This window comes from Oryzomonas japonica (genome assembly GCF_008802365.1).
Classification (GTDB): Bacteria; Desulfobacterota; Desulfuromonadia; order Geobacterales; family Pseudopelobacteraceae; genus Oryzomonas; species Oryzomonas japonica.
Genome location: NZ_VZQZ01000006.1, coordinates 112,208 through 168,978 on the forward strand (window position 1 = coordinate 112,208; position 56,771 = coordinate 168,978).

Here is a 56,771-nt window from a genome sequence, read left to right on the forward strand (position 1 = left end):
AAAATTCGCCCCACTCCAGGTAGCTGCGGGGGGCTTCGATAAACTCGTAGATGTTCTCCATCCTGCACAGATGCTGCTTCTCCTCCTCAGCCAGCAACACCAGCAACTCCCGCGTGTTTCCCTCCGCTTCGGCCTTGGCCATCCCGTCCAAGAGGCCGATGATCTCTTCCTCGGCCTTCACAATATGATCAAAGGCGTCGGCATCCTGTTTGAATTCCTTGAGAAGGTCGTGGTGGTTGAGTGTCCGCCGGAAGCCGTTGATTACCTGCTCGGCCCGGTTAACCAGGGTGGTATCGGTTTCGATGCCGTGCACGTTCACCTTCAGACTCTCAAGGGTGCCCAGGTGGCGCTTCTGATTGTCGGCCAGGAGGTCGAACAACTCTTTTCGTTCGGCATCGGCGCTTTCGGCGCCGAGGGCTTCAAAAAAACGAAGGCCGTCTTCTTCAAAACGGGCCATGAATTCGATTGCGTCCATATCATTCACCTCCTCTGCATGCCGTTATTATAGCACAAGAGCAGATGGACGGTGTGCCGGTTAACGATGTTTCGGCCCGGTTGTTCTGCCGCAAATTCGTGCACCCTGTCGGTTCGTTAAGCACCGGACCGGGTTTTTAGGGGGGCACTGAGGGGATAGCCCCGGGGAGTTCGAGCGTGGAAGGGCAATAAAACCCGGCCGGATGCCCGGTTTGTCAGGCCGGGTTTTATTCAAATGCACATCGGTAAGCAAATTGCATTCTTCATTTTAAAAAGCAACGAAGCGAGGCAGCCAATGACGACGAGCAGCTTTACGACCGACAGCTCCCGGCACCATGTATCTCCCGGAAAGAATCTCGAGTACGCCATCAGGCCCCAGGGGGGAACGGCGCTCCTGGAACTCAACGGGGTCCTCTCGTCGGGCTGGGCCGGTTCCCTGGCGTCAGCCCTCACGCTGCAGGATATCAGCATCATCCGGGGGAGCGCCGTCAAGACCAGCGCCCTCAAGTGGTCGGCTCAGTTCGAGATCAAGCCGTGCACGGCTCGCCCGGAAAGCCTGGCCTCCCTGGATGTCCCGTCCATATTCAATACATCGGCGAATTACAAATCCGCACCCGCCATCAGCTTGAAGGATTATCATCTGGAAGTCTCGTCGCGCCACGGCGGCTCGCTCTACGCCAGGATCGTGGGGGCCGACAAGATCGGTTTTCTGGTGGGGATACTGCGGCAGCTCAGCTATTTTTCCCTGTTCCCGGTGGAGATGAAGCTCGAGACCGAGGGGCTGACCGCATCGGACCATTTTTGGCTCAAACGGATCGGCAACGTGCAGCCGACGTCGGAGGATATCGCAAATATCCAGGAGAGCCTGTTCGGGTTGCTGGCCGCCTAGTGCGCCCCACACCCAGCAAAGCATAAGAAAAGCCCCGTTCCTTTCGAAACGGGGCTTTTCTTATGGTACGTATAACAAGTGGGTTCCTACTTACTGCAGTCTGTTTTTTGTTTGCCTTATGCCTTTTGGATAGGCGGTTCCAAGCCCTTGCGGGGTTGCAACCTGACCGCCTTGGGGGTCACCGGACAGACATATTCGCAGGTGCCGCAGCCGGTGCATCTGGTCTCGTCGATCCTGATCCCTTCACCCATTACCACGGTGATGGCCTGGAGTTCGCACCGTTCGAAACAGGCGAAGCAGCCGCAGTTCTTGGCCAGGCACCGCTCGTTACTGGCCACCGCCCGCATATTTTCCTCCCCGCCCGGGACGAAATCGGCGGTGTCGCGGATGGTGGGCCGTTCAGGTTCCGACTCCTTCAGGGCGCCGCTGACCGTGGTGATCGCCTCGCCCAGGGAGTACAGGCTCTTTTTGAAAAATTCCTTGCGGCTGATGTCCATTGCTGTGTCTCTGTTTTCCTTTTATGTCACGCCAGGAATCTCTCCGCTGGCGTTGTCTGCCATCGCACAGGGGCAGACGATCATACTGTGAATATAATGGCACGAGTGAGGGTTCCAATGGTAGAAGTTTTTAAGGCCTGGACAGCCAAAAACGAAAGCCCCGCGGCTGTTGACCGCGGGGCTTTCGTCTCACACATGGTACGGAAGCCTAGAAACGATTCTGGACACCGCTTGGATCGGGCAGTTCCAGTTCCTTGCGGAACTTCAGCTTACCTGCCCCCCGGTCGTTGAGGTATTTGGCAAGCTCGAGATCAACCTTGGCCGGGACGCTTACTCCCGCCTGCGCCAGTGCCTGACGGAGCAGCCCTTCCGCCTTGGTGGCAAAGGCAACCGAGTCTCCCAGCACCCGCATGGACTCGCTGGGGTTGTGGAAGCCCACCGAGTTCTCCGCGCCGATAAAGGTGCAGCGGTAGAAAGCCTCTTCGTAGTATTCCTTCGCCTTGTCGTAGAGCCCCTTATCGATGGTCTTGCCGGCCGCCTGGGCCTTGTGGGTCATCTCAAAGAGTTTGGCCACGGTGGCCGTTGCATAACCGGCACGTATCTGCAGGGAAACGGTCCGGTCCTGGATGGCGATGACCTGGCCCTTGAGCCATTCCGGGCTCTCCGCATGGCACTGTAGGCAACCCTTCAGGCCGTTTTTCAGCGGGCTCGTGATGCGATGGTCGGATGCCTTGTGGGAACCGACCTTGGTGTACGGCATATGGCAATCGGCACAGGACGCCCCCGCTTTCCAGTGCACGCTGTTGTTGGAGAAAAGTTCATATTCGGGATGGCGGATGAATCCCAGCTTGAAACCGGTAACGGTTTGTTTCCACTCGCCGTAGGAAGGGTCGCTCTGAATCTTCTTGATGATATTTTCGATGGTGATATTGCCGAGCTTGCTTCCCTGCCAGGGGAAGAACACCCCGGTTGAATGCATCTCCTTGTCCTTGGGGATGACATAGGTAACATGACACTGGGCACAGACAAGGGTCCGTTTCGTCTGATGATCGAGCTTGGTGGTATCCACACCTATGTCGCGAAGTGCAGCGCCGAGGGTGAAATCCCGGGAGAGCATCAGGGACATGTCCTTGTTGTTGTGGCAATCGCTGCAGGCCACGCTGAGGGTGGCGTTCTTCTGATCGGGGATCTTGGCCAGGACCTCCTTGTAGGGCGTCTTGTAGTAGTCGGCGCCCATGGTTTTCACGAGATGATTGACGTAAGGGGTCTTGCAGGTGAGACAGACGCCGCCGGCCTTGACACGCGATGCATCGATATCGAGCTGGTCCTGCACCATGTGTGAATGGCCGCGGGGTTCGTTATACCCGATGCCGAAACCCCAGCCGTTAAAGAGCAGGGCAAGGTACGGATATTCGGAGAGCTTGTCGACCATGGATTTAGGGTTGTCGTTCCCTCTTTTGTATTTGCTCAGGCCGGGCGTCTCCGGCGCATCGGCGGTTTTTTTCCACATTTCGTATTCGACCGGGTACGCTTTTCCCCACTCTGCCGGATCGATCGTGCCGTCCGCGATCTGTACCGTTTTCACCTGCTCGGCCTTTTGCGGAGAACAGCCGCCGGCGAACAACCCCATACCTGCCGCAGCAACCACAAAAACCACAGTTCTCATCTTCATTGGTGTACCCCCTTTTGTTTTATATTAGAGTGTCTCTATTGCGCCGCTGCGTAAATGGGTAATGCTGCGATGGCAACTCCAGCATTTTTGTTCCGTATTGATCATGGAAACCAATTCTTCGTGGCATCTGATACAGTTTGCCTGGAGTACCTTTGCCCCATGTTCGGAAAGTGTGATCCGTTCCGGGGTGTGGCCGGAATAGAAGAAGATCGCGTCCTTCATGCCGTCGATGGACTTCCAGACGTAATGAATCGCCAGGTTCTCATTCGGCAGATGACAATCGACACAGCGGTTTCTGCGGTGCGCTCCGGCATGCAGGAAGGCGGTATGCTCGCTCTCCATGACATGGCATCCCGCGCAAAAACCGGGAGAGTCGGATTTTGCCAGTAGCTGGGGTGGTCCCACCAACAGGAACGCAACCACCAACAGTGCGGCAACACCGGCAAGGCTCAGGACTACCCACTGTTTCCCGCTCAAAATACTCGACATGCTCCCACCCCCTCCCATCGCTCTTTTTTCATTTTATCCCTCTGTTGCGCACGTCCGTTCGTTTCGGGGAGTCCCCTACGGTTGATGTTCATTGCCGTGTCTTTGCCTTTGTTTCGGGTGTTTTCGCGTTCATCTCGCTCCTGACATGGCACTGAGTGCAATTGAGGCGGGTGGGGTGGGGCGTCACGGGCGCCCCCTTCAGGCCGGTTTCGTGGCAGGCCAGGCACGCCGTGCCGTTGGCGTTGTCCGCCACAAAATGGGGGATCATCGGCGGCGCGTCTTCGGCGCTACGGGCATCGGCCTCGTAATTTTCCTGCTCCTGGGCCAATGCCGGGAGCGCCAGGGCGACAACGCAGGCGACCAGGGCCGGAATCCTGAGCAAAGCTTTCATGGGTAACCTCCTACTGGGATTAAGAATCAATATCTGCCACAGAGACACGGAGACACAGAGATTCACAGAGAAAGGCACAACATTTTTGGGGTAAGCCAAGAATCGCTGCTCATTTGTGTGCCTTACGCATGGTTTTCTCTGTGTCTCCGTGGCAGATTGTCTTTGTTCTTTTCGGCCTCACGCCTTTTCGATCTTGACCGCGCACTTCTTGAAGTCCGGCTCACCGGAGATGGGGCAGTAGGCGTCGATGCACAACTCGTTGATCAGCTTGCCCTCGTCGAAGAAGGCTACGAAGATGTTGCCTTCTTCGGCCTTGCTGCGGCCGTTCAACTCCACCGGCAGTACGATGGAGCCGCGCCGGGAGGAAATTTTCACCTTTTGGAGGTTTTGGACGCCGAGCCGTTTGGCGTCGTCGGGGTGCATCTCGCACACCGCGGCGGGGTAGGCGCGCTTGAGTTCCGGCACGCGGCCGGTCATGGTGCCGGTGTGCCAGTGTTCCAGCACGCGGCCGGTGCAGAGCCAGAACGGGTAGTGCTTGTCGGGCACCTCGGGCGCCGGTTCATAGGGGCGGGCCCAGATGACCGCTTTGTAGTGGTCGGGCTTGTTCTTATAAAACTTGATCCCCTCCCCCTGCTTCACATAGGGGTCGTGGCCTTCGGCGTAGCGCCAGAGGGTCTCCTTGCCGTTCACCACCGGCCAGCGCAGGCCGCGGGTCGTGGCATAGGTCGCGTAGGGCGCCAGATCCTTGCCCTGCCCCTCGTTGAATTTGCGGTACTCCTCCCACATCTCCCGTTCCACCTCCTTGTAGGGAAAGAGGTTGCCGTGGCCGAGGCGCCGGGCCAGTTCCATGGTCTGCCACAGGTCGCTTCGGGCCTCGCCCGGGGCGTCCACCAGCTTGAACCACTGCTGGGTGCGGCGCTCGGCATTGCCGAAGACCCCCTCCTTCTCGACCCACGAGGCCGAGGGGAGGATCACGTCGGCCAGTTCCGTGGAGCGGGTCGGGTAGATGTCCGAGACGATCACGAAACGGCCATCCCCCTTCCGGGCACCCGTGCGGTAGCGGCTCAGGTTGGGGAGGGATTGGAACGGGTTGGTGACCTGGACCCAGACCACCTTGATGTCCCCCCGGTCCAGGGCGCGGAACATCTCCGTGGCGTTGTAGGTCGGTTTGGCGGGGATCTTCTTGGGATCGACGCCCCATATTTTTGCGGTTTTCTCCCGGTGCTCGGGATTCGTGACCACCATGTCGGCAGGAAGGCGGTGGGTAAAGGTGCCGACCTCGCGCGTCGTGCCGCAGGCCGAGGGCTGGCCGGTCAGGGACATGGGGTTTTCTCCCGGCTTGCAGATCTTGCCGGTCAGCAGGTGGACGTTGTAGACCAGGTTGTTGACCCAGGTGCCGCGGGTATGCTGGTTGAAGCCCATGGTCCAGAGGGAAGTGACCTTGCGCTTCCTGTCGGCGTACAGGTGGGCCAACTCCACGATGGTTGTGGCCGGTACTCCCGAGATAGCGGCGACGTATTCCGGGGTATAGGGTTTGAGAAACGCCGCGTACTCGTCAAAGCCGATCAGTTTCGGCTCGTCGGCGAACTTGAATTTGTCCTCCAGGCCGTAGCCGATATTTTCCTTGCCCCTTTTGAAGACGACATGTTCCTTGATGAATTGCTCGTCGTAGAGCTTGTCGCGGATGATGACGTGGGCGATGGCGTTCAGGAGCGCCAGGTCGGTCTGGGGGGTGAACCGGACGTACTGGTCGGCCATCTGGGAGGTGCGGGTGTGGCGGGTGCCGAAATCGATGATCTTGACCTTGGGGTTTTTTAGGCGGTTGTCGATCATGCGGGAGAAGAGGATCGGGTGACACTCGGCCATGTTGGCGCCCCACAGGAAGTAGGTGTCACCCAGGTCCAGGTCGTCGTAGCACCCCATGGGTTCGTCGCTGGCAAAGGTGGTCATGAGCCCGGTCACGGCCGAGGCCATACAGAGCCGGGCGTTGGGTTCGATGTTGTTGGTGCCGATGCCCCCCTTGAAGAGTTTGCTGGCGGCGTATCCCTCGAAGACGGTCCATTGGCCGGAGCCGTACATGGCCACCGAATCGGGGCCGTGCTTCGCGATGGCCTCCTTGAACTTCGAGGCGATGAGAGTCATGGCCTCGTCCCAGGAGGCCTCAACCATGGTGTCACCCTTGCGGATGAGCGGCTTGGTCAGGCGGTCCGTGCCATAGAGGACCTTGGAGAGGAAATAGCCCTTGATACAGTTGAGCCCACGGTTGACCGGGGCCTGGGGGTCCCCTTTCGTGGCGACGATCCTGCCGTTTTTAACGCCGACCAGTACGCCGCAGCCGGTTCCGCAGAAGCGGCAGGGGGCCTTGCCCCAGGTGATGCCGCTCTCCGCCGCTGCCGCATCCTTGGGGCGCAGGGGGCTCAGCGCCGCTGCGCCGGCCGCGGCAAATGCGGCCGCGGCCGCGCTGCTTTTGAGAAAATCACGTCTGGAAAGTTCCATATATTCCTCCTGTGCTGCGAAAATGCGACTTCAGGACGGAACCTGTTCCGTATCCTCGAAATTATGGTAGGCAAGCCTGACCGCCAGCACGCCCTCAACCTCGTGAAAGCCGGCAAACAGCCGTACCTCCCCATCAACCGTATCCGCCTCCAGGACGGCCACGATCTGCCCGTCCGGCAGCACGCCATGTACCTCGACGCCGTCAAGGGCGGCGAGTCGCTGGGCCACATCCTGGGCACACCCGTCAACACAGGTGACGACGACTCCTGAAACCGGCATAAATGCTCCTTGATAATATTGTTACCTAGCGTGTGGGGGTACGAACCCAAGTGTATCACCGGAATAATTCCTGGCAATGCGGGGGGAACCCCATCCGGAGAACAGACTTACATGGAGCGTGCCAGGGAGAGGGGTAATAAATAACTATCCGTAAACACACACTTATTTTTGAGAGAGGGGGGGAAGTTGAGGAGGTGTGGCGGGAGAATGTTACTTTAGGGTAACATTCGTGTAACGTTTGTTACCCGTTTTCCATCTGTTTCAGTTTTTGCCACAAGGTTTTGCGGGATATGTTGAGAAGGCGGGCGGCTTCCTGTTTGCGGCCGCCGGTCTTGGCAAGGGCATCACGGATGACCTGGTGCTCGAAATCGTCGAGCGAGCGGGACAGGGGGCGGGTGTCGTTGTCGCGCCGGACCGGCGTGGTCCGGCCGCCGGCCGCGAGGAAACCGGCGGGGAGGTCCTGGGGCATGAGGTTCTCGCCGCCGCAGAGGGCGACGCCCCGTTCGATGGCGTGCTCCAGTTCCCGCACATTGCCGGGATAGTCGTAGGCTGCCAGGATATGGGCCGCCGCCTGGCTGATCCCCGTGACGTGGCGCCCCATCTTTTCCGCAAAGCGCCGCAGGAAATATTCGGCCAGCGAAATGATATCCTCGCGCCGCTCCCGAAGGGGGGGCACATGGATGGTGATGACGTTGAGCCGGTAGTACAGGTCCTCCCGGAAACGCCCCAAGGCCACGAGGGATTGCAGGTCCTGGTTGGTGGCGGCGATGATGCGCACGTCCACGGCGATCTCCTTCTCGCCCCCCACTCGGGTGATGGTTCGGTCCTGGAGCACCCGCAACAGTTTGGCCTGGGCGATGGGGGGGAGGTCGCCGATCTCGTCCAGGAAGATGGTTCCGCCGTGGGCCAGCTCGAACTTGCCGCGATGGCTGGAAAAAGCCCCGCTGAAGGCCCCCCGCTCATGGCCGAACAGTTCCGATTCCACCAGGTTCTCCGGCAGGGCGGCGCAGTTGACCTTGACCACCGGCTTGTTGAGCCGTTTGCTGTGCTGGCGAACGGCCGCGGCCACCAATTCCTTGCCGGTGCCGCTTTCCCCGGTGATCAGGATGGTGGAGTCCAGGGTGGCGATGGCGGCAATGGTCTGGAAGAGTTGCAGGATGGGCTGGCTCGTTCCCACAAAATCGTTGAAAGCGTCGCCCAACCCCATCTGGTCGCGCAGCAGGCGGTTCTCTTCCTTGAGGAGTTGTTTCTCGGTGATGTCGCGGCTGACCAGGACCGCTCCCAGGTAGGAGCCCTCCGTTGCCCGTATGGGGTAGTAACTGTTCTCGAAATATTTGCCCTTGACCTCGATCACCCTTCGCGTCTGCTGGATCGACCCGTCCTTGAGGCCGCTGAGAAGTTGTTTGACCCGTTCCGCGGTGGTGGGGGAATGGATGGTGAGGATGTGGCGGCCGATGAAGTTCTCGGCCTTGATCCCCCGGATCTGCTCGGCGGTATGGTTGATAAAGGTCAGCCGGTCCTCGGCGTTGATGAAGATGACCCCCTCTCCCATACTCTCCAGGATCGCCCGGTGGATGGTCGAGATATCCGGTGCTGCGCCCATGATGCCTCCGTTCGAAATCGCGTTACGAAATGGTAACATAGTTCGCGCTGTGGTGCAGCAAAAATGATCCGGCTGCCGGTGTTGACCTTTCTGAAAATAATGGTATGGTGGGTTAAAGATAAAAATTATCCTGTTTGCATCGAGGAGGGAAACCATGTCGCTGGAAGGGAAGAAGGCCCCCGATTTCAACCTGGAGGGGAGCGACGGCGCGTGCCACAGCCTGAAGGAGTATGCCGGAAAGACGGTGGTCCTGTATTTCTATCCCAAGGACAGCACCCCCGGCTGCACCAAGGAGGCGTGCGGTTTCAGGGATGACTATACGAAGCTCGCCAACCGGGGGATCGTGCTTCTGGGGGTCAGCAAGGACAGCATCGCCTCCCACGGGAAATTCATCGCTGCCCAGGGGTTGCCGTTCGTCCTTTTGTCCGACCCGGACACCACCATGATGCAGGCCTACGAAGCGTTCGGGGAGAAGGTCATGTACGGTAAAAAGAGTACCGGCACCATCCGCTCCACCGTGGTCATCGGTCCGGACGGCGTGGTGCGGAAGCACTGGGCCAAGGTGGCCAAGGCGGAACAGCACCCGGCCGAGGTGCTTGCGTTTATCGAACAGGACAGGACGCTTTCTTTATCCTGAATCCGTGGTACCTGAACGGCGGGGCGAGCGACTGGCCTGCGTCCAACGTCACCCGTCCAGCACCAAGCCGATTGTGCCGTGTGCCCTCCGCCACGGTGGAGACACGACCCTTATTGTTCCTTCTTGTGCCCTTGGCGCCGGAGTACAACATGGGTGGCTTTCTCCGACGCAACGAACTGAACACATTCGTATCCCAGAGCGCGCGCGTCAACACCCTCGAACAGTCGCTCTCCGCCGCCCAGCAGGACCGGCGAGATAGCGACGTGCAGTTCATCGATGAGGCCCGTACGAAGATATTGCTGGATGGTGCTAGGTCCGCCGCCAATGCGCACATCCATTCCGTTGGCTGCGTCGCGCGCTCGGTCAAGCGCCTCGTGAATGCCGCCCGTGACGAAGTGGAATGTCGTTCCGCCTTCCATCTGGATGGGCGCTCGCGCGTGATGAGTCAGGATGAAGGTTGGAACGTGATAGGGTGGGTTGTCCCCCCACCAGCCTTTCCAGTTCATGTCCGGCCAGGAACCGCGAATCGGTCCGAACATGTTTCTTCCGAGAATCCAGGCGCCAACATTCTTGAAGCCCCGCGCAGCGAAGTCGTCATCGATCCCCGTTGTGCCACCGTCGGCGCCAAATAGGGTTCGTTGGAAAGTGCGTGTCGGGACTAACCACTGGTGCAAGTCTGTCCCGCCCACGCCGAGCGGATTCCTGATGTCCTGATTCGGACCAGCTCCGTATCCGTCAAGCGAGATGGTGAAGCCGTCAACTCGGACGCGTGTCATTTTCATGCCTTCCTTTCGATTGACGCCTAATTAGGGGATATACAACAACTGCATAATTCCGGAAATTTTTATGTTGGGCCATCTGCCGCCCCCGTTTCAGTAACACGGTGGATCATGAGAAATATATCCCCTTCCATACGACCTGCAATTTAATTTTAACGTCAAAGTGTTAAAATTAACACACGCATTCCAAACATTTATATTTACCCCCCATTCAAACGACAATCACTAGAGAGTTCTAAAAAAGACAAGCCACGGGCAAACAAAGGGGGCGCTCTTATATACCTTGAATGGGGTCGAGATTTAGGGAAAAAACAGGGACATGCTCACCCCGCCGTTCAGGCGTCACAAATTCAGGATAAAGAAAGGGAGGTGGAGCGCAACGGCTTCCACCTCCCTTTCGTTATATCGGACGCCCTGCCGGGGCAAGTTACATCTTGGGCAGGAAGAAGAACAGGGACAGCGACAGAAGCGCCAGCACCCACATGCCGGCCTTGACCTCGGCCGCCCGGCCGGTGAACAGTTTGAGCAGGACGTAGGTGATCATTCCTGAAGTCATGCCCACCCCGATGTTGTAGGTGAAGATCATCAGCACCACGGTCAGAAAGGCCGGGATCAGCTCGGTAAAATCGTCGAAGTTGAGCTGGGTGATGGGGCGGATCATGAAGGAGCCGATCACGATCAGGGCGATGCCGTAGGCGTGGGGCGGCACGATGGTGAAGAGCGGGGCGAAGAACAGGGAGAGGGCGAACAGCGCCGCCACCACCAGGGCCGAGAAGCCGGTGCGCCCCCCCTCTTCGATGCCGGCGGCCGATTCGATGTAGGCGCCGGTGGTGCTGGTGCCCAGGAGCGGTGCCGCCATGGTGGCCAGGGCATCGGCCAGCATCGGTCTCTCGATCTCCGGCAGGTTGCCGTTCTCGTCCAGCAGGTCGGCCCGCATGGAAAGGCCGATCAGCGTACCCACCGTATCCAGGAAGGCCATGATGAAGATGACCATCACCACCGGGAAGAAGTGCGGTTGCAAGGCGCCGACAATATCCAGCTTGAACAGGATCGGGGAGAGGGAAGGGGGAAGGCTGACGAACTGGGTCGGCAGGGGGGTGATGTGCAGGGCGATGGAGCCGATGGTGGTGGCGATGATGCCGATCACCAGGGCGCCGCGGACGCGGCGGGCCATGAGCACCACCACCAGCAGGAAACCGGCCATGGCCAACAGCACCGACGGCTGGGAGATGTTGCCCAGTTTGACCGGCGCGCCCGGAACCCCGAGCACCACCAGCCCGGTTTCGGTGAGGCCGATAAAGGTCAGAAACAGGCCGATGCCCACGGCAAAGCTGGCCTTGAGCGACAGGGGGATCGATTCCGCCAGCCAACTGCGTATCTTGAAGACCGTCAGTAGCGTGAAGAGTACACCGGCGATGAAGACGGCCCCCAGGGCCACCTGCCAGGGATAGCCCATCACCTTGACCACCACAAAGGCGATAAAGGCGTTCTCGCTCATGTAGGGTGCGATGGCAAAGGGACGCCGCGCCCAGAGGGCCATGATCACGGTGCCGATAACCGCCGCCAGGATCGTGGCCGTAACCGACGGCCCCTTGGGGATGCCGGCGTTTTCCAGGATGGCCGGGTTGACGATGATGATGTAGGCCATGGTCAGGAAGGTGGTGACCCCGGCCAGGGTCTCCTGGCGATAGCTCGTCTTGTGCTGCTCGAACTGGAAAAAGTTTTTCATCTACAAGCCTTTCACCGCATAGATTCCCGGCGCATTGCGCCAATACCCCTTATAGTCCAGGCCGTAGCCGAACAGGAAGCGGTCTTCGGTTTCCATGCCGGTGAAGTCGGCCCGGAAACCGGGGGAAACCTTGCGGTCGTGACGTTTGTCCACCAGGACCGCCATCAGCACCCGGGCTGCCCCCTGCTCGCGGCAGTAGTCGGCAATGGCGGCCAGGGTAATGCCTTCGTCCAGGATATCGTCCACGAGCAGCACCGTTCTGCCCCGCAACTCCTGGCGCGGCCGCACGATCCAGTTCAGGCCCGCTCCCGCTGTCTCATGGCCGTAGCGGGTGGCGTGGCAATACTCGATCTCCAGGGGAAACACCAGCTTGGTCACCAGTTGTCCGGCAAAGATCAAGCCGCCGTTCATGACGCAGAGCACCACCGGGTTTGCTTCCCTGAGCTGGTCCGTAATCTCGCCCGCCAGCCGCCCGATGGCCGCTGCCACGCCCGCCTCGCCAACCAGCAGGTCGGCCTCCGTCAACACTTGGTTCGCTTCATCTACCGTCATGACACATCCTTTCGTTGTGCCCCCACCACGCGCTCGATACCGCCGGGGTCGCACGCCGTTATGGGGTGATCGTACTCTTGTGTTTTTTTGAATAATTCAGCAACCGCCGGGGCCTGGCCGATCCCCACCTCCACCAGCAGCCAGCCGGACGGGTTCAGATGCGCCGGGGCCCCGGGGATCAGAATTCGGTAGAGGTCCAGCCCGTCCGCGCCGCCGTCCAGGGCGCCACGGGGATCGAAGTCCCGCACCTCGGGTTCGAGTCGGTCGATATCGGTGCTGGGGATGTAGGGGGGGTTGGATACTATCAGGTCGAAGCTGCGTCCGGCTACCGGCTCCAGGAGCGAACCGGCCAGGAATTCCACCGTTGCCCCGTTGCGCTCGGCGTTGCGCCGCGCCATCTCCAGGGCTGCGGGGGAGATGTCGATGGCGGTTACGGCCGCATTTGGCAGGCTATGGGCCAGGGCGACGGCGATACAACCGCTGCCGGTGCCGATGTCCAGCACGCTCCGCGCCTCGGGACTGCGGGCCAGGGCTTCCGTTACCAGGGTTTCCGTGTCGTGGCGGGGGATGAGCACGTCCGGGGAGACCTGAAACTCCAGGCCGCAGAACTCCTGGGTGCCGAGGATGTGCTGGAGCGGTTCGCGCCGGGCCCGGCGGGCCACCATGGCGCGGAATGCAGCCAACTCGTCATCGTTGAGCGGTTTGTCGAAATGGAGATAGAGCCCGACCCGGTCCAGGCCGGTGGCGGCACACAGCAGCCATTCCGCTTCGAGACGGGCGTTTTCGATGCCTTTTGTGCCCAGATAGTCTTTGGTCCAGGCAAGGACCTTGATGGTTGTCCACTGTTCCTGAGGTGCCATGTCGCCATTCCGAAAAGAATGGGCGGATACTAACCTATTATGCGGCTATGCTCCACAAAAAAAGAGGCGCGGGCGGCGTGAATGATCGCGGCCGTCTTTCATGCCGCCGTAGGCTCCAGTGGTGGGACCCTACACCATGAGCACGCCGGCCGGCAGGAAACGTGGCTGAACATCCGCCGGGCAATCGGAGAGGCGAAACGAGTAGCGGCACTTGGGGCATACCGCCCGTTCGGGCTCATGGAGCGCCACCTTGCGCGGTACGGTGCTGACAAAGCCGCAGGAGATACAGGAAATCGTTGCCAGGTTCTCTTCCACCAGCCATCCTCCTTAAAAAACTTTCCGGGATGATCCCCTTTTGCGTCCCTTGGAACGCCTGGGCTCTTCCTGTTGCCAGGGGTGCCCGATGTGGTCCTCTCAATATGCATGCCATGCCTATAAAGCATAATGTTATTGAATGGTTGTTTGGGATGATGCGGCCTCATGCCGCACGGGGTGTGGTTTGGGGAGCGTGAAAGTGGTAATTTTTTTAACATTTTTTAAGTAACACAACGATATCAGTGCGTTGCCAGCGTGACAAAAGTGTTATTTTTTTTAACATGCCTTGAAATATCTTGTGATATCAGTGATATATGTATGCAAGAAAAGTGTATTGCCGTTGATCTGTTTCTGCCGGGCCGACATTGCTGGTTCTGGGCATGTATTTGACACCACTGAAAAAAGAATGTTTAATTTTACGCCACAGTGTGTTAAACAGCCAATTTACAGGACAAGATTCGAATTTCACGCATCAAGGAGGTTGCAGATGTCCGAGCAGAACCCGCATGTCATGCTGGAAACGTCCAAAGGCTCTATCAAGATCGAGCTGTTCAGTGATAAGGCGCCAATCACCGCAAAGAATTTTCTTTCCTACGTTCGTGAAGGCTATTACGACGGGCTGATCTTCCACCGGGTCATCAAGGATTTCATGGTCCAAGGCGGTGGTATGAATGAAAACCTGGAACAGAAAAAGCCCAAGTTCGCCATCAAGAACGAGGCCGACAACGGCCTTTCCAACGAGCGCGGCACCCTGGCCATGGCCCGTACTTCCGTAGTCGATTCCGCTACCTCCCAGTTTTTCATCAATGTGGTGGACAACTCCTTTCTCGACCACCGGGGCAAGCAGCCGGACCTCTACGGTTACTGCGTCTTTGGCAAGGTACTGGAGGGCATGGAGGTGGTCGACGAGATCCGCACCGTCAAGACCGGCAGCAGCAGGGGGCATTCCGACGTCCCCGTGGAGCCGGTTTTCATCGTGTCGGCCAAGGTCATCGAATAGCGCCGGTTTTCGAGTACGCCCGTTGGCACTGTCGCCCCGTTTCCCTATCGGAATCGGGGCGTTGTTTTTTTGCCACGAGTTGCTGAGTGAAATTGCATTCTTGAAACTGTATACAATATGAGCTACAGTATGGCTCCCGCTAACGCAGACGCAGGTAACGCCTACATCAGATAGAGGAGGGGAGTACAACATGAGCGACGATCAGGTCTGCTATACCTTTGATGCTGCCGTGGAGATGGCCATTGAAATGGAGAACGAGGGCTTTCGCAACTATCTTGCCGCCATCCGCAGGTTGACGAATAAGGGCGCGCGGGAACTCTTGCGCGATAATGCGCTGGACGAACTCGACCATAAGCATCAGTTGGAAAAGGCGTTGCTGGAAGGGCGCATGGAGGGTGGCGAGGCCTTTGATCAGCCGATCCCCACCATGCACCTGGACTATGTCTTCAAAAAACAGGAACTGGGCCCCGAGTCGGGTGTGCGGGAGGCGTTGGTCTACGCCATTCACCTGGAAAAGGGCGCCGTCGATTTTTACGGCAAGGTCGCGTCGGGGTGCAGCGGCGCCCCCATGGGGCAGCTCTTTCAACAGCTTTTCAAGGAAGAAAGCCGCCATTTGCAGTCATTGGAAGATCTCTACGAACAGCACTTCATGACGGAAAACTGATGACAGGCAGGGCATGGTGATGCCCACACTCATACCATCCTTGCCAAGGGACGCCGGGCGGCAGCCAATTTCCGCCAGGTGTCCCTTTTTCTTTGCTTTCGGTGCTGGAATCTATATAATAACTCATTTAAATGTAGTCACGTGGGCATGTCTCACTTGAAAGGAATATACGCAATGAGCGAGACCGTAAGCAAAAAAATGCTGATCAATGTCATGCATCCCGAAGAGACGCGGGTGGCTATCGTGCACGATGGCCGCCTGATGGAACTCAACATCGAGATCAGCGGCAAGGAACAGACCAAGGGCAATATCTACAAAGGGGTCGTGCTGAGGGTTGAGCCCGGCCTCCAGGCCGCCTTCGTCGACATCGGGCGGGCCAAGCCGGGTTTTCTCCAGATGGGGGAATTGCATCCCGACTTCTGGCAGTGGCGCGACGATGTCCCGGAGGATCAGCGCAAGCGCCGTCCCCGCATCCAGGAAGTACTCCGCCGCGGCCAGGAACTGGTGGTGCAGGTGGAAAAGGACGAGCGGGACAACAAGGGGTCGGCCCTGACCAGCTACATCTCCCTTCCGGGTCGCTACATGGTGATCATGCCGGGTAGCGATTCCACCGGCATCTCCCGCAAGGTCGAGCAGGAGGGCGAACGTAAAAAACTGAAGGAGATCGTGGCCGGCCTGAACGTCCCCGAAGGGATCGGCTACATCATCCGCACCGAGGCGGTCGGGCGCGCGCCGGAGGAGTTGCACAAGGACCTGGAAAACCTGCTGGAGCTGTACGCAGATATTAAAGCGCGGGCAGCAGAGATCAGCGGGGCGGGCGAAGTCTACCGCGACAGCGGGCTGATCATCCGTTCCATCCGCGATTACTTTTCCGACGACATCGATGAGGTGCTCGTCGACAGCAAGGACGCCTACCGGGAGGCCAAGGAGTTCTTCCGCGAAACCATGCCCAAGTGCGAAAAGAGGGTCAAGCTGCACAAGGAGAAGCGCCCCATATTCTCCCGCTTTCAACTGGAAGAGCAGATCGACCAGATCTACGAGAAGCGGGTTGCGCTTCCCTCCGGCGGCTCGTTGATCATCGAGCCGACCGAGGCGCTGGTCAGCATCGACGTCAACTCGGGCAAGTCCAGCGGCGAGCGGGGGATTGAGGATACCGCCTACAAAACCAACATGGAGGCCGCCGAAGAGGTGGCGCGCCAACTCCGGCTGCGCGACCTGGGCGGCCTGATCGTGATCGACTTCATCGACATGCGGGAACGGAAGCATAATGCCGATGTTGAGAAGGTCCTCAAACATGCCCTCAAGATGGACAAGGCCAGGGTCAACCTGGGGCGGATCTCCGAATTCGGCATGCTGGAGATGTCGCGTCAGCGCATCGCCAAGACGCTCAACGACGCCATTCACCTGGCGTGTCCCCACTGCGAGGGGCGCGGCAAGGTCAAGTCGGTGGAGGCCATGGCCGTCTCGTTCCTGCGCAAGGTGCATGCCGCCGCGGCCAAAGGGACCGTGGCCGAGGTGCGCGGTTCCCTGCCGCTGGAGGTCGCCTATTACCTGCTGAATCGCAAGAAGCGGGATCTGACCCAGATCGAAAACGATTACGAGATCGAGGTGACGGTGAAGGGGAAACCATCCTTTACCATGAACCAGCTCGAACTGGAGACCCTCAAACGGGAAAAACCGCGCATGGAGGATGTCCGTGCATCCGAGGCCGAAGCTGCCGAGGCGCCGAAACAGCCGGAACCGTCGGAACGGAAGGTTGACCGGCCCGAACCCGCACGGGCGGAAGAACAGGCGGTCGAGGGCGTCGTTGCCGAAGGTGGCAAGAAACGCAAACGTCGCCGCAAGAAGAAGAAACCAGCCGGAGACGGGGCAGTCGAGGCGGTAGCCGTTGCCGCCGAATCCCCGGCAGCGGAAGGGCGCCCGGAGGAATCGCGGCAGGAAACCGCACCAACGGCGGAAGCCGTTCGCGATCAGGAAGAAGACGCCACGCCGGAAACCCCGGCCAAGAAAAAGCGCAAGCGCCGCCGCCGTAAAGGGGGCAAGGCGCAGGATGGGGGAACAGTAGAAACAACGGCGCCGACGGCTGAGGCTGGGGAAATCGCCCCGGTGGCGACCGCTGAACCGGCTACCCCGGTTGAGCCCGAAGCGGCGGCTGCTCCTGCTCCCAAAAGGTCCCGGCGGGGCAAAACGGCCCGGGCGGTCGCGGAGGCCGCCGTCGCACCGGTTGCCGTGGCAGCGGATGTCGCCGTCCCGACTCCTGATGCCCCGGCAGGGGAGCCGGCGCCCGAAAAGCGCGCCAAGCCGCGCCGCACTACTCGTAAAGTCAAAAAGGAGGACGAGGCGGCCATCGTCCAGCCCGTGGCCGTTGCCTCCGAGCCGCCCGCTGCGGATACGACCGAGGCGGCTCCGGAGACGGAAAAACCCAAGCGGGCCAAAGCCCCCCGCACCCGGAAGAAGATCGAGCCGACGCCGGCAGCGGCAGACGCCCCCCCTGTCGAAGCGGAGCTTGGGGCGACGAAACCGGCGAAACCGCGCCGGGCTCCGGCTAAAAAGGCCGTCAAAGCCCCGGTGCCATCCGAGCCGGGGGTTGAGGAAGCCGTTGCGCCGAAAAAACGCGCGAGCCGTTCCCGGAGCGTCAAAAAGGACGAAGGAGACCAGTAGTGTCCCTGTGCGGTTCGTCCCCGCACAGGGGAGTAACCGCCTGTGACGGGGCTTGACGGCCGCTTCCTTTTTTTCTTGACCTGACAGGATGTTGGCGATATTTTTACCAGTCTTGCCCCACCGAATCCCGGATATGTTGTTCACGAAAGGCTGAAAAAACACCATGGAAGAACTCAGCGAACTCCTGCTTCAGAGACGGCGCAAGGTTGATGCCCTCTGGGAGGCCGGAGTCAATCCCTACCCCAATGATTTTAAACCGCTGCATACCTCGGCCGATGTGGTTGCCGCCTACGGCGACACGGAACAATTCGATGCCAGTGGTGAACAGTACATCGTGGCCGGGCGCATGCTTGCCCGGCGTTCCTTCGGCAAGGCCGCCTTCATCCAGCTCCAGGACCGCAAGGGGCGCATCCAGGTCTATGTCAAAAAGGACGAGGTCGGCGCAGAGGCCTTTGAAACCTTCGAATCCTTTGATATCGGCGATATCATCGGTATCGAGGGGTTTCCCTTTCGCACCAAGACCGGCGAATTGTCGCTCCATGCAAAGCAGATTCGTCTCCTGGTCAAATCGCTGCACCCGTTGCCGGAAAAGTTTCACGGGCTCACCGACCTGGAAACGCGCTATCGCCAACGGTACGTGGATCTCATCGTCAATCCCGAAGCGCGCGATGTCTTTATCAAGCGCTCCCGGATCGTCAACCTGATCCGGGGTTTCATGGCTGGTCGCGACTTCCTGGAGGTCGAGACCCCCATGATGCATCCGATCCCCGGCGGCGCCACGGCCCGGCCATTCGTTACCCATCATAACGCTCTGGACATGCAGCTTTTTCTGCGCATTGCCCCCGAACTCTACCTGAAACGCCTGGTGGTGGGTGGTCTGGAGAGGGTCTTCGAGATCAACCGCAACTTCAGGAACGAGGGTATCTCGGTGCGTCATAATCCCGAGTTCACCATGATGGAGTTCTATCAGGCCTACGCCACCTATGAAGAACTGATGGACTTCACCGAAGAGCTCTTCTGCCATGTGGCCCAGGAGATTCTCGGCACGCTGGATTTCACCTGCCAGGGGAACGAGATCAGCTTCAAGCGCCCCTGGAAACGCCTGACCGTTCGGGAGGCGATCCTGGAGCATGGCGATATCGATGCCAAGCAGTTGGACGACCGCGATCTGGCGTTGGCCTATGCCCGCGGCCTCGGCCTCGATCTTCCCCAGGACATTGGCTACGGCAAACTGGTCATGGAGATCTTCGATGAGGTGGTCGAGCACAAGCTGATCCAACCGACCTTCATCACCGCCTATCCGACCGAGGTGTCGCCGCTGTCGCGCAAGAATGATCACAACCCCGATATCGTCGACCGTTTCGAGTTGATCATCGGCGGTCGCGAGATCGCCAATGCCTTCTCGGAGCTGAACGATCCGGTTGACCAGAAGGAGCGTTTCCTCTCCCAAGTGGCCGAGAAGAACAAAGGGGACGAAGAGGCCCATTACATGGATGAGGACTATGTCCGCGCCCTGGAGTACGGCATGCCCCCCACGGCCGGCGAAGGTATCGGCATCGATCGTTTGGTGATGCTCTTGACGGATTCCGCTTCGATCCGCGACGTGATCCTGTTTCCCCAGTTGCGGAAGGAAATGAAATAGGCGATGCCCTTCGAGCTTTTTATCGGGTTGCGCTATCTGAAAGCCAAGCGCAAATCAACATTCATTTCTATCATTACCTTTATTTCCACCGCAGGGGTCGCCCTTGGCGTCATGGCGCTGATTGTGGTGCTGGCGGTCATGACCGGCTTTGAAGAAGACTTGAAGGAAAAAATCCTCGGGACCAATGCCCATGTGGTGGTCATCCGCAGCGGCGCCCCCATGGATGATTACCAACAGGTCATGGCGAAGCTCAAGCGCTTCAAAGGGGTGCAGGCGGCCACGCCGTTCATCTACAATCAGGTCATGCTGTCGTCGGGCAAGAATGTCTCCGGAGTGGTCCTGCGGGGGATCGATGTCCAGTCGGACCGCTCTGTGACCAAACTGAGCAAGTCGATCGTCGAAGGTTCCATCGACAAGCTCGACCCGGTCATGGGGGCGGGCTCCGACGGCAAGCCGGGGCTGGTGGTGGGCAAAGAGTTGGCCAAGCACCTGAACCTGTTCGTGGGCGACACGATCAACGTCGTCTCCCCCATGGGAAACATCACGCCCTTGGGCATGATGCCCAAGATGAAGCCGTTTCGCGTGGTGGGGATTTTCAATACCGGCATGTTCGAGTACGACTCGACCCTGGCATACGTCAGCCTTGCCCAGGCCCAGGCCTTCTTCGACCTGGGGGATACGGTCACCGGCATCCAACTCAAGGTGGATGACGTCTATCATACCGGAGAACTGGCGCGCGCCATCAACCTGACCATGGGGGGCGACTACTACGCCCGGGACTGGATGCAGATGAACCGCAACATCCTCTTTGCCCTGAAGACGGAGAAGATGGTCATGTTCATCATCCTGACCCTCATCGTCCTCGTGGCGGCCTTCGGCATCGCCTCGACCCTGTTCATGGTGGTTATGGAGAAGACCAGGGATATCGCCATCCTTAAATCCATGGGGGCCACCGGTCTCAGCATCATGAAAATATTCGTCCTGGAGGGGCTGATCATAGGCATCATCGGCACCATCCTGGGCGTTGCCTCGGGGCTCCTCATCGCCCTCAATCTTGAGCCGATTATCACCGTCATCGAGAAGGTCACCGGCCTGAATTTTTTCAGCAAGGACGTGTACTATCTGGACCATTTTCCGTCGATGGTGGTGCCGTCGGATGTGGTCCTGATATCGGTGACGGCGGTGCTGATTTCGTTCATCGCCACCCTGTACCCATCGTGGCAGGCGTCCAGGATGCTGCCCGCCGAGGCGTTGCGCTATGAGTAGGAAATGTGAATTTTTTTCAACCCGCTGCGTTTTTCGTCAAGAGGTGCTATTGTGAGCAACCTTCTTGAGGTCCGCGCTCTATGCAAAACCTATGCAACCGGGCCGAACAGAGTAGAGGTGCTGGCCGGCATCGATCTTGAATTGGAACCCGCGACCACCACCGCCCTGGTGGGGGCTTCGGGGGCCGGCAAGAGTACGCTGTTGCACCTGCTGGGGGCGTTGGACCGGCCGTCATCGGGGACCGTCAGCTTCCGCGGCGAGGATATTTTCCGGAAAAGCGACCGTGAACTGGCGTTTTTCCGCAACAAAAGCATCGGGTTTGTCTTCCAGTTTCACCATCTGCTGTCAGAATTCACCGCTCTGGAAAACGTCATGATGCCGGCCCTGATCGCCCGCACCGCTCGTGACAAGGCCAGGGCAACGGCGGAGGAGTTGCTGGATGATGTGGGCCTGAGCCACCGTTTGGGGCATCGCCCTGGTGAATTGTCCGGCGGAGAGCAGCAGCGGGTGGCCATTGCGCGTGCCCTGGCGCTGTCCCCCGAGTTGCTGCTGGCCGATGAGCCGACCGGTAACCTGGACATGAAGACCAGCGAGGGGGTGCATGCTCTGTTGGCCGAATTGCAGCAGAAAAAGGGGCTGACCCTGGTTGTCGTCACCCATAATGAACGGTTGGCTGCCGCCATGGGAAGAACCGTGCGGCTGGTTGATGGACGGCTTGAATAATTCGTGTGAGTCTCGGGGGAAGAGTGCCCATATTTCGTATGGCAGTGATGGTTGTATGTGCGTTTCAGTTTATCGTCGCCGGCACGGCGCGGGCTGAAGGCGAAAAGATTTTCGAGGTGCGGACCAAGGGCAATCAGCGCATTGAATCGGCCGCCATCCTCAATGTCGTCTCGAGCAAGGCCGGCGATGCCTTGTCCGATGACAAGACCGACGCAGACATCCGTGCCATATACAAACTGGGGCACTTCCAGGATATTCAAGCCGCGACGGAAGAAACCGACAAGGGCGTGATTCTGGTCTATACGGTGCAGGAAAAGCCGGTTGTCCGCGACATAAAATTCGAGGGGAACAAGGAAATCAGCACCGACAAGCTCAAGGAAGCCCTTGAGTTCCGTCAGAATGCCATAGTATCCACCAAGGATCTTGCCAAGAGCGTTGCCAAGATGAAAAAACTCTACGGCGACGAAGGATACTATCTGGCCGAGATCGAGCCGAAGACGGAAAAACGTACGCCCACGGAGCTTGCGATTACCTTCAAGGTCACCGAAGGGAAGAAGATCCTTATCCGCACCATCCGCTTCGACGGGAACAGGACCTTCACCGACAAACAATTGCGCAAGGTCATGGAAACCAAGGAAAAGTGGTTTCTGTCGTGGCTGACCGGGGCGGGCACATACAAGGAAGAGGTGTTGAAAAACGACGCCTTGCTGATCGCCGACCACTACATGAACAACGGCTACATCAATGTCAAGGTGGGTGAACCGGTTGTCAAGCTGACCGATGCCAAGGACGCACTGGAGGTGTTCATCGGCATTACGGAGGGGCAACAGTTCCGCATCGGTGACCTCGACTTCAAGGGCGACCTGCTTGAGCCGGTCAGTGAACTGCGCAAGAAGGTCAAGGTCGAGCCGGGGCAGATCTTCAGTCGGAGCACTCTGCGCACCGATATCGCCACCCTGACAGATGTCTATGCCGATAAGGGGTATGCCTTCGCCAACGTCAACCCATTGACAAAGGCCGACAGCACAAAGCAGATCATAGATTTGAGCTTCGATATGGAAAAGGGTGAGTTGGTTTCCATCGAACGGATCAATATCGCTGGCAACCCCAAGACCCGCGACAAGGTGGTCCGCCGTGAACTGCGCATCACAGAAGGGGAACTCTACAGCGCCACCGGCATCAAGCGCAGCAAACAAAACCTGATGAACACAGGTTTTTTTGAGGAAGCCAACCTTGCGACGGCCAAGGGGAGTGCCGGCAACAAACTCAACCTCAACGTGGACGTCAAGGAAAAGCCGACCGGATCGTTCAGTATCGGTGGCGGGTACAGCTCCCTGGACGGCATCATCGGTCAGGGGTCCGTGCAGCAATCGAACTTCCTCGGCCTGGGGCTCAAGGCGAACGTTTCCGGTTCCATCGGCGGAAAGTCCCAGACCTACTCCCTCGGCCTGACCGATCCCTACTTCCTCGACACCAAGTGGACCCTGGGGGCCGACGTCTACCGGACGCAGCGCGATTATAACGACTACACCCGGCGCCTGACCGGCGGAGATATCAAGGGTGGGTACCCGATCAACGACTTTATCGGCACCTTCTTCATGTACAAGTATGAGATCAAGGACATCTACAACCCCCAGCAGGCCTATCAGGACCTCCATTCCACCGATCCGGACAACTATCCGCTGGGAATGACGACGACCAGTTCGGTCATGGCGAGTATCACCCACAATAACACCGACTACCACCTCGACCCCACAACCGGTTTTATCAATTCGCTTACTGCCGAATTCGCCGGTCTGGGGGGGAATAACAAGTTTGCCCGCTACACCCTGGAGAACACTTGGTTTCACCCGATTTACAAGAAACTGATCTTCTCCACCAAGCTGGCCGTGGGATATGTCGAGGAGGTGGGAGGGAAGCTGGTGCCAATCGACGAGAAGTTCTACCTGGGCGGCATCTACTCGCTTCGCGGTTACAAGGCCCGCACGGTTTCCCCGACCAAACACCTCGGGACGGCAAACCCGACGAACGGCGTTAAATCTGACGAAGTGGTCTACCTTGGGGGCAACAAAGAAGCCTACGGCAACATGGAGTTTTCCTTCCCCATTCTGGCTGAGGCGGGGGTCAAGGGGGTCGTGTTCTTCGACTATGGCAATAGCACCAACGATTCATACAGTAAAATGTTCGATTCGCTGCTGCTGAGCTACGGCGCGGGGATCAGATGGGCTTCGCCGCTTGGGCCGCTCCGCCTCGAGTATGGCATCCCCGTGAACCCGCGCGCCGAACTGGACAGCCGTAGCGGCAGGTTCGAGTTTTCGATCGGCAGCCTCTTTTAGGCTGCATCATAGAGAAAAAGGAGAACGTCAATCATGAGAAGGTTTATACTGGCGGCAGTCATGGTTCTTGGCTTTGCAGCTGCATCGGCTTCCGCTGCCGATGTGAAGATCGGCTACGTCGATATGCAACGGGCGCTCAACAACTCCGAGTCGGGCAAGGAGGCCAAGGAACAGTTGGCGGCGCGGCTCAAGAAGTATCAGGACGAAATTAACGGCAAGCAGGAAGAGCTCAAGAAGTTGAAGGATGAACTTGAAAAACAGGGGATGCTCCTGTCCGAAACGGCCAGGGCCTCCAAGGAAAAGGACTACCAGCAGCGGCTGAAAGAGTTTCAGCGTTTCACCAAGGACGCCCAGGATGAGCTTCAGGCCAAGGATGAAGAATTTACTCGCAAGATCCTTGAGGAGATGGAAAAGGTTATCAAGGAGTACGGCCGTACCAACGGTTATGCCTTTATCTTTGCTAAAAACGACAGCATGATGCTGTATGTCGATGAAAAGTCCGATGTGACCGAAGAAGTGCTGAAACGCTTCAACACCGCCAAAAAGAAATAGCGGTCGCCGCATCAAATTGTGCGGTCGGAATATTTTGACTATAGCTACGGGGCTGTGACATGCAACAAAGCAAAACATTGAAAGAAATCGCCGAATACTTGGGCGGTACGGTGCGGGGGGATGGTGCGGTGCGCGTTGGCGGACTTGCCCCCCTGGAAACAGCCGGACCCGACACCATCACGTTCCTGGCAAACCACAAATACGCCACCAAGGTCGCGGAAACAAAGGCCGGAGCGGTGCTGATGGCCCCAGGAAACGAGGCTTACGGCCGCAACGTGGTCGAAGTGGCCAATCCGTACCTGGGGTTTGCCAAGCTGCTGACACTCTTCTACACATCCCCCCACCCTGGGCTGGGAATACTGCCCGAGTCGAACGTGGGGACCGGCGTGACGCTGGGGGAGGGGATCAGCATCTATCCCGGCGCCTGCGTCGGGAACAACGTCACCATAGGCGCGCGGACCGTCATCCACAGCGGCGCTGTCATCTACGAGGGGGCCGTGATCGGCGATGACTGCGTGGTGCATGCCAACGCCGTTATCCGCGAGCGCTGCCGTCTCGGAAACCGGGTGATCATCCAGCCGGGCGCGGTCATCGGGAGCGATGGGTTCGGTTATGCCCCGGACGGTCGCGGCTATTACCGGATTCCCCAGATCGGCATCGTGGTGTTGGAAGATGATGTGGAGGTGGGCGCCAATACGACCGTTGACCGGGCCGCGCTGGAGGTCACCCTGGTAAAACAGGGGACCAAGCTCGACAATCTGGTGCAGGTCGCCCACAACTGCCAGATAGGGCGCGATTGTATGATCGTCTCCCAGGTGGGGATATCGGGCAGCACCAAGGTCGGCGACCACGTGACCCTGGCCGGCCAGGTCGGGGTTGCCGGCCACCTGACCATCGGTGACAACGTGATGGTGGGGGCCAAGTCGGGGGTACCCAACTCCCTGGCCGCCAATGCCGGCTACAGCGGCTATCCGGCGCAGCCCCACAAGGAGTGGCTCAAATCCATGGCGGTGGTCGCCAACCTGCCGGCCCTGAAGAAAACGGTCAGCAGCCTGGAAAAACGCATCGCCGAACTGGAAGAACAGCTGAAAAAATGAACAGGATAAAGTCTCAAAATCTGCCACTGAGACACTGAGGAAAATCAGAAGCAGCGGCATAAGCCGTTTTGTGTTCATAAATAGATTCAGTTGTTGACGTTCTCCGTTTCTCTGAGTCTCTGTGGCTGGTTTTGTTTTGAAGTTCTCCAGTTTTTTTGCGGTTCTGTGGCAGATTTATTGTTACTCCGCGCTTCTGCGGCAACTATTTTATTTCAACGAGGTTTCCCATGCTAATGGACGTCAATGAAATCATGAAGATTCTTCCCCACCGCTACCCCTTCCTCATGGTCGATCGGATCATTGAGCTGGAGCACGGCAAACGCTGCGTCGGAATCAAGAATGTCACCATCAACGAGCCTTTTTTCCAGGGGCACTTTCCCGGCCATCCGGTTATGCCGGGGGTGCTGATCGTCGAGGCCATGGCCCAGGTTGCCGGTATCATGGCCTACCTGGCATCGGACGATGAAACGAAGAAAAAGGTCAGCTACTTCATGTCCATCGACAATGCGAAGTTCAGAAAGCCGGTGTTTCCTGGCGATCAACTACGCATCCAGATCGAAACGACCTTCAACCGCCGCGGCATCTGGGGGGTCGACGGTAAGGCCTACGTGGGCGAAACACTGGTAACCGAGGCATCCCTCAAGGCGACCTTTGCCGACAAAGCGGCGTAACACCGAGTACGTGCTAATTTTTTAGATAGTAAACCGGGGAGAGTTCCAATGATACACTCAAGCGCAATAATCGAACCGAGCGCACAACTGGCGTCCGACGTCGAGATAGGCCCCTATGCGATCATCGGCAAACAGGTAACCATCGGCAAGGGCACCAAGATCGGTGCCCATGCCGTGATCGGCGACTGGACGGAGATCGGCGAGAACAACCAGATTTTCCACCAGACCTCGGTCGGCGCCCCCCCCCAGGACCTGAAATACCAGGGTGAAGAAACCTGGACCCGCATCGGCGACAACAACATGATCCGGGAATTCGCCACAATCCACCGCGGCACGGTCTCCGGCCACGGCGAGACCGTGGTCGGGAACGGCAACCTCTTCATGGCCTACTCCCACGTGGCCCACGACTGCCGCATCGGCAACAACGTGGTCATGGCCAACGTGGCAACCCTGGCAGGGCATGTCACGGTAGAGGACCACGTCATCCTGGGCGGCTTGGTGGCGATACATCAATTCGTCACGGTCGGCGCCCACGTCATGATCGGCGGCGGCACCCTGGTTGGCCTGGACATCCCGCCGTACATGATCGCCACCTCGGGCAAGCGCGACGCCAAGCTGCGGGGGCTGAATCTGATCGGCCTGAAGCGGCGTGGGTTCACGGACGAGGCGATCAGCAGCCTGAAAAAGGCCTACAAAACCCTGTTCATGGCCGGTCTGAAGCTTCCCAATGCTATTAGCCGCATCAGGGCCGAGGTCAAGGAGTGTCCGGAGGTGGACTACCTGCTGGCCTTCATCGAACGCTCCGAGCGGGGGATCTGCCGCGGATGAGCGTCCTCAGAACGGCCGTCATAGGCGTGGGCTACCTGGGTAACTTCCATGCCCAGAAGTACGCCGCCATCCCCGATGTGGAACTGGTCGGCGTGGTGGACAGCGATCCGAAGCGGGCGGCCGAGATTGCAGCTGCGCTGGGGACGACCGCCTACAGCGATCACCGCGACCTGATTGGCAAGGTGGATGCGGTCAGCGTGGTGGTGCCAACCCAGTATCACCACACCGTTGCCCGTGATTTTCTGGCGGCCGGGGTCCACGTGCTGATCGAGAAGCCGATCACCGTCACCACGGCCGAGGCCGACGAATTGATCGCCCTCGCCGAGATGCACAAGGTGGTCTTCCAGGTCGGCCATCTGGAACGTTTCAACCCGGTCCTGGTGGCGTTGGGGGACATCCTCCATGAACCGCTCTTCATCGAGTCGGTGCGCATCGCCCCCTTCAAGCCGCGGGGGACGGACGTGAACGTGGTCCTGGACCTGATGATCCACGACATCGACATCATCCAGCACATCGTCGGGTCCCCGGTTGAGCACATCGACGCCGTCGGGGCGCCGGTTTTTACCGGCGAGGAGGATATCGCCAACGCGCGGATCGTTTTCAAAAACGGCTGCGTCGCCAACGTTACCGCCAGTCGTATCAGTCTGAAGAGCGAACGCAAGATGCGCATATTCCAGCGCGATGCCTACATCACCCTGGACTTTCAGAACCGCAAGCTGCTGGTGGCCCAGAAGGGGAACGGCGAGTTGTTTCCTGGCATCCCCAACGTGAAGGTTGTTGAGCGGGAGCTGGGGCAGGCCGATGCGCTCAAAAACGAGATTGAATCGTTCATCGAGGCCATCAGGGAAGGGAAACAGCCCCAGGTGAGCGGCAGGGAAGGGAAAATGGCGCTGGAAACGGCACTCAAAATCAACGTTAGCCTGAAAAGGACACACCCATGATACCGATGGTAGACCTCAAAACACAATATCACACCCTGAAAGCGGAGATCGATACGGCGGTTCTCGCCGCCCTGGAGAGCAGCCAGTTCATTCTGGGGCCCAACGTGACCGCCCTGGAGCAGGAGGCTGCAGCATTTCTGGGCGCGCCCCATGCCGTCACTTGTGCATCGGGCACCGACGCCCTGCACCTGGCGATCCTGGCGGCCGGCATCGGCCCCGGGGATGAGGTCATCACCTCTCCGTTCACCTTTATCGCCACGGCCGAGGCCATCTGCTACGCCGGGGCCACTCCGGTCTTCGCGGACATAGATCCCCAAACCTTCAACCTCGATCCGGCCATGGTCGAAAAGGCCATCACCCCCCGCACCAAAGCGATCATCCCGGTTCATCTCTTCGGCCAACCGGCCGACATGGCTGCGTTTACGGCTATCTGTAAAAAACACAACCTGCTCCTGATCGAGGATTGCGCCCAATCCTTCGGTGCCGCGGTCGATGGCCGCATGACCGGCACCATAGGCCTCTTGGGCTGTTTCAGCTTCTTCCCCAGCAAGAATCTGGGATGCTACGGCGACGGCGGCATGGTCACCTGCGCCACGGCCGAGTTGGCCGAACAGGTCAAGGTGCTGCGTAACCACGGCAGCCGGGTCCGCTACCACCACAGCATGATCGGTTTCAACAGCCGCCTCGACGACATCCAGGCCGCTATTCTGCGGGTGAAGCTCAAGCGGATCGACGAATTCAACGCCGGCCGCCGCCGCGTTGCGCAGCTCTATTCTTCCCTGCTGGCCGACGTGGCGACCGTTCCCCACGAGGATGGCAAGGGACGGCACGTCTATCACCAATACACGATCCTTACCGACCGGCGCGACGCCGTCATGGCCAAACTCTCCGAACGGCAGATCGCTTCGGCCGTCTATTACCCCATTCCGCTCCACAAACAGGACGTCTTTGCCCAGGCCTGCGCAGGCCTGAGCCTGCCGGTGGCCGAAAAGGTTGCCGCCAACTGCATGTCGCTCCCCGTGTATCCCGAAATGCCCGACGCATCGGTGCGCTTGGTAGCGGAAACCGTCAAAGAGGTACTGGTTGGATAATTTGTGTCTCTGTGTTCCCTCTATTGTTGAAGGGATGTGCGCGTGATGTCCGACATTACTCCAGCTACGACACGGCGGAATATCATGATCGTGGCAGGCGAGGCCTCCGGCGACATCTACGGTGCCGACCTGGCCCGGGAAGCGCTCAAGCTGGACCCGTCCCTGCACTTTTTCGGCATCGGCGGAGCGCGCATGCGCGAGGCGGGGGTCGAGACCCTGGTGGATTCGGCCGATATGGCCGTGGTGGGACTGGTGGAGGTGCTCAAGCATTTCGACGTCATCTCGGGCGCGTTCCTCAAGCTGAAAAAGACCCTGTCTACCGACCGGCCCGACCTGCTGATCCTGATCGATTACCCCGGATTCAACCTGCGCCTGGCCAAGGCGGCCCGCAAGGCCGGCGTCAAGGTCCTCTACTACATCAGCCCGCAGATATGGGCCTGGCGCCAGGGGCGGCTAAAGAAGATGGCGCGGCTGGTGGATCACATGGCGGTCATTTTGCCGTTTGAAGCCCCCTTCTATGAACGTGCCGGCGTGCCGGTTTCCTTTGTGGGGCATCCCATGAGTGATCTGGTCAAGGTTGTCGCTGAACGGGATGAAGCAGCCGAAAGCTTCGGGCTTGATCCTTCCCGAAGGATCATCGGGCTCTTCCCCGGCAGCCGCCGGAACGAGATCGACCGACTCCTGCCGGTGATCGTCGATGCGGCGGTTCTGCTGAAGAAACGCTTTCCCGACGCCCAGTTCGTTCTCCCCGTGGCGTCCACGCTGCACGATGACGAGATAACCCCGCAACTCACGGCAGCCGGCCTTGCGGTTACCATCACCCGCGAGCGGATTCACGACCTGATCCGGGCCTGCGACGCCGTCATCTCCGTTTCCGGCACCGTCACCCTGGAAATAGCCCTGGTGGGCACCCCCATGGTGATCATCTACAAGCTCTCGCCCCTCACCTACCACCTGGCAAAGCGCCTGGTGAAGGTGGACAACATCGGCCTCTGCAATATCGTCGCCGGAGAAACCGTGGTCAAGGAACTCATCCAGAATGAGGCCAATCCCGCTTTGATTGCGGACGAGGTAGGTTCGATCCTGACGGATGCGGGCTATGCGGGGGCAATAAGGAAGAAGCTGGCGGCAGTCCGGGAAAAGCTGGGCGTCGGCGGCGCGTCCGCAAATGTGGCGCGACTGATACTGGCAACAATGGAAGATCAATGAAACCAACCCTGTTACGCACCCTCAGCTTTTTCAAGCCCTATTGGGGACTGTTGCTTGTCTCTGCACTCTGCTCGGCAGTCGTGGGGGGCATGGACGGCGCCTTCGCCTATCTGGTGGAGCCGGTCTTGAAGAAGATCTTCGCCGGCAAGGACACCGGCATCTTCCTGCTGGTGCCGGTCGGGATCATCGCCCTGTTCCTGATCCGGGGGATTACCCGCTTTACCTATGACACAGCCATCAAGCTGGCCGGCCAGAAGGCGATCCAGGATATCCGCAATACCCTGTATGCCAGCACGATCCGCCAGGATATGGCCTTTTACAACCGCCAGGCCACCGGTGAGCTGATGTCGCGCATGACCAACGATATCTCCCAGATGCAGGAAGGGATCGGCCAGGTCGTCAGCGGGCTGTTCCGCGATACGATTTCTGCCGTGTCGCTTCTGGGGGTCATCTTTTACCGCAACTGGGAACTGGCCATCATCTCTTTCGTGGTAATCCCGGCCACGGCCTATCCCGCCCAGCTGATCGGCAAGAAGATCAAGAACGCCTCCGGTCGCAGCCTCAACGTCATGGGTGGGCTGACGGCCACCCTTCAGGAAACCTTTTCCGGGGTCAAGGTCATCAAGGCCTTTGGCCTGGAAAACCAGATAATCAGCCGTTTCCGCGCGACCAACCTGGAGTATTTTCATCAAATCCGCCGGTTTATAAAATACGAATCCCTGGCCATGCCGGTTTCCGAAACCATCATCTCCCTAGGGGTGGCCGGCGTGATCTACTTCGGCGGCAGCCAGGTCATGTCGGGGCGCATGACCGCTTCGGAATTTTTCTCGTTCATTGCCGCCATGGTCATGGTATTCACCCCGATCAAGAAGCTCCAGGGATCTTATAACGTGGTCCAGCGCTCAGCCGGCGCGGCGGAACGCGTCTTCAATCTCCTGGACGAACGCCGGGCCATCGTCGACCGCCCCGGCGCGGTGGATATCGGCCGTTCCTCCGGCCGGGTGGAGTTTCGCAACGTATCCTTCGGCTACGGTGCCGAACCGATCCTCCAGGACATTTCCCTAACCGCCGAAAGCAACCGGATGATCGCCCTGGTGGGCCCCTCGGGCGGCGGGAAATCGACCCTTGCATCCCTGATCCCCCGCTTCTATGACGTAAGCGAAGGCGCCATCCTCATCGACGGCCGTGATATTCGCGACGTGACCGTTGCCTCGCTCGTCTCCCAGATTGCCCTCGTGGATCAGGAGACGACCCTGTTCAACGAGAGTATTGCCGATAATATCCGCTACGGGAGGCCGGGCGCCCCTCTGGAGGAGGTGGTGGCGGCGGCCAGGGCCGCCTTTGCCCATGATTTCATCGAACAGTTGCCCGATGGGTACGACACCAACATCGGCGACCGGGGGCTGCGCCTGTCCGGCGGGCAGCGCCAGCGCATCTGTATCGCGCGGGCGCTCCTCAAAAATGCACCGGTCCTGATACTGGACGAGGCCACCAGCGCCTTGGACACGGAGAGCGAGCAGATGGTGCAAAAGGCCCTGGATAATCTGATGGTCAACCGCACCACCTTTGTCATTGCCCACCGTCTCTCCACCATACTGCATGCCGATACCATCATCGTCCTGGAAAAGGGGCGTATCGTGGAACGCGGCTCCCATGAAGACCTGTTGAAAAACAGCAGTCTCTATAGCCGGCTGCACGCCCTGCAATTCAGCGACCGCACCACCGGTGACGACCCCAGCGCCGAGTCATGAAACGCATCCTTTGGCCCGCCCAAACGGCCCTGTTCTATCTGCTCACCCTGGCAGGGGCAATTCTCCCCGCCAGCTTCATTCAACCCGCCGGAAAGGCGGTCGGCGGCCTCATGGCCCTGCTGCTGTTCAAACGGCGGCGCATCGCCATCGACAATATCCGCCGGGCCCTCCCCTTCATGAAGCAACATCCCGCCTGGACCTGCCCCCTGGAAACCCCCGAGGAGATTGCCCGCGAATTGTTCCGGCATCTGGGAATTTCGCTGCTTGAGACCTGCCGGCTGTACCATGGCAGGGGGGACGCCATTATCAGCAGCGTCGAGATCAGGGGGAGCGAAAACTTCGAGCGCGCCCGGGCGCACCACAAGGGGATCATCTTCGTAACCGGCCATTGCGGCAACTGGGAATTGCTGGCTCTGGCATTCTCCCGCACCTTTGACGCCCCCATGTCGGTCGTGGCGCGACGCCAGAACAACCCCTACCTCAACACCATGGTCGAAACCATGCGGCTGCATTACAACAACAAGGTCATCTACAAAGATGGCGGCCTGCGGCAGATGCTCGGCGTGCTGAAAAAGGACGGCATTATCGGTATCTTGGGGGACCAGGCCGTGTTTCCCGAAGACGGAACGCTGATCGATGTCCTCGGCAGAAAGGCCTGGGCCACCAAGGCACAGGTCATCATCGGTCGGAAAACCGGAGCCCCACTGGTCCCGGCCTTCATCCACCGCGAGGGGGCAAAGAGCGTCATCACCCTGTATCCGGAATACGAACTGGGCAGCGACACGTCGGACGAGGGTATTCAGCGGGATGTTCAGGCCTTGTCGCGCTATGTGGAGAACTTCGCCGTTGCGCATCCGGCGGACTGGTATTGGGTGCATCGACGCTGGAAGCGGGCCGGAGAACCGTCATGCTGAACAACAAGTATTTTGATTTCGGGCTGCCGCTCGCGGTGCTGATGGTGGCAACGGTGTTTATCGCCGTCACCGGGGTCGATCTTAAGGCGGCGACGTTTTTTTATATCAACGGCGCCTGGCCCGTGGGGGACGCCCAGCCGTGGCATTTCCTGTACCTCTATGGACATTATCCCGCCTATATTCTTGGCGGGGCCGCATTGGCACTGTATGTGGCAGGTTTTGTCAAGCCGTACCTGGCGCCTTTCAGAAAAGGCGCCGCCTTCATGGTGATCCTGCTGATACTGGGCCCCGGCCTGCTGGTCAACACCGTATTCAAGGATGGCTGGGGCCGTCCCCGGCCCCGGGAGGTGGCTCAGTTTGGAGGCGAACGGACCTTCCACAGCCCCTGGGAAAGGGGCATCGCGGGCGACGGCAAGTCGTTTCCCTCCGGGCACGGCGCATCGGCTTTCTATCTGGCCATGCCGTTTTTTGCCCTGCGCCGTCGCTCTCCGCGGATCGCCCGGCGGGTATTCGTCCTCGGCATGTTGTACGGTATCGTGATGGGGGTGGCCCGCATCAGCCAGGGTGGGCACTTTGTCAGCGATGTCCTGTGGGCCTGGGGCGTCGTCCACCTCACGGCCGTGGCGCTCTACTACCTGATGGGACTTGACCGGGAGCATATTCCCGATGGCGGGGTTTGAGTCCTCCTATGTTCTACGCGGTCTACAACATACTCGCCTTTGTGCTGCTCGTGCCGGTACTCATCTACCACCTGTACCGCTCCATCGGCCGCGGCCGGCCCGCCGCGCTGGGCGAGCGTTTCGGGCATATTCCCCGATCGCGGCTCGACACCATCGCCAACCGCCCGGTGATCTGGCTGCACGCCGTGTCGGTGGGTGAATCCGTTGCCGCCCGGCCATTGCTCAAGGCGTTGCGCCAACGCTACCCCGGGCATGCCATCGTGGTTTCCAATACCACCGAAACCGGCCGCGGGGTGACCTCCGGCTTCCCCGAAAAAGACCTGTGCATCTACTTCCCTTTCGATTTTTTACCGGCGGTGCGCCGCACCCTGGACGCCGTCAAGCCGGCACTGGTCATCATCATGGAGACCGAGATCTGGCCCAATTTCAATCGGGAGGCGGCCCGTCGCGGCATACCGGTGATCCTGGCCAACGGCCGAATCTCGGACCGCTCCTATGGCCGCTACCTGAAGTTTGCCTGGTTCTTTCGCCACGCCCTGGAGTTTTGCTCTCACCTCTGCATGCAGACCGCCGCCGACCGGGAGCGGATCATCGCCATCGGTGCCCCGGCGGAGCGGGCGCTGGCCATGGGCAACCTGAAGTACGACACCCCCTGCCGTCACGTGCCCCCCGATGAGCGGGCGGCCCTGCGGAAGCGCTATGCCATCCCCGAAGGGATGACCGTCATCACGGCCGCCAGCACCCATCCCGGCGAGGAGGAATCGGTCCTGGCCGCTTATCGGGAACTCCTGGTGAGCCATGGCCCGCTCATGCTGGTCCTGGTGCCGCGCCATCCCGAACGGGCCGTCCAGGTCGCCGGGCTGCTGGAAAAAGCCGGGCTGCCGTTCCTGCGGCGCACGGCCCTGTCCGCGGATGTGACACCGCCCTTTTCCGGCGGCTCTGTGCTGCTGGTGGACACGGTGGGAGAATTGATGGACATCTACGCCCTGTCGGACGTGGCCTTTGTGGGGGGGAGCATCGTACCGACCGGCGGCCACAACCTGCTGGAACCAGCATCCCTGGGCATACCGTTCATCTTCGGCCCCCACATGACCAATTTCCGGGAGATCGCGGCCTTGGTCCTGAAATACCGGGCCGGGGTCCAGGTCGAAGACGCCGCCGGTCTTGCTCCGGCCTGTTGCCGCCTGCTCGAAGATACTGCCCAGCGCCGGGAATTGAGCGCGAACGGGCTGGACATGGTGCGGGAGAACGGCGGGGCCACCGAGCGGCACATGGCGGTCATTGCCAACTATCTGTGAAACCGGGGCCTGAATGTGTGCGAGCCCTGGTAAAGGTGCCGTTACCCGATCAGAAGTATGATTTATTTGTGACCATTGTTTTCTGAGATGAACAGACATTGTTTTTAGGTTAAATAATGTCGTTGAATGACGTATAATAACAAACTTGCGATAATGACAAACAATCGGATGAGGTGTTTTTTATGCAGAAGAGTCTGTGGCTGACAGCAGCGTTATTGCTTTCACTGTTCATTTCCGGGTGCGGCGGCTCCACGTCTGCAAGCACTATTGCCAGCACTACCGATGCGTTTACCGCTAAGGATGTTTACCCGAATACGTTCTACGTCACTTCACCCAAAGGTGCGCCATATACCACATTCCATACCTACTCGGGCGTCACGAGGTATGATTGGAACTACAATCCATCGGATACCGCCACCAGGGTCGGGACGTGGGCTCTATCCGCAACAGGCAGCACGGTCACGTTTAATGTCGACTCATCCACACCCGCCAAAACAATTACGGCCATCCAAAAAGTACACACGGATGCCACTAATTCGACGGTGGATTACTGGCTGGTCTACGATGTCGCCAGCAAACAGAATTGCAGAATGTACCTGGATTCGCCGAAAACAACCTTTGGTGCCTATACATCATCCAATGCCGTAAGATACGGCTTGATGGGCGGGGCGATCCAGAAAAACACGCTCCCGACGGCCTTCTCCAATGTCTCTACGGTCGTGGGGATCACCGCCGTGGGGGACAGGGAAAAATCGACGCCCACATTTTCTGATTATACCGCCGCAAGAACCCCCCCGGTGAATATGGGCTTGCCTATCGGCATCACCACCATCGACGGGAAAACATTCTTTGTGCTGGACAACTACAGCAATCGCGTCCACATCGTAACGCTCGATGCGAACGGCGCCGCCACAAGCGTCAAGACGCTGAGAACCGCGGCCGCCACCCCTGTTGATATCGTATTCAACAATCCCGCCGATATAACCTGCGATGGAAAAAATCTGTATGTGACCGATACCTCGAATTACACGATCGATAAGATCGCGCTTAGTGTTGACGCCTCAGGTACTTATGTCGGAACCTTCTCGATTTTGGCGGGCAGCACCGGAGCAGCCGGGGCGATTGACGGCACGGGGAATACCACGACGACCACGACAACAAACGGTACAATAACCACCAGCACCGCAACTGGGGCAGCGCGTTTCAGCGCCCCCGTCGGGATCACCACCGACGGAACGAACCTGTATGTCGTGGATAACCAGACAGTCCGCAAGATTACGCTGGTGCCTGACGGCGGCACGCCCCAGGTCACAACGTTGGCCGGTTCCCTCGGTGCTACGGGCTCGACGGACTCAACCGACGGCAAGGGGACATCCGCGCGCTTTAACCTCCCCCTGCGCATCACCACGGACGGGACCAACCTGTATGTGACGGACTACTACAACTACACCATCCGCAAGGTATCCATCGCCACCGGTCTGGTGACGAGGATAGCGGGGACCAGCGGCACTTACGGCACGAACAGCACCGTGAGTGTCGCGTCGGGGGATCTCACGCTCTTCAACGGGCCAAACGGCATCACCACGGACGGCACCTACCTGTATGTGACCGATTGGGGGCGGGTTATCAATGGCAACCCGGCGCGCGGCCAGGTGGTATTCAGAATAGCTCTTACCTCAAGCGGCTTTTCCGGCGCGGTTACGAGGATAGCCGGCACCCAGGACAAGGTCGGGTCTAATACGGGGACCGTCTCCACGGCTGATGCGTATTTTTGCGCTCCCATGGGCATCACTATGGACGGCACCAGCCTCTATGTGGCGGACTCCCAGAATTATACGATACGAAGGATAAAATAGTTGGATCGCCCTCTCCCCGCCGCCGGCTCAAGCGGCGACGGGGATGGGCCCATCGGGATGGATTTGACCTCCTTTTCCACATATTGGCGCAGCGTCGCCACCGGAACACGAAAGGGGCTTGCCGGGCGCCTGCTGGTCCTTGCCCTGTCTCCCGTTGCCCTGCTCTATGCCTGCATCCAGATCATCCGCAGCACTCTGTACCAAAAACGCATCCTGACGGTAAAACGTCTGCCGCGGCCGGTGATCTCGGTGGGCAATATCACCGTGGGGGGCACCGGCAAAACCCCCGCCACGGCCTTTATCGCCCGTGTTCTCCTCGCCCGCGGCATGAAGGTGGCGGTCCTGTCGCGCGGCTATGGCGGCGCCATGGAGGGACAGACCGCCATTGTCGCCGATGGGGATGCTATCCGTCTGGATGCCGGGCAGTGCGGTGACGAACCGTACCTGCTGGCCGCCACGGTGCCGGGCCTGATGGTGGTGATGGGGACCGACCGGCAGAGGGCCGGCATGCTGGCCATGGAACAGCTCTCTCCCGATATCTTCCTGCTGGATGACGGTTTCCAGCACCTCCGTCTCCAGCGCGACCTGAACATCCTGCTTGTGGACTGCGCGCATCCCTTCGGCAACGGCTGGACCCTGCCGGCCGGTCTGCTGCGGGAGCCGATAAGCGCCGTACAACGCGCCGACCTGGTTATCCATACCCGCTGTCCCCAGGGTTTTTCACCACCTCCCCTGGCGGGAAAACCTGCATGTTCGGCCCGCCATCGCCTTGGCGCGGCCCTCCCCCTGTCGGGCGGACCCTCGATCTCCTTTAACGATCTGCGGGGCACAAAGGTCCTGGCCTTTGCCGGCATTGGGGAGCCGGAGCCGTTTTTCGAGGAACTCCGTACCTTGGGGCTGGATGTGGTTCGCACCATCCCGCTTCCCGACCACGCCGCCTATACCCCCGACCAACTGGCCGGATTGGGCGAGGCCTTCCGGGGCAGCGGCGCCGAGTACGCCGTTACAACGGAAAAGGACGGGGTGAAGCTGCGCCGCCTTGCACCGGAGTTTGCCCAAAAGGTCCTGCTCGCTCCGCTTGAGTTTGCCCTTGACGACCCCACCACCCTGACGGGTCTCCTGAACAATTTGCTTCAAAAATAACCGTTCCTGTGTCAAAATATATAGTTTATTACGGGATACACGCATGCTGCCCGAACATCTGCAATCCATACTTGCCTGCCCCATCTGCACGGGAAAACTCTCACTGTTCGACAAAGGCCGGTACATGCTGTGCCGCCCCTGCGGGGTGAAGTTTCCGATCCGCGAGGGTATCCCGGTCCTGCTGACGGACGAGGCCGAAGCGGTAACGCCTGAGGATACCGGAAAGGATGATCGATGATGCTCCCGGATCGCCATAAGGTTCGCCGGATACTGATCCGCGCGGTCAACTGGATCGGAGATGCGGTTATGACGACGCCGGCCCTCGGGTTGATTCGGGAGCACTACCCCGAGGCCGAGATCACCCTGCTGGCGAATCCCCCGGTGGCGGAGGTCTTTTCGCCCCACGACTGGGTGGACAAGGTCATGGTCTTCGACCGCGAAGGGGCCCATCAGGGGCTGCGGGGCAGACTCAGGCTGGCCTCCGAACTGCGAAAACGCTCATTCGACATGGCGATCATCCTGCCCAACTCCTTCGATTCCGCCCTGGTGCCCTGGCTGGCGGGCATACCGGTCAGGCTGGGAAAGAGCAGCGATGGCCGCAGTTTGCTGCTGACCGGCCGTTATTCCCAAGACGAAACGCCGCCCCACCGTCACGAGGTCCAGTACTACCGCAATCTAGTGCGCCATTTCGGCATTACGGGCGTTGATGTGCTGCCGCGCCTGTGCATCACGCCGGCGGAAGACGCCGCTGCCGAGGCCCTGCTGGCCAGAGGGGGCATACCGGCGGGAGCGTGCGTGCTCGCCGTAAATCCCGGCGCTACCTATGGCTCGGCCAAACGGTGGTACCCGGACCGGTTTGCCGACGTCGCCCGCCGACTCGCCGCGGAGTGGCAGGCACGGATCGTGATCTTCGGCAGCCCCGGCGAGGCCGGCATTGCCGCCGACATCGAACAGCGCCTGGGAGGCGATTGCCTCAACATGGCCGGCAAGACCACCGTGCGGGAACTGATGGCGCTCATCAAACGCAGCAATTTCATGGTCACCAACGATTCCGGCCCGATGCATATTGCCGCCGCCTTCGATGTGCCCCTGGTGGCCATTTTCGGCCCCACCGACCATACCGGCACCGCGCCCTATACCGTCAAGGCGGCCATTGTGCGCAAAGGCGTGGCGTGCGCCCCCTGCAAGTTGCGGGAGTGCCCGACCGACCATCGCTGCATGACGGCGGTTACTGCGGACGATGTGGTTGCGGCGGCGCTGGCTGTTGCACAACAACCGCCACAGTCATGATCTCCTGAGTCGGGGAAGGGCGTTTTACCTCTGGTTATGGAGGTAAGGTGCTTTGTTGCGGCGTCTTATTGCCTGTTCATAAAAAATATGGTTACCCCCAGATAGGTTGCGGGAAGCCGCCGTCAAAAGGTGCTGGCATGAAGATCGTTTGCATACTATCCCCTTATTATGATTATTTGACAGCCTCCTTGATGGAGGGGCTGCAGGAGCTCGGGCATGAGGTCATCGCGTCCGAGAACAGTAATTACGCGGCACGATCATCGAACGGAAAGATCCTGAAAGAGGCGGAACGTGCCGATCTGATCGTGGTTTGTTCTAATAAGGGAGTGAGGACCGGACTGGTGGATTACATGGACAATCCCAACAAGGTCTTCGTGGATGGTTCTGATTCCCAGGCATTCAAGGTCTACCCCTATGCGAAGTTCAGGGCGGTATTCAAAAGAGAGCTGAATAAGTGCTGGAACAACAAAAACGCCGATCCGGTCTATCCGTTGCCGTTTGCCGCGGAAAAGAGATATTTCGACCACCCCAGGCGGCAGCGCGACATAAAAGCCTCATTTGCCGCCAATCTGAACAACAACACCATGCGTTATTCAATCTATCAAAGGCTCTTGAATAGAGACGATGCAGCCATATTTTGCGGAAGTACCGGCGAGTGCGCATACATTCGGTCGCAGTCCAAGGGGTGGCCGATAAAAACGCCAAAATATCAGGACATCCTCTACCGCAGCCGGATTGCGGTAAACGTGGTCGGCGCAGGATACGATTGTGCCCGCTACTGGGAAATCCCCGCTGCCGGCACCTTGTTGCTCACGCAGGAACTGGACATTACCATACCGCATCCTTTCACCAGCGGTACAAACTGCATGGTTTTCAAGACCCCAGACGAATTCGACGAAAAACTGGATCTCTTACTCTCCGACCCCGCATTGGTCGAGACCATTGCGGCCGCCGGGCATGAGCATCTGGTGAATTATCATACGACGAAAGATCGCGCCGCGTATTTTCTGGCGATGGTGGCTGAAAATAGCGGCGGGAATCGTTTCTGCGAAAGTTTCTACCGGGAAAAACCACGTTTTCATGGGCTTAAGCGCGTCTTCGGCTTTATGAAATAGAATCGTTTCGTTCTCCCGTCGTGTTCCCCTGACGATTGGCGGCAGCGCAACCGATCTGGCAAGGAGTCTGTTCATGGTTCATCAAGGTCTGGCTGACCGCGCCGTTACGGCGCCATGCAAGATCAGCGTTATCCTCATCGTTTTGAATGGTGAGGCTACCATTGCTCCGTGCCTTCAGAGTGTGTCCTGGGCTGCGGAGATTATCGTCGTTGACTCCGGAAGCACCGACAGGACCGAAGAGATCTGCACCGCCTATCCGGGCGTGAGGTTTTTTCATCACCCCTGGTTGGGATATGGTCCCCAGAAAAACTATGCCCTCTCGTTAGCCACTCACGAGTGGGTCTTGTCCATCGACGCCGATGAGGTCATAACCCCTGAGTTGGCGGAGGAGATACGGGGTGCCATCGACAACAATGGCGCTTACGCGGGGCTCAGTTTCAGGCGCAAGAATATGTATAAAAAGCGGTGGGTCCGTCACTCCGGTTGGTGGCCCGATGAAATACTGCGGGTATTCAGGAAGGATGCGGGAAGATTCAATGACCGGCAGGTACACGAATCCGTCGAAGTCAATGGGACCGTCAAGAAGCTTGCCGGTGTCATGGAGCATTTTTCGTATAACAGGCCGGAAGATTTTATTCTGAAGATGTACAGTTACTCCACCGCCGGTGCCCGGCAGATGAAGGTTTCGGGAAAGAAGGGCGGGGCGTTGCGCGCCGTCGTCCGGACGATGGCCGCATTTGTGAAGAGCTATATCCTGAAGCGCGGCTTTCTTGATGGCCGTACCGGGTTGCTCGTAGCCGTTTCGGGCGCCATCGGCGTTTTTTACAAGATAATCATGCTGTCGGAACTCAACGAAGAAGATTGATCTGTTGTGGCATTCGACACGGCACGAAAAGGCTGCGCATGCACGTATTGGTCATAAACACCGAAAAGGGCTGGAGGGGGGGCGAACGTCAGACCCTCTATAATATCATGGGCTTTCTACAGGCCGGCCTTCAGGTCGATCTGCTGTGCCGAAAGGGGGGCCCCCTGTCGCAAAAAACCCGTGGGCTGGGGATAACGGTGCACGAGATCGGCGGAACCCTGGGCGGCCTTCGGTGGTTGGCGACCAACGCGGCAGCCTATGATCTCATGCAAGCCCAGACAGCCAAAGCCCAGACGCTGGCTGCCGCGACAAAACCGTTTCACGGCAAACCAATCGTGTACACGCGCCGGGTCGACTTCGTGCCACGGGGCAGACTCACGAAGATCAAGTATCGCACCACCGATCATGTCGTTGCCATATCCCACTGGGTCAAAACCATACTGGAGAATTTTGGCATACCGAATATCACCATCATCTCCGATGTCGTTGTACCGCGGAGCCTGGACAGCGGGCGGGCCACGGAGATCGTTGCCAAGGTGGACACCAAGGGGAAAAAGATCGTTTCAACCTTTTCCGCCTTGGAGCAACACAAGGACCCTCTTACCATGATTGAAGCGGTACGGGAACTCTCCCGGATGAGGGATGATTTCGTGTTTTTGCATTTCGGCGATGGTTCTCTCAGAAACACGGTGCAGCAGAAGATAGACGAGTACCGATTGAACGATGTCTATCATCTGATGGGGTTCGTTTCCGAGGTTGAGGATGTCTTTCTGCTCATGGATGTGTTCTGCATGAGTTCCGAAGAAGAGGGATTGGGCAGCAGTGTGCTCGATGCCTTTGCCTATAAGGTGCCGGTCGTCTCCACATCCGCCGGGGGGTTGGCGGAAATCGTTACCGGACGAGGGCTCTTGTGCAACATAAAGGATAGCGCCGCTATGGCGGAATGCATCAACAAGGTTCTGGAACACCCGGAAGAATATCGGAAAACAGCGGAACGGGCCTACGACTATGTTGTTTCCGCCCATTCCCTCGAAAGCACGACCGAACAGTATCTGGAGCTATTCAAGGGTCTCGTCGCCGGGGAGAGTGGAAGGCCATGATAGATGCGCCCGGCACCATACTGATAGCCAATACCCGCCTCATCGGCGATGTCGTCCTCACCACGCCGTTGGTTGAAATCCTGATGGACGCATTTCCCGGCGTTGCAATCGATGTCCTCGTCAACCGTGGTACGGGCGAATTTCTGGAGAAAGACCCCCGGATTCGCAGGGTCATCTATTCCGAGAAATGGAGAAATTCTGCCTCGGGTTTTGGCAGTAGCTATCTCCTGGGGCTCGTCAGAAAGTATGACCTGGCCATAACGATGAATTCGGGCGACCGTGGGGCCATGGCGGTCCTCGTCGCCAGCAGACGCTACCGCGTGGGCTTTTGTCAGACCGACAAGCCCTACTCGCGGTTTCTTCGCTCCAGGTTATTCAGCCACCCCATTGACGGGGCCGCGGATATGCACATGGTTGGGCTGTGCGGCCAGATCGCAGATGCGCTGGGCATACCCTACTCGTTGCTTCGGGTGCGGCTTTTTTGGGACAAGGGCGATGAGGAGCGCGTTGCCGCTACGCTGGGTGGCGAACCCGTCCCCCCTTATTTCGTCATCCATCCCTTTGCCCGCTGGGGCTATAAATATTGGGATCTAAAGCGTTTTGTCGAGGTGAGCAATCATGTGGCACGGGAGCATCACCTGCAACCGGTTTGGACGTCGTCACCCGACGAAGCCGAGGCGCAATTGCTTAAGGAGAGCGCCGCAGAGTGCAGCGTAAAGCCCATATTGATACCCGGCAGCCTGTCCCTCAACCAGATGGCCTGCCTGCTCCAGGGGGCACGCCTCTATATCGGCCTCGATACGGCAATTACCCACATTGCCGCATCAACCGGCGTACCGGTGGTGGCGCTCTACGGCCCCACGGAACTGTGGCGTTGGCATCCCTGGAACAACGATTCTCCGTCGGCAAAGCTCGTTCGCCCGGGTTATCGCGGCCCGATCCGGTGCGGCCGGATCGTTACCCTGCAAGCGGGCTGCGACCACCCGACCTGTCTCAGGCCCGATTGTTACGGAGCCGTTGAGAATCCCTGCATGATGGCGATAACAACGGACCAGGTCTGCCAAGAGGCGTCCCGGTTGCTGTCGCCATCCACTACAAAGATACAACAGACGCAGGGTGCCGAGCATGGCCGTTGACATCGCCTTTATAGCGGTAAACTACAACACCCGTGCTCTCGTCGAGGAATTGATCCGGTTCTTTGCGGCGTGCGAGCTGCCGTTCCGCCATTGCCTGGTGGTGGTTGACAACTCCTCCACCGATGGTTCGCGCGAGATGCTCGAACAGGCGCAGGGGGGCGGCCTGGTCTATATCCAGGCCAACGAAAACCTGGGTTATGGCCGTGGCATGAACCGGGGGATGGAGGCCGTGGCAAGCCGCTATGCCTGCGTCATGAATACCGATCTGATTCTCAACCGGGAAGCGCTGGTTGCTCTGTGGGAGTTTTTTGAGAGCCACCCCGAGGCCGGTGTCGCTTCTCCGGTTATCCGGGGAAGCGATGGTCGCATGCAAGGCTTTCTCTGTCTCCCCGGTCTCCTGTCGCTCTATTCACCGATGCTCAGCAAGATCAAGAGCAAGTTGTGGAAGTTGCGGGTAGCGAAAGCTCGCGCTCCCCTCAGGGTCCCCGGCGTATTGGGCGCTTTTTTCATGGTGCGGCGTTCCTGTTTCGACGCCCCCCTGTTCGACGAGGATTTTTTCTTCTATTACGAGGATACGGAGCTTGCGCACCGGTATTGGGAACAGGGGGTGCCGTGCTATGTGCTGCCCCAGGTTTCGATCATCCATACGGGGGGGCAGTCTACCTCGGCCGCCGGTGGCAAGCTGTTTCAGCGGAGCCGGCGCATCTATATCGAAAAATGCTACGGCGCCCCCCATACGGCGTGGCTGGCTACCCTCGACCGGGCCAGGCTTCGTATGAAGTATTACAAGTACCGGATACTGAGTTGTTTCGTAAAAAGCGGCAAGATACAGCGTAAGTACGAATACTACGCCAGGCTTGTCCAGTCGGATGACTAGTGTCTCACCGCATAAGGTTGGATAACGCCAAGGATTTTTGTGAATGAATATTTGCCTGATCAATAATTTTAACTACGGAGACTACCTTGGCGAGTGTTTGGATTCGGTCCTCCAGCAGTCAAAGCCTTTTGACCTGATCATTGTTGTTGACGACGGCTCCACTGATAATTCACGGCACGTGCTTGCCGGCTACAAAAAAGAAAATGTAATAACTATCGAAAAAGAGAACGGAGGGCAGCTTTCTGCCTTTAATTGTGCTGCAAAGCATATTCCGTTCGATGCGCAGGTCTTTTTTCTCGATTCCGACGATATCTACCCAAAGGATTATCTGGAATTGTGGTGCAGTCTTACGAAGAATGGCAGCAGGGATTTTACGTATTGTAAAAGTATAAGATTTGGCGTGGATGATCAAAGGCTCACTTCAAGCCTCATCGAAAGCGTACCAAATATAGAGATAGGCACAACCTCATCCATAACTCTTTTTCTTAACTATTGGATCGGAGCCCCTACATCGTGCGTATCCATTTCAGGAGGACTTTTTCATAAGCTGCTGCCATACTATGACGAAAGTAATTGGAAGGTAAGGGCTGATGATGTGATTGTTTTCGGTAGCTCAATACTTGGTGAGAACAAAACCTATGTTCCGGCTTTGGGTATAAACTATCGCGTGCACAGTAAAAACAATACGTTTGAAGAGAAACGGTCGAAAGACAAAAAGAAGGCTTACCGGGCTGCCCTCGAAACCCTGATGGCGTCATACGCCGAAAAGGCAGGCATAAAGAGGCACCCCTCTCCAATCGATACCTATCGGGAAATCAAGGGTCTGAGTGCTGAAGCGGGCAGAACCGTTAATGTGCCGAGCGGAGTGCGGTTGTTGCGAAAATTGTGTGTTGCTTTCATACGGCACAGGTAAAGTGGCGACGGAATCTCGGATAATCCGACCACGATAGTTCCCCCTGAACCGGCCCATTTACGACAATTGCTCCTGTGGGCCGGAATACTGGGACCCCCGGCACCTGGAAAACCCCGTGTTGATGCCGGGGGGCGTTTTTAACCTGCTGCCCAATCCCGTGGAGCGCCGGCGCTTGTCACCTCATGGCGAGCCGGCAGAAATGAATGGTATGGCGTCGCAACGTAACGGAAAGCGCGCATTGAAGGTTGGTGCCGTGTATGAGGCGGGATAGTCGATGCGCGTTCTGATCATAAAAACATCCGCCCTGGGCGACATTATCCACGCCCTGCCGGTCATTGATTACCTGCGCCAGGTGTCGCCCGGGGTCGAGATCGACTGGGTGGTCGAAGAACCGTTCCTGCCGGTGCTGGAGCACAATCCCGGCCTGTCGCAAATTCATGCCGTCAGGACAAGGAAGTGGCGCAAGGCCCCGTTCTCCGCGGAGACCCGCAGGGACCTGAAGGCGTTGCGCACGGAGTTGCGGGAACGCTGCTACGACCTGGTCTTCGACATCCAGGGGAACCTGAAGAGCGGCCTGATCGCCTGGCTCACCGGCGCCCGCGAACGGGTCGGCTTCACCAGGGAGGTCGCGCAGGAAAAGGCCAACTGCCTGTTCACCACCTGTCGCATCCCGTTTAGGGACAACGACCGCAACGTCACCGACCGCTACCTGCGGGTGGTCAGCGCCCTGTTCGGCAGGGATTACCGCGGTATGGAACTGACGGGCGGTATCTTCTCCGCACCCGAGGACGAGGCTGCCGCGGAACGCTACCGGGCGGGATTGCCGGGCGGGCCGGTCATCCTCTTCCAGGTCGGCACCACCTGGAACACCAAGTTGTGGTATCCTGAGGGGTGGTCGGAGCTGGCGTGCCGGATCACGGCCCGGTATCCCGGGACGACCATACTGATCAACTGGGGCAGCCCCGACGAGAAGGCCCTTGGGGAACGGATCGTCGGTGAAGTCGGCCCGACGGTGCAACTCCTCCCCTGGCTGCGCATCAGGGAACTCATCCCGGTGCTCAGGAGGGTGGATCTGGTTATCGGCGGCGACACCGGCCCGGTATACCTGGCCGCTGCCGTCGGCACCCCCACGGTCTCCTTTTACCGGGCGACCAGCGCGGCCACCTATGCCCCCCAAGGGAAACGGCACCGCACGGTTCAGGCCGCCATGGAGTGCGCTGCCTGCTACCGGACCTCCTGCGACCGGGACGGGGAGTGCCGCCGCAGCATCACCGTTGATGCTCTCTTTGGCGCGGTAACGGATTTGATCGGACAGTACCCGAATGGAAAGGATGCACCATGTTGACCAAGCTGAACCTGAACAGGCTCGAAGATGCCTTTGACCGCTATCTGAGCTATTGGCACACCGATCCCGTCACCTACGATGCGCTGGATATCCCCATCAACCCCATCGCCCTGGAGCTGGCCTACCGCAACTATCTGTTGTGGCACGAGGAGGACAAGGCGCGCCGCACCGATGTGGACGACAGCGCCATTGCCGTCGTCAAGCGCGCCATCGACAAGCTCAATCAGCAACGCAACGATCTGATCGAAAAACTGGACGAGGCGATCCTGGCCCAGGTTACGGCTGCCGCTCCCAAGCAGACCGCGGACCGGATCAATTCCGAGACACCCGGAAGTATCGTGGACCGCATCTCCATCATGTCGCTCAAGATCTATCACATGGACGAAGACAGCCGCCGCGGCGATATCGATGATGTTCATCGGCAGCGCTCGCTCCACCGCCTCTCCGTGCTGAAACTCCAGCGCTATGACCTGTATGTCGCCCTTGAACAGTTGCTGGCCGATTATGTGGCAGGCCACAAACGGATGAAGCTCTACAAACAATTCAAGATGTACAACGACCCGACCTTGAACCCGGAATTGTACCGGGCGCGCAACCAGGGATGAAGATCGCTTTTGTCAGGCTCACCTCGCTGGGGGATATCATCCTCTGCATGGCGGCGTTGCAGGTCGTGCGCCGCCGCCTGCCGGAGTGCCATATCACCTGGGTAGCCGAGAGGCGTTTCGCCGATATTCTCGATCATAACCCCGATATCCAGCAGATCATCCGGGTCGACCTGAAAGAGCTGAAAAGGAAGAAGTCCTTGACCGCCTTGCGTGCCGAGTACCGCCGCCTTGCATCGTGCGGCGATTTCGATGTTGTCATCGACCTGCACGGCATGTTGAAGTCCGCCGTCATAGCCGCTTCCCTGGGCGGCGTCCGGTATGGGTTCGCCCGGCAGATGCTCAAAGAGCCGTTGGCCGGCCTGTTCTATAACCGCTCGGTCCCGGTTCCGCTGGATCTCCCCGCGGTGTGCCGCTACACGGCCCTTGCCGCCCAGAGCCTCGGCCTGGATTTCCGGCCTGACGAGTTGTGCCCCCCCAAGCCGTACCTGTTCTGGGGGGAGGGCGACGGCGCGGCCACGGAGGAGTATTTCGCTACGGACAAGCGTAATATCCTGCTTGTGCCCGAAACCAGCGCAAGCTACAAGAACTATCCGCCTGAAAAATTTGCGCGTATCGCGAATCTGTTGCCGGGAAACATCATGATCTGCCACGGCAACCAGCAGGAGTTCCTGACCGCATCCCAGATCGCCGAGCGTGCACCCCATGCCCGGGTATTACCCCGTTTGAACCTGAACCAGCTCAAGGCGGCGGTGGGACGCTGCGACCTCGTCATCGGCGGGGATTCGGGACCGACCCATATCGCCTGGGCCTGTGGAGTTTCCTCCATCACCCTGTTCGGAGCAACGCCGGTATGCATCTGTCCCACGGAGCGCAATCGGGTCATAACGACGTCGTCTGTGGTCAACCTGCGTAAGCCTGACTCCCGTGACGACTCGGTCGGGCATATCGCCCCGGAAGAGATCGCCCGGTTGGCGCAGGAGCTCTTGGCATGACTCCAATCACAACCCACCACGTGGAGAAAACCCCATGACACTCCATCGTTTTTCCCGCACCGAACTCCTGGTCGGCCAAGAAGGGCTCGAGACGCTCCGCCGGAAGCGGGTCATGATCTGCGGTATCGGCGGTGTCGGCAGTTATGCGGCCGAGGCCTTGGGGCGGGCAGGGGTCGGCTCCATCACCCTGGTGGATTTCGACGACATCTGTCTGACCAATGTCAACCGCCAGATTCACGCCCTTTCCAGCACGGTGGGCATGTCCAAGGTCGAGGTCATGGCCGGGCGGCTCAAAGACATCAACCCGGAGGCCGAGATCGTCCCGGTCAAGGCCTTCTTCTCCGCTGAGAATGCGACACAGTTGTTGACGCCCCGCCCGGACTACGTGCTGGACGCCATCGACCATTTCACCGCCAAGACCGCCCTGATCACCATCTGCCGCGCCAGTGGCATCCGGGTCATCTCCAGCATGGGGGCGGCCAACAAGCTCGACCCCACCAAGATCCAGGTGGCGGACATCTCCGCCACCCGCAACTGCCGCATGGCCCGCAGCATGCGCAAGATACTCCGCCAGGCTGGCATCCATGAGGGGGTTCAAGTCGTCTACTCCACTGAAGGACACCGCGAACTCACCCCCCAGGCCGCCCACTGCGGCACGGAATGCATCTGTCCCAATCGGGACGACCAGGTGTTCCGCTGCGAGAACCGCCGCGTGATCCTGGGCAGTATCTCCTTCATCCCTTCCATCTTCGGCCTGACCATGGCCGGAACCGTTGTCAACGAACTGCTGAAACAGGAGAATTGACCCCACCCCACATCTTTAATCCTCAAGACGGCAGATATTCACCACAAAGGCATTGTGTCTTTGTGGTGAACTGCTTTTTCCAGAGTAATTTTTGCAGTTGACCGTTGTAATTTCCCCGTTATACTCGTATACACAACTTAGCCACAGGGGAGGGAACCATGGGGAGAGAGTTTTCGCTACAGGAGGCCTTGAAGCTGGCGATCAAGGCTGAAAAGGATAGCATGGATTTCTACCGCAAGGCCGCCTCGGTGGCGAAGAACGAGCGTGCCAGGAAGGTGTTTGACCTGTTGGCCAACGAAGAGGTCGGCCATCTCAAGGCATTCTTCGCTCACTACAAGGGGGAAGAATTCGGAGACCTGACCAGCTACATCAATTCACCGGCCGATACGAAGAACCCCACCTATATGAAGCTGGAGAAGGCCATCAACGAAGAAATGGTCGAGCAGAAGGCCCTGGAATTGGCCTTGGCCGAGGAGAAGGAGTGCATCGGCCAGTATTCGCAGTTCGCAAAGGATATGGTGGACCCCGGGGTCAGGAGCGTCTTCGAACGGGTCGTCAAGGAAACCCAGGGACACTATGACCTGATCGAGTCCGAGTACGCCCACGTCATGAAAATGGTGCACGAGAGCGACCAGGACATCTACGTCAGGGAGTAGGGCGTTCCCCTCTTCGTGCTACAACGGGGGCCTGCCGGCTGGAGATGCCGTCAGGCCTTTTCATCTTTCCCATAGAAAGGAACAGCAATGAACATCAGCCAGACGCTTGCGCTTATCATTGCGGTGGTTGCCGCGGCGCCCCTGTGGGCCGCACAGGACGGCTCCGCAACGGGGAAAAATCTGGGCAATGTGGTCGGAGGCGACTTCAAAAAGGCCCATGCCGTCATCGAAAAGAGATGCACGGTCTGTCACAGTGACAAACGGATCGACGCCGCATTGTCGTCAGGGAAGGATATGGCCACGATCCAGCAGGAGATGGAGAGGCGGGGGGCCAAGCTGAACGCCAACGAACGGGAGGTGCTGGGCATCTACTGGAAACAGAACCCCTTGAAGCACTAGGGGCGGCCCCGGCGGGACAACATGGCATGAAAAAAGCGGCAGGGGATGATCTCCCCTGCCGCTTCTGTATTCGGAACATTCGAATCTGCTACATCATCCCACGTAGTATTTGGCCAGGAGCGGCACGAGCAGCAGCGAGACGATGTTGATGATCTTGATCATCGGGTTGACGGCCGGGCCGGCGGTGTCCTTGTAGGGGTCGCCGACTGTGTCGCCGGTAACGGCAGCCTTGTGGGCGTCGCCGCCTTTGCCGCCGTGGTGGCCGTCCTCGATGTACTTCTTGGCGTTATCCCAGGCGCCGCCGCCGGTGGTCATGGAAATGGCCACGAAGATACCGGTGACGATGGTGCCGACGATCACGCCCCCCAGGGCCTTGGGACCGAGGGTGAAGCCGACGATGACCGGGGCGAGGATCGGGATCAGGCCGGGGATGACCATTTCCTTCAGGGCGGTCTTGGTGACGATATCGACGCAGGAGGCGTAGTCCGGCTTGCCGGTGCCTTCCATGATCCCCTTGATCTCCCGGAACTGGCGACGGACTTCGACAACAACGGCGCCGCCGGCCTTGCCGACCGCTTCCATGCACTGGGCGGCGAAGTAGTAGGGGAGCATGCCGCCGATGAAGAGGCCGACGATGATGTAGGGGTCGGACAGGTCGAAGGTAATGGCCTTGCCGGCAAACTTCAACTCATCCACATAGGAGGTGAAGAGGATAACGGCGGCCAGGCCGGCGGAACCGATGGCGTAGCCTTTGGTCACGGCCTTGGTGGTGTTGCCCACCGCGTCCAGGGGGTCGGTCACGGCGCGGACCGAGTCGTCCAGTTCGGCCATCTCGGCGATGCCGCCGGCGTTGTCGGTGATCGGGCCGTAGGCGTCCATGGCCACGACGATGCCGGTCAGGGAGAGCATGGACACGGCCGCTATGGCGATGCCGTAGACCCCGGCGCACTGGAAGGAGACGATGATGCCGGCTGCGATGACGATCACCGGAGCGGCTGTGGCTTTCATGGATACGCCGAGGCCGGCGATGACGTTGGTGCCGTGGCCGGTGGTGGAGGCCTGGGCGATGTGGCGGACCGGGCCGTATTCGGTGGAGGTGTAGTATTCGGTGATCCAGAAGATGGCCCCGGTCACGACCAGGCCGACGATGGAGGAGATGAAGATGTTGATGGCGCTGAAGGTCGCCCCGGAGTCATTGGTGAGCCCTTGGGGGAACATCTGGACTGTAACGAAGTAGAAGGCGATGCAGGCCAGGACGGCGGAGACGATCAGCCCTTTGTACAGGGCGGGCATGATCTTCCGGCTGGCGCCCAGTTTGACGAAGAAGGTGCCGATAACCGAGGTGACGATGGAGATGCCGCCCAGGATCAGCGGATAACTGACCGCGCTCTGGTTGCTGTTGAAGGCAATGGCGCCCAGCAGCATGGCGGCGATCAGGGTTACGGCGTAGGTCTCGAACAGGTCGGCGGCCATACCGGCGCAGTCGCCCACGTTGTCGCCCACGTTGTCGGCGATGACGGCCGGATTGCGGGGGTCGTCCTCGGGGATGCCTGCCTCAACCTTGCCCACCAGGTCGGCGCCCACGTCGGCGCCCTTGGTGAAGATACCGCCGCCCAGACGGGCGAAGATGGAGATCAGGGAACCGCCGAAGCCGAGGCCGACCAGCTGGCTGACCACTTCCTTCACCGGTGCGCCCGGCATCAGTTTCTGCAGGGCCAGGTAGTAACCGGCCACGCCCAGAAGGCCCAGGCCGACCACCAGCATGCCGGTGATGGCGCCGCCCTTGAAGGCCACGTTAAGGGCTTTGACGATGCCGCTTTTGGCCGCCTCGGTGGTGCGCACGTTGGCGCGGACCGATACGAACATGCCGATGAAACCGGTAAGGCCGGAGAAGAGTGCGCCGATGGCGAAGCCGATGGCGGTCTTGACACCCAGGGTGGCGAACAATGCGACGAACATGATCACGCCCACAACGGCGATGATCGTGTACTGGCGTTTCATGTAGGCGCCGGCGCCCTCCTGAATCGCGGCAGCGATCTGGCGCATCCGGTCATTGCCCTGCGGCAGCCCCAGAATCCACTGTGCCGAAATCAGTCCGTAGGCGACAGCCACTACGGCGCAGACCAGGGCGAAGTACACAGCATACTGTTCCATTCTCTCAATTCCTCCTGTTGATATAAATAGCCGATAATCAGGCAATTCTCTTCACATGCAGAAACGAAAAATTGTTAATTGAATAGCGGTTGATTGTCAAGCGTTATTTCCTGCGCCCTGCCGCATGTTTCCTCTCTTTTGGCCTGGCCCGCCTCCCACTTGTCATGGCGCGGACGGCATGATATATAAAGAGCCTGTACTGCGTGCACACCATAACGACCATCAAAGGAGTATTCCCTGATGAAATATGCATATTTTGCACTCTTGGCCGCCATGACAGGGCTTGCCGGTTGCGCTACCCAAAGTTCGCTCGACGTGGTCCGCAGCGATGTGGATGCCGTCAAGACCAGGCTGTTTTCCGTGGAAAAGGACCTGGGGGGGGTGAGGGACGAGTCCAAACAGGGGATCGGCTCCATCGAGAAGGAATACAAATCCGACGTGACGGCGGTTCGCAAGCTCTCCGCCGATATCCAGGCCTCCATGGACAGTCTCAGGACCGAGATCCAGGCCCTGAACGGCAAGGCGGACGATCTGGCCATCGCCACCAAAAAGCCGACGGATGATCTGACCCGCTACCGTGAGGATGCGGACAAGCGCATGCTCACCCTGGAAGACCGGGTCATGAAGTTGCAGACGGCCATCGACGAACTGGGCAAGAAGATGGGCGACCTCGCCTCCCTGCCGAAAAAGGAAGAGGTCGTTACCCCCGAATCCTTCTATACAAAGGGGCTGGAGCTCTTCAAGGCGGGCGACATGCCCGGTGCGCGGGATATCTTCACCAAATTCCTGGACAAGTATCCCCAGCACGACCTGGCCGCCAATGCCCAGTACTGGATCGGCGAGACCTTTTACAGCGAAAAAGGATATGAACCGGCCATCCTGGCGTACCAGGAGGTGATCAAACAGTATCCGACCAAGGATAAGGTCCCGGCTGCCATGCTCAAACAGGCCATGTCCTTCAAGGCCATCAAGGACGCCAAGAGCGCCCGATACGTCTTGAAGAAGCTGGTGGAGGGGTATCCCAAGAGCGACGAGGCGAAGAAGGCCAAGGAATTGCTGAAGGAGATCAAATAGGCGGGATGGTGCGGATGATGAAAACAGAAAGGGCGACCCGCGGGGGTCGCCCTTTTTTCGTTGGATCGTGGGGCGTTTGTGTTACAGGACCCCTTTGGTGGACATGACCCCCTGCACCCGCGGGTCGAGCTGGGTCGCCGTATCCAGGGCCCGCGCCATCGCCTTGAAGCAGGCCTCCAGGATGTGGTGCACGTTGTCGCCGTACATCACGTTGATGTGCAGGTTCAGGCCGCAGTGGTTGGCAAAGGCCTGGAAGAACTCCCGGGCCAGTTCCACGTCGAACTCGCCGAGCTTCACCTTGGGGAGCCGCACGTTGTACACCAGGTAGGGGCGGCCGGAGATGTCCACCGCCACCGCCGCCAGGGTCTCGTCCATGGGCACCGTGGCCTGGCCGTAGCGCCGGATTCCCTGTTTATCGCCCAGGGCCTGTTTGAACGCCTCGCCCAGCACGATGCCGATATCCTCCACCGTATGGTGGAAGTCGATGTCGATATCGCCGCAGGCTTCGATCTTGAGGTCGAAAAGGCCGTGCCGGGCGAACAGGTTCAGCATGTGGTCTAAAAACGGGACCGAGGTGCAGATCGTGGCCTGGCCGCTGCCATCCACGTCCAGCGCCAGCTTGATCTTTGTTTCCTGGGTGATCCGTTCTAGTGCGGCGCATCGTGACATATGACCTCCCTGTAGTGCCTTTTGCAAAATCCCCCTCCCCCCGCGGGGGAGATAGGACTTATGGGATAAATGGGACATATAAGTCCCATAAGACCTATAAGTCACATAAAAACAACGGACTCTACCCGATCTCCTTGAGTGCCGCCAGGGTCAGTTCCATCTCCTCGCGGGTCCCGATGGAGATGCGCAGGCCGTGGGCCAAGAGCGGGTCGGACAGGAGGCGCACCAGAATCTTGCGGCCGTACAGGGCCTCGTAGACCCGCTTGCCGTTCCGGTCGGGCGGGGAGACGAAGACGAAATTGGTCTGGGACGGGATCACCTGATAGCCGATGACGATCAACTCCTGAGTGAACCACTCCCTGGTCTCGCGGATGCGGGTGCAGCTGTTGCGGAAATAGGGCTGGTCTTGCAGCGCGGCCACGCAGGCCGCCTGGGCCAGACGGTCCAGGTTGTAGTGGTCGCGGATCTTGTCCAGGGCGGCGATGATCTCCGGCCGGGCGATGGCTAGGCCGAGGCGCATGCCGGCCAGGGCGTAGCTCTTGGAAAAGGTGCGGGTCACCACCACGTTGTCGTATTTTTTCACCAGTTCCATCACATTGGCGTCGGCAAAGTCGGCATAGGCCTCGTCGATCACCAGCAGGCCGCTGCACCGTTGGGCCAGATTCTCGACGTACTCCTGGGGGAACGCGAAGCCGAGCGGCGCATTGGGGGAGGTGAGGAAAAACAGTTTGCCCTCGTAGCGCTCCGGGAAGTCGGCGATGCGGAAGTCGTCCGTCAGGCCGAAACAGCGGACCCTGGCCCCCTGAACCTCCGCCAGGGTGGCGTAGTAGGAGTAGGAGGGGTGGACGAGGGCGATCTCCTCGCCTTCGCCGGCGCAGGCCCGGATCAGGTTGTTGAGCACCTCGTCGGAACCGTTGGCCATGATGATCCATGATGGATCGAAGCCGTACAGTTCGCCGGCCGCCTCGCGCAGTTTCGAACTGGAGGCGCTGGGGTAGGTGCGCAACAGGGCGCCGTCCACGCCTACTTCCTCGTAGATGGCCTCCACGACTCTGGGTGACGGCGGATAGGGATTTTCGTTGGTGTTCAGCTTGATCCACGAGGCCACGTCGTCCGGCTGGAAGCCGGGGACATACCCCTTCATGTCGCGTATGTTGGGTCGTAGTCGGTTCATAATGTATGAGAAATATCACGCTTGGGCGTTGTGTTCAAGTCTGAAACGCGGGGGAGGGCGAAGACCGTTACGGTGTCCATATCAACCGCGCAGAGTTCCTGAAGGAATAGCCTGCCAGCCCGACCCTCCCGGGAATCTCACGACATCACTTGTCCCCCAGCTTCCGTTCGAGCCGTTCGATGACCTCCGCTACCGTGCCTTCCCGGTCGTCCCCGTGCACGGTAAAGTAGAAATACTGGCCGGTATGATTGGACCAGTCCAGGTCTTCCACCGGCAGCGGCTCCAGCAGGGATGCGATCTTTTCATAGGATATGAACGGGTCGCCGTCGGGCCACTTCCGGTCGAGCCGCGCCTGTTGGGCATCCGTCAAGGGTATCCGGTACGTAATGGAATAGATCTCCGCCTTCATGATCTCGCCGTCCCTCCTGTAAACTCTTGCTTTTACCCGAGCTGTCTCTCCGCGATGCTCGCAACTCCCTTATCGCTTTAGCTCTTCCTGGATTGCCGCGGCCCGCTCCCGGACGAGTTGCAAAAAAGCGTCGCGGGGTGGAGAATCCGCCTGCGCGCGCCAGCACATGACGAGCGGTATGGGATCGAGAGCGGGCGAAATCGGCACATACGCCACCTGCCTGCGACGCAGATTCCTGACTCCTTCGGGCACGACGCTGACCCCCAGTTCGGCGGCCACCATTGTCAGGACCGTTGCCATCAGGTCGGGGCTGTGAACGACTGACGGTGAAAAACCTGCCGTCCGACAGGCGGAAATGATGTGGTCGTACATGCCGACCGCCACCATTCGATCCAGAAGCACGAACGCTTCCTGGGCAAGCTCGGCAAGCTCTACCCGCTGGCGGGATGCCAGCGGATGGGTCTCTGCCATCACCGCAAGCAGGTTCTCCCGAAACAGCACCTGCGCTGCCAGGTCGGGATGACCCGGCGGCAGCGGGCGGGTGAACCCGATATCGATCTCCTCCCGGGCAAAGGCGGCCAACTGCCTGTCCGGCGTCAACTCATGCATCCGTATCGTGACGTTTGGATACATGGCCCGATAGCTGCGGATCATTTCCGGGAGAACGTGCATTATCGGCGCTGCAAAGAAACCGATGGACAGTTCGCCCTCCTCGCCCCGTGACGTACGCATCGCCTTGTCCTTTGCCGATTCCGTAGCCGCCAGAATTGACCGGGCGTCCTCCAGAAAGACCTTCCCGGCCGCAGTCAGTTGAACCGTCCGCGTATTGCGGAACAACAACTGCGTGCCGATATCCCGCTCCAGGTCGGCTATCTGTGTGCTCAGGGCCGGCTGGGCCACCAGAAGTTTATCGGCCGCCTTCGAGAAGTTCAGCTCCGATGCCACAGCCACGAAATAGCGCAGGTGTCGTAGTTCCATTGCTTATATATAACAAAAACGTATAAGTGTTACAATAATTATATATTTCACAAATATATAAAGCTTCTTTAGGATGTGAAGTAGAGACGGCGAGCACCTACGTACTCGGACGTTCGAACGAACGGCCTCACAAACAAAGGAGATTATCGTATGACTTCCCTTCAAACAGCGCAAACCATAGATGGCGCCACGGCGCCCAACACTCCACGGGACCAGGCCGGCACGCTGTC

The 56,771-nt window shown here is 59.1% G+C and carries 56 protein-coding genes (2 of these 56 running past the window's edge); 38 read left to right on the forward strand and 18 right to left on the reverse strand.

Annotation, left to right across the window (positions count from 1 at the left end):
• Positions 1–475, reverse strand: the 5' portion of a protein-coding gene (locus F6V25_RS10815; RefSeq protein WP_151128592.1) for a ferritin family protein. It extends 20 nt beyond the left edge of the window; 475 of the gene's 495 nt are visible here — the first part of the coding sequence; the start codon lies at positions 473–475; its stop codon lies beyond the left edge, outside the window.
• Positions 476–769: 294 nt separating this feature from the next.
• On the opposite strand from F6V25_RS10815, the gene F6V25_RS10820 reads away from it, so the two are divergent.
• Positions 770–1,363 (forward strand): hypothetical protein, encoded by a 594-nt coding sequence (locus F6V25_RS10820; protein WP_151128593.1) that lies wholly within the window; start codon positions 770–772, stop codon positions 1,361–1,363.
• A gap of 116 nt (positions 1,364–1,479) precedes the next feature.
• Here the strand turns inward: F6V25_RS10820 and F6V25_RS10825 are convergent, their stop codons facing one another.
• From F6V25_RS10825 to F6V25_RS10855, 7 genes are all read right to left on the reverse strand, one after another.
• Positions 1,480–1,860, reverse strand: coding sequence for a 4Fe-4S binding protein (locus F6V25_RS10825; RefSeq protein ID WP_151128594.1), 381 nt, complete (start codon positions 1,858–1,860; stop codon positions 1,480–1,482).
• A gap of 208 nt (positions 1,861–2,068) precedes the next feature.
• Positions 2,069–3,532, reverse strand: a complete 1,464-nt coding sequence (locus F6V25_RS10830; RefSeq protein WP_151128595.1) for an ammonia-forming cytochrome c nitrite reductase subunit c552 — start codon at positions 3,530–3,532, stop codon at positions 2,069–2,071.
• Between the two features lie 24 nt (positions 3,533–3,556).
• Positions 3,557–4,021, reverse strand: coding sequence for a cytochrome c nitrite reductase small subunit (nrfH, locus tag F6V25_RS10835; protein ID WP_151128596.1), 465 nt, complete (start codon positions 4,019–4,021; stop codon positions 3,557–3,559).
• Positions 4,022–4,109: 88 nt separating this feature from the next.
• A complete protein-coding gene (locus F6V25_RS10840; RefSeq protein ID WP_151128597.1) occupies positions 4,110–4,412 on the reverse strand; it encodes a hypothetical protein in 303 nt (100 codons plus the stop codon).
• A 177-nt stretch (positions 4,413–4,589) separates the two neighbouring features.
• Entirely contained in the window at positions 4,590–6,908 is a 2,319-nt protein-coding gene (locus F6V25_RS10845) for a molybdopterin-dependent oxidoreductase (RefSeq protein ID WP_151128598.1), read from the reverse strand.
• Positions 6,909–6,938: 30 nt separating this feature from the next.
• The gene (locus F6V25_RS10850; protein ID WP_149306993.1) at positions 6,939–7,187 is read right to left on the reverse strand and encodes a chaperone NapD; all 249 of its coding nucleotides are present in this window, start codon (positions 7,185–7,187) and stop codon (positions 6,939–6,941) included.
• A gap of 241 nt (positions 7,188–7,428) precedes the next feature.
• A complete protein-coding gene (locus tag F6V25_RS10855; protein WP_151128599.1) occupies positions 7,429–8,790 on the reverse strand; it encodes a sigma-54 interaction domain-containing protein in 1,362 nt (453 codons plus the stop codon).
• A gap of 154 nt (positions 8,791–8,944) precedes the next feature.
• Between F6V25_RS10855 and F6V25_RS10860 the strand changes: the two genes are divergently transcribed.
• Positions 8,945–9,427, forward strand: a complete 483-nt coding sequence (locus F6V25_RS10860; RefSeq protein ID WP_151128600.1) for a peroxiredoxin — start codon at positions 8,945–8,947, stop codon at positions 9,425–9,427.
• Between the two features lie 110 nt (positions 9,428–9,537).
• On the opposite strand, the gene F6V25_RS10865 is transcribed toward F6V25_RS10860, so the two are convergent.
• The 5 genes from F6V25_RS10865 to F6V25_RS10885 all read right to left on the reverse strand — a co-directional run bounded on the left by F6V25_RS10865 (position 9,538) and on the right by F6V25_RS10885 (position 13,662).
• Positions 9,538–10,209, reverse strand: coding sequence for a dihydrofolate reductase family protein (locus tag F6V25_RS10865; RefSeq protein ID WP_218043547.1), 672 nt, complete (start codon positions 10,207–10,209; stop codon positions 9,538–9,540).
• 424 nt (positions 10,210–10,633) lie between these two features.
• On the reverse strand, positions 10,634–11,935 hold the full coding sequence (locus F6V25_RS10870; RefSeq protein ID WP_149306990.1) for an NCS2 family permease: 1,302 nt from the start codon (positions 11,933–11,935) through the stop codon (positions 10,634–10,636).
• On the reverse strand, positions 11,936–12,487 hold the full coding sequence (locus tag F6V25_RS10875) for a hypoxanthine-guanine phosphoribosyltransferase (RefSeq protein ID WP_149306989.1): 552 nt from the start codon (positions 12,485–12,487) through the stop codon (positions 11,936–11,938).
• On the reverse strand, positions 12,484–13,347 hold the full coding sequence (prmC, locus tag F6V25_RS10880; RefSeq protein WP_151128601.1) for a peptide chain release factor N(5)-glutamine methyltransferase: 864 nt from the start codon (positions 13,345–13,347) through the stop codon (positions 12,484–12,486). The genes F6V25_RS10875 and prmC overlap by 4 nt, the downstream gene beginning before the upstream one ends.
• Before the next feature lie 129 nt (positions 13,348–13,476).
• Positions 13,477–13,662, reverse strand: a complete 186-nt coding sequence (locus tag F6V25_RS10885) for a hypothetical protein (protein WP_151128602.1) — start codon at positions 13,660–13,662, stop codon at positions 13,477–13,479.
• Between the two features lie 487 nt (positions 13,663–14,149).
• Between F6V25_RS10885 and F6V25_RS10890 the strand changes: the two genes are divergently transcribed.
• From F6V25_RS10890 to F6V25_RS11055, 34 genes are all read left to right on the forward strand, one after another.
• Positions 14,150–14,662: a peptidylprolyl isomerase gene (locus tag F6V25_RS10890; protein WP_151128603.1), complete on the forward strand. Its 513-nt coding sequence runs from the start codon at positions 14,150–14,152 to the stop codon at positions 14,660–14,662.
• Positions 14,663–14,852: 190 nt separating this feature from the next.
• Positions 14,853–15,326, forward strand: a complete 474-nt coding sequence (locus tag F6V25_RS10895) for a ferritin-like domain-containing protein (protein WP_151128604.1) — start codon at positions 14,853–14,855, stop codon at positions 15,324–15,326.
• Between the two features lie 174 nt (positions 15,327–15,500).
• A complete protein-coding gene (locus F6V25_RS10900) occupies positions 15,501–17,987 on the forward strand; it encodes an Rne/Rng family ribonuclease (protein ID WP_151128605.1) in 2,487 nt (828 codons plus the stop codon).
• A 163-nt stretch (positions 17,988–18,150) separates the two neighbouring features.
• Positions 18,151–19,629, forward strand: a complete 1,479-nt coding sequence (lysS, locus tag F6V25_RS10905; protein WP_151128606.1) for a lysine--tRNA ligase — start codon at positions 18,151–18,153, stop codon at positions 19,627–19,629.
• A gap of 3 nt (positions 19,630–19,632) precedes the next feature.
• Entirely contained in the window at positions 19,633–20,895 is a 1,263-nt protein-coding gene (locus F6V25_RS10910; protein WP_151128607.1) for a lipoprotein-releasing ABC transporter permease subunit, read from the forward strand.
• Positions 20,896–20,946: 51 nt separating this feature from the next.
• Positions 20,947–21,618, forward strand: a complete 672-nt coding sequence (locus tag F6V25_RS10915) for an ABC transporter ATP-binding protein (RefSeq protein WP_151128608.1) — start codon at positions 20,947–20,949, stop codon at positions 21,616–21,618.
• A gap of 38 nt (positions 21,619–21,656) precedes the next feature.
• Entirely contained in the window at positions 21,657–23,954 is a 2,298-nt protein-coding gene (gene bamA / locus F6V25_RS10920) for an outer membrane protein assembly factor BamA (protein WP_151128609.1), read from the forward strand.
• Between the two features lie 33 nt (positions 23,955–23,987).
• Complete coding sequence (locus F6V25_RS10925) at positions 23,988–24,506, forward strand: OmpH/Skp family outer membrane protein (protein WP_151128610.1); 519 nt, start codon at positions 23,988–23,990, stop codon at positions 24,504–24,506.
• A 59-nt stretch (positions 24,507–24,565) separates the two neighbouring features.
• Positions 24,566–25,603, forward strand: a complete 1,038-nt coding sequence (gene lpxD, locus F6V25_RS10930; RefSeq protein WP_151128611.1) for a UDP-3-O-(3-hydroxymyristoyl)glucosamine N-acyltransferase — start codon at positions 24,566–24,568, stop codon at positions 25,601–25,603.
• A 227-nt stretch (positions 25,604–25,830) separates the two neighbouring features.
• Positions 25,831–26,274 (forward strand): 3-hydroxyacyl-ACP dehydratase FabZ, encoded by a 444-nt coding sequence (gene fabZ, locus F6V25_RS10935; RefSeq protein WP_149306977.1) that lies wholly within the window; start codon positions 25,831–25,833, stop codon positions 26,272–26,274.
• 48 nt (positions 26,275–26,322) lie between these two features.
• A complete protein-coding gene (gene lpxA / locus F6V25_RS10940; protein ID WP_151128612.1) occupies positions 26,323–27,102 on the forward strand; it encodes an acyl-ACP--UDP-N-acetylglucosamine O-acyltransferase in 780 nt (259 codons plus the stop codon).
• Positions 27,099–28,043 carry a Gfo/Idh/MocA family protein gene (locus tag F6V25_RS10945; RefSeq protein ID WP_151128613.1) on the forward strand — a complete coding sequence of 315 codons (945 nt, stop codon included), beginning with the start codon at positions 27,099–27,101 and terminating at the stop codon, positions 28,041–28,043. Before lpxA ends, F6V25_RS10945 begins: the two co-directional genes overlap by 4 nt.
• Positions 28,040–29,134 (forward strand): DegT/DnrJ/EryC1/StrS family aminotransferase, encoded by a 1,095-nt coding sequence (locus tag F6V25_RS10950; protein ID WP_151128614.1) that lies wholly within the window; start codon positions 28,040–28,042, stop codon positions 29,132–29,134. The genes F6V25_RS10945 and F6V25_RS10950 overlap by 4 nt, the downstream gene beginning before the upstream one ends.
• Before the next feature lie 45 nt (positions 29,135–29,179).
• Positions 29,180–30,343 (forward strand): lipid-A-disaccharide synthase, encoded by a 1,164-nt coding sequence (gene lpxB / locus F6V25_RS10955; RefSeq protein WP_420849976.1) that lies wholly within the window; start codon positions 29,180–29,182, stop codon positions 30,341–30,343.
• A complete protein-coding gene (locus F6V25_RS10960; protein WP_151128615.1) occupies positions 30,340–32,094 on the forward strand; it encodes an ABC transporter ATP-binding protein in 1,755 nt (584 codons plus the stop codon). The genes lpxB and F6V25_RS10960 overlap by 4 nt, the downstream gene beginning before the upstream one ends.
• Positions 32,091–33,008, forward strand: a complete 918-nt coding sequence (locus tag F6V25_RS10965; protein WP_151128616.1) for a lysophospholipid acyltransferase family protein — start codon at positions 32,091–32,093, stop codon at positions 33,006–33,008. The genes F6V25_RS10960 and F6V25_RS10965 overlap by 4 nt, the downstream gene beginning before the upstream one ends.
• A complete protein-coding gene (locus F6V25_RS10970; RefSeq protein ID WP_151128617.1) occupies positions 33,002–33,688 on the forward strand; it encodes a phosphatase PAP2 family protein in 687 nt (228 codons plus the stop codon). Before F6V25_RS10965 ends, F6V25_RS10970 begins: the two co-directional genes overlap by 7 nt.
• Positions 33,689–33,696: 8 nt before the next feature.
• Positions 33,697–34,986, forward strand: a complete 1,290-nt coding sequence (locus F6V25_RS10975) for a 3-deoxy-D-manno-octulosonic acid transferase (protein ID WP_151128618.1) — start codon at positions 33,697–33,699, stop codon at positions 34,984–34,986.
• Between the two features lie 182 nt (positions 34,987–35,168).
• Positions 35,169–36,842 carry an NHL repeat-containing protein gene (locus tag F6V25_RS10980; RefSeq protein ID WP_151128619.1) on the forward strand — a complete coding sequence of 558 codons (1,674 nt, stop codon included), beginning with the start codon at positions 35,169–35,171 and terminating at the stop codon, positions 36,840–36,842.
• Between the two features lie 57 nt (positions 36,843–36,899).
• Positions 36,900–37,985 (forward strand): tetraacyldisaccharide 4'-kinase, encoded by a 1,086-nt coding sequence (lpxK, locus tag F6V25_RS10985; protein WP_151128665.1) that lies wholly within the window; start codon positions 36,900–36,902, stop codon positions 37,983–37,985.
• 43 nt (positions 37,986–38,028) lie between these two features.
• Positions 38,029–38,223: a Trm112 family protein gene (locus F6V25_RS10990; protein ID WP_151128620.1), complete on the forward strand. Its 195-nt coding sequence runs from the start codon at positions 38,029–38,031 to the stop codon at positions 38,221–38,223.
• Positions 38,220–39,275, forward strand: a complete 1,056-nt coding sequence (gene waaF / locus F6V25_RS10995; protein WP_246167028.1) for a lipopolysaccharide heptosyltransferase II — start codon at positions 38,220–38,222, stop codon at positions 39,273–39,275. The genes F6V25_RS10990 and waaF overlap by 4 nt, the downstream gene beginning before the upstream one ends.
• A 137-nt stretch (positions 39,276–39,412) precedes the next feature.
• Positions 39,413–40,390 carry a glycosyltransferase family protein gene (locus F6V25_RS11000; RefSeq protein ID WP_151128621.1) on the forward strand — a complete coding sequence of 326 codons (978 nt, stop codon included), beginning with the start codon at positions 39,413–39,415 and terminating at the stop codon, positions 40,388–40,390.
• A gap of 73 nt (positions 40,391–40,463) precedes the next feature.
• Positions 40,464–41,255: a glycosyltransferase family 2 protein gene (locus F6V25_RS11005; protein WP_151128622.1), complete on the forward strand. Its 792-nt coding sequence runs from the start codon at positions 40,464–40,466 to the stop codon at positions 41,253–41,255.
• 38 nt (positions 41,256–41,293) lie between these two features.
• A complete protein-coding gene (locus tag F6V25_RS11010; RefSeq protein ID WP_151128623.1) occupies positions 41,294–42,355 on the forward strand; it encodes a glycosyltransferase family 4 protein in 1,062 nt (353 codons plus the stop codon).
• Positions 42,352–43,491: a glycosyltransferase family 9 protein gene (locus tag F6V25_RS11015; RefSeq protein WP_191966162.1), complete on the forward strand. Its 1,140-nt coding sequence runs from the start codon at positions 42,352–42,354 to the stop codon at positions 43,489–43,491. The genes F6V25_RS11010 and F6V25_RS11015 overlap by 4 nt, the downstream gene beginning before the upstream one ends.
• Complete coding sequence (locus F6V25_RS11020; RefSeq protein ID WP_151128625.1) at positions 43,481–44,368, forward strand: glycosyltransferase family 2 protein; 888 nt, start codon at positions 43,481–43,483, stop codon at positions 44,366–44,368. Before F6V25_RS11015 ends, F6V25_RS11020 begins: the two co-directional genes overlap by 11 nt.
• A 43-nt stretch (positions 44,369–44,411) precedes the next feature.
• Positions 44,412–45,281, forward strand: coding sequence for a glycosyltransferase family A protein (locus tag F6V25_RS11025; RefSeq protein WP_151128626.1), 870 nt, complete (start codon positions 44,412–44,414; stop codon positions 45,279–45,281).
• Positions 45,282–45,555: 274 nt separating this feature from the next.
• Positions 45,556–46,626 carry a lipopolysaccharide heptosyltransferase I gene (gene waaC / locus F6V25_RS11030; RefSeq protein ID WP_151128627.1) on the forward strand — a complete coding sequence of 357 codons (1,071 nt, stop codon included), beginning with the start codon at positions 45,556–45,558 and terminating at the stop codon, positions 46,624–46,626.
• The gene (locus F6V25_RS11035; RefSeq protein ID WP_151128628.1) at positions 46,620–47,231 is read left to right on the forward strand and encodes a DUF4254 domain-containing protein; all 612 of its coding nucleotides are present in this window, start codon (positions 46,620–46,622) and stop codon (positions 47,229–47,231) included. The genes waaC (F6V25_RS11030) and F6V25_RS11035 overlap by 7 nt, the downstream gene beginning before the upstream one ends.
• The gene (gene waaC / locus F6V25_RS11040; RefSeq protein WP_151128629.1) at positions 47,228–48,223 is read left to right on the forward strand and encodes a lipopolysaccharide heptosyltransferase I; all 996 of its coding nucleotides are present in this window, start codon (positions 47,228–47,230) and stop codon (positions 48,221–48,223) included. Before F6V25_RS11035 ends, waaC (F6V25_RS11040) begins: the two co-directional genes overlap by 4 nt.
• Positions 48,224–48,257: 34 nt before the next feature.
• A complete protein-coding gene (locus tag F6V25_RS11045) occupies positions 48,258–49,028 on the forward strand; it encodes a tRNA threonylcarbamoyladenosine dehydratase (RefSeq protein WP_151128630.1) in 771 nt (256 codons plus the stop codon).
• Positions 49,029–49,186: 158 nt separating this feature from the next.
• A complete protein-coding gene (locus F6V25_RS11050) occupies positions 49,187–49,684 on the forward strand; it encodes a ferritin family protein (RefSeq protein ID WP_149306955.1) in 498 nt (165 codons plus the stop codon).
• A gap of 87 nt (positions 49,685–49,771) precedes the next feature.
• The gene (locus F6V25_RS11055; RefSeq protein ID WP_246167029.1) at positions 49,772–50,083 is read left to right on the forward strand and encodes a cytochrome C; all 312 of its coding nucleotides are present in this window, start codon (positions 49,772–49,774) and stop codon (positions 50,081–50,083) included.
• Between the two features lie 93 nt (positions 50,084–50,176).
• On the opposite strand, the gene F6V25_RS11060 is transcribed toward F6V25_RS11055, so the two are convergent.
• Positions 50,177–52,237, reverse strand: a complete 2,061-nt coding sequence (locus F6V25_RS11060) for a sodium-translocating pyrophosphatase (protein WP_151128631.1) — start codon at positions 52,235–52,237, stop codon at positions 50,177–50,179.
• A gap of 240 nt (positions 52,238–52,477) precedes the next feature.
• Here F6V25_RS11060 and ybgF point away from each other — a divergent pair, with 240 nt between their 5' ends.
• Positions 52,478–53,311, forward strand: a complete 834-nt coding sequence (gene ybgF, locus F6V25_RS11065) for a tol-pal system protein YbgF (protein ID WP_151128632.1) — start codon at positions 52,478–52,480, stop codon at positions 53,309–53,311.
• An 81-nt stretch (positions 53,312–53,392) separates the two neighbouring features.
• On the opposite strand, the gene hisB is transcribed toward ybgF, so the two are convergent.
• From hisB to F6V25_RS11085, 4 genes are all read right to left on the reverse strand, one after another.
• A complete protein-coding gene (gene hisB, locus F6V25_RS11070) occupies positions 53,393–53,980 on the reverse strand; it encodes an imidazoleglycerol-phosphate dehydratase HisB (RefSeq protein WP_151128633.1) in 588 nt (195 codons plus the stop codon).
• Positions 53,981–54,101: 121 nt separating this feature from the next.
• Positions 54,102–55,154 (reverse strand): histidinol-phosphate transaminase, encoded by a 1,053-nt coding sequence (hisC, locus tag F6V25_RS11075; RefSeq protein ID WP_151128634.1) that lies wholly within the window; start codon positions 55,152–55,154, stop codon positions 54,102–54,104.
• A gap of 145 nt (positions 55,155–55,299) precedes the next feature.
• Positions 55,300–55,563 carry a hypothetical protein gene (locus F6V25_RS11080; RefSeq protein WP_151128635.1) on the reverse strand — a complete coding sequence of 88 codons (264 nt, stop codon included), beginning with the start codon at positions 55,561–55,563 and terminating at the stop codon, positions 55,300–55,302.
• Positions 55,564–55,632: 69 nt separating this feature from the next.
• The gene (locus F6V25_RS11085; RefSeq protein WP_151128636.1) at positions 55,633–56,541 is read right to left on the reverse strand and encodes a LysR substrate-binding domain-containing protein; all 909 of its coding nucleotides are present in this window, start codon (positions 56,539–56,541) and stop codon (positions 55,633–55,635) included.
• Positions 56,542–56,691: 150 nt separating this feature from the next.
• Between F6V25_RS11085 and F6V25_RS11090 the strand changes: the two genes are divergently transcribed.
• Positions 56,692–56,771 carry the beginning of an MFS transporter gene (locus F6V25_RS11090; protein WP_151128637.1) on the forward strand. It continues 1,165 nt past the right edge of the window, so only the first 80 of its 1,245 coding nucleotides appear in the window; its start codon is at positions 56,692–56,694; its stop codon lies beyond the right edge, outside the window.

Excerpts from the sequence above, each read along its gene's own strand:
- F6V25_RS11085 (WP_151128636.1), bottom strand. The coding sequence starts at position 56,541 with ATGGAACTACGACACCTGCGCTATTTCGTGGCTGTGGCATCGGAGCTG.
- F6V25_RS11045 (WP_151128630.1), top strand. The coding sequence starts at position 48,258 with ATGACACTCCATCGTTTTTCCCGCACCGAACTCCTGGTCGGCCAAGAA.
- F6V25_RS10950 (WP_151128614.1), top strand. The coding sequence starts at position 28,040 with ATGATACCGATGGTAGACCTCAAAACACAATATCACACCCTGAAAGCG.
- F6V25_RS10910 (WP_151128607.1), top strand. The coding sequence starts at position 19,633 with ATGCCCTTCGAGCTTTTTATCGGGTTGCGCTATCTGAAAGCCAAGCGC.
- lpxK (WP_151128665.1), top strand. The coding sequence starts at position 36,900 with ATGGATTTGACCTCCTTTTCCACATATTGGCGCAGCGTCGCCACCGGA.
- F6V25_RS10855 (WP_151128599.1), bottom strand. The coding sequence starts at position 8,790 with ATGGGCGCAGCACCGGATATCTCGACCATCCACCGGGCGATCCTGGAG.
- F6V25_RS10820 (WP_151128593.1), top strand. The coding sequence starts at position 770 with ATGACGACGAGCAGCTTTACGACCGACAGCTCCCGGCACCATGTATCT.
- F6V25_RS11005 (WP_151128622.1), top strand. The coding sequence starts at position 40,464 with ATGGTTCATCAAGGTCTGGCTGACCGCGCCGTTACGGCGCCATGCAAG.
- lysS (WP_151128606.1), top strand. The coding sequence starts at position 18,151 with ATGGAAGAACTCAGCGAACTCCTGCTTCAGAGACGGCGCAAGGTTGAT.
- fabZ (WP_149306977.1), top strand. The coding sequence starts at position 25,831 with ATGCTAATGGACGTCAATGAAATCATGAAGATTCTTCCCCACCGCTAC.
- F6V25_RS11020 (WP_151128625.1), top strand. The coding sequence starts at position 43,481 with ATGGCCGTTGACATCGCCTTTATAGCGGTAAACTACAACACCCGTGCT.
- F6V25_RS11015 (WP_191966162.1), top strand. The coding sequence starts at position 42,352 with ATGATAGATGCGCCCGGCACCATACTGATAGCCAATACCCGCCTCATC.
- F6V25_RS10870 (WP_149306990.1), bottom strand. The coding sequence starts at position 11,935 with ATGAAAAACTTTTTCCAGTTCGAGCAGCACAAGACGAGCTATCGCCAG.
- F6V25_RS10840 (WP_151128597.1), bottom strand. The coding sequence starts at position 4,412 with ATGAAAGCTTTGCTCAGGATTCCGGCCCTGGTCGCCTGCGTTGTCGCC.
- F6V25_RS11010 (WP_151128623.1), top strand. The coding sequence starts at position 41,294 with ATGCACGTATTGGTCATAAACACCGAAAAGGGCTGGAGGGGGGGCGAA.
- F6V25_RS10990 (WP_151128620.1), top strand. The coding sequence starts at position 38,029 with ATGCTGCCCGAACATCTGCAATCCATACTTGCCTGCCCCATCTGCACG.
- F6V25_RS10860 (WP_151128600.1), top strand. The coding sequence starts at position 8,945 with ATGTCGCTGGAAGGGAAGAAGGCCCCCGATTTCAACCTGGAGGGGAGC.
- F6V25_RS10970 (WP_151128617.1), top strand. The coding sequence starts at position 33,002 with ATGCTGAACAACAAGTATTTTGATTTCGGGCTGCCGCTCGCGGTGCTG.
- F6V25_RS10865 (WP_218043547.1), bottom strand. The coding sequence starts at position 10,209 with ATGAAAATGACACGCGTCCGAGTTGACGGCTTCACCATCTCGCTTGAC.
- F6V25_RS10875 (WP_149306989.1), bottom strand. The coding sequence starts at position 12,487 with ATGACGGTAGATGAAGCGAACCAAGTGTTGACGGAGGCCGACCTGCTG.
- F6V25_RS11035 (WP_151128628.1), top strand. The coding sequence starts at position 46,620 with ATGTTGACCAAGCTGAACCTGAACAGGCTCGAAGATGCCTTTGACCGC.
- prmC (WP_151128601.1), bottom strand. The coding sequence starts at position 13,347 with ATGGCACCTCAGGAACAGTGGACAACCATCAAGGTCCTTGCCTGGACC.
- waaF (WP_246167028.1), top strand. The coding sequence starts at position 38,220 with ATGATGCTCCCGGATCGCCATAAGGTTCGCCGGATACTGATCCGCGCG.
- F6V25_RS10895 (WP_151128604.1), top strand. The coding sequence starts at position 14,853 with ATGAGCGACGATCAGGTCTGCTATACCTTTGATGCTGCCGTGGAGATG.
- F6V25_RS10925 (WP_151128610.1), top strand. The coding sequence starts at position 23,988 with ATGAGAAGGTTTATACTGGCGGCAGTCATGGTTCTTGGCTTTGCAGCT.
- nrfH (WP_151128596.1), bottom strand. The coding sequence starts at position 4,021 with ATGTCGAGTATTTTGAGCGGGAAACAGTGGGTAGTCCTGAGCCTTGCC.
- F6V25_RS11025 (WP_151128626.1), top strand. The coding sequence starts at position 44,412 with ATGAATATTTGCCTGATCAATAATTTTAACTACGGAGACTACCTTGGC.
- F6V25_RS10960 (WP_151128615.1), top strand. The coding sequence starts at position 30,340 with ATGAAACCAACCCTGTTACGCACCCTCAGCTTTTTCAAGCCCTATTGG.
- F6V25_RS11060 (WP_151128631.1), bottom strand. The coding sequence starts at position 52,237 with ATGGAACAGTATGCTGTGTACTTCGCCCTGGTCTGCGCCGTAGTGGCT.
- waaC (WP_151128627.1), top strand. The coding sequence starts at position 45,556 with ATGCGCGTTCTGATCATAAAAACATCCGCCCTGGGCGACATTATCCAC.
- bamA (WP_151128609.1), top strand. The coding sequence starts at position 21,657 with ATGGCAGTGATGGTTGTATGTGCGTTTCAGTTTATCGTCGCCGGCACG.
- F6V25_RS11000 (WP_151128621.1), top strand. The coding sequence starts at position 39,413 with ATGAAGATCGTTTGCATACTATCCCCTTATTATGATTATTTGACAGCC.
- F6V25_RS10825 (WP_151128594.1), bottom strand. The coding sequence starts at position 1,860 with ATGGACATCAGCCGCAAGGAATTTTTCAAAAAGAGCCTGTACTCCCTG.
- F6V25_RS11080 (WP_151128635.1), bottom strand. The coding sequence starts at position 55,563 with ATGAAGGCGGAGATCTATTCCATTACGTACCGGATACCCTTGACGGAT.
- F6V25_RS10845 (WP_151128598.1), bottom strand. The coding sequence starts at position 6,908 with ATGGAACTTTCCAGACGTGATTTTCTCAAAAGCAGCGCGGCCGCGGCC.
- F6V25_RS10945 (WP_151128613.1), top strand. The coding sequence starts at position 27,099 with ATGAGCGTCCTCAGAACGGCCGTCATAGGCGTGGGCTACCTGGGTAAC.
- F6V25_RS11055 (WP_246167029.1), top strand. The coding sequence starts at position 49,772 with ATGAACATCAGCCAGACGCTTGCGCTTATCATTGCGGTGGTTGCCGCG.
- F6V25_RS10975 (WP_151128618.1), top strand. The coding sequence starts at position 33,697 with ATGTTCTACGCGGTCTACAACATACTCGCCTTTGTGCTGCTCGTGCCG.
- F6V25_RS10890 (WP_151128603.1), top strand. The coding sequence starts at position 14,150 with ATGTCCGAGCAGAACCCGCATGTCATGCTGGAAACGTCCAAAGGCTCT.
- hisC (WP_151128634.1), bottom strand. The coding sequence starts at position 55,154 with ATGAACCGACTACGACCCAACATACGCGACATGAAGGGGTATGTCCCC.
- lpxA (WP_151128612.1), top strand. The coding sequence starts at position 26,323 with ATGATACACTCAAGCGCAATAATCGAACCGAGCGCACAACTGGCGTCC.
- hisB (WP_151128633.1), bottom strand. The coding sequence starts at position 53,980 with ATGTCACGATGCGCCGCACTAGAACGGATCACCCAGGAAACAAAGATC.
- F6V25_RS11050 (WP_149306955.1), top strand. The coding sequence starts at position 49,187 with ATGGGGAGAGAGTTTTCGCTACAGGAGGCCTTGAAGCTGGCGATCAAG.
- waaC (WP_151128629.1), top strand. The coding sequence starts at position 47,228 with ATGAAGATCGCTTTTGTCAGGCTCACCTCGCTGGGGGATATCATCCTC.
- ybgF (WP_151128632.1), top strand. The coding sequence starts at position 52,478 with ATGAAATATGCATATTTTGCACTCTTGGCCGCCATGACAGGGCTTGCC.
- F6V25_RS10850 (WP_149306993.1), bottom strand. The coding sequence starts at position 7,187 with ATGCCGGTTTCAGGAGTCGTCGTCACCTGTGTTGACGGGTGTGCCCAG.
- F6V25_RS10900 (WP_151128605.1), top strand. The coding sequence starts at position 15,501 with ATGAGCGAGACCGTAAGCAAAAAAATGCTGATCAATGTCATGCATCCC.
- F6V25_RS10830 (WP_151128595.1), bottom strand. The coding sequence starts at position 3,532 with ATGAAGATGAGAACTGTGGTTTTTGTGGTTGCTGCGGCAGGTATGGGG.
- lpxD (WP_151128611.1), top strand. The coding sequence starts at position 24,566 with ATGCAACAAAGCAAAACATTGAAAGAAATCGCCGAATACTTGGGCGGT.
- lpxB (WP_420849976.1), top strand. The coding sequence starts at position 29,180 with ATGTCCGACATTACTCCAGCTACGACACGGCGGAATATCATGATCGTG.
- F6V25_RS10980 (WP_151128619.1), top strand. The coding sequence starts at position 35,169 with ATGCAGAAGAGTCTGTGGCTGACAGCAGCGTTATTGCTTTCACTGTTC.
- F6V25_RS10965 (WP_151128616.1), top strand. The coding sequence starts at position 32,091 with ATGAAACGCATCCTTTGGCCCGCCCAAACGGCCCTGTTCTATCTGCTC.